General features: G+C 72.2%; 49 protein-coding genes and 2 riboswitches (2 of these 51 cut by a window edge). Of the genes, 25 read left to right on the top strand and 24 right to left on the bottom strand.

Features of this window, described 5'->3' with window-relative positions; genetic code table 11:
• The 7 genes from AB0D01_RS04110 to AB0D01_RS04080 all read right to left on the bottom strand — a co-directional run.
• Positions 1-347 carry the 5' end (the start) of an ABC transporter ATP-binding protein gene (locus AB0D01_RS04110; protein WP_363053444.1) on the bottom strand. Its footprint begins 673 nt before the window's first position, so only the first 347 of its 1020 coding nucleotides appear in the window; its start codon is at positions 345-347; its stop codon lies beyond the left edge, outside the window.
• A 74-nt stretch (positions 348-421) separates the two neighbouring features.
• Complete coding sequence (locus AB0D01_RS04105) at positions 422-1423, bottom strand: ABC transporter permease (protein WP_363053408.1); 1002 nt, start codon at positions 1421-1423, stop codon at positions 422-424.
• Between the two features lie 154 nt (positions 1424-1577).
• Positions 1578-3290 carry an ABC transporter substrate-binding protein gene (locus AB0D01_RS04100; protein WP_363053443.1) on the bottom strand — a complete coding sequence of 571 codons (1713 nt, stop codon included), beginning with the start codon at positions 3288-3290 and terminating at the stop codon, positions 1578-1580.
• 94 nt (positions 3291-3384) lie between these two features.
• The gene (locus AB0D01_RS04095) at positions 3385-4377 is read right to left on the bottom strand and encodes an ABC transporter permease (RefSeq protein WP_363053407.1); all 993 of its coding nucleotides are present in this window, start codon (positions 4375-4377) and stop codon (positions 3385-3387) included.
• A gap of 751 nt (positions 4378-5128) precedes the next feature.
• A complete protein-coding gene (locus tag AB0D01_RS04090) occupies positions 5129-5866 on the bottom strand; it encodes an enhanced serine sensitivity protein SseB C-terminal domain-containing protein (protein ID WP_363053406.1) in 738 nt (245 codons plus the stop codon).
• Between the two features lie 56 nt (positions 5867-5922).
• Complete coding sequence (locus AB0D01_RS04085) at positions 5923-6657, bottom strand: enhanced serine sensitivity protein SseB (protein WP_363053405.1); 735 nt, start codon at positions 6655-6657, stop codon at positions 5923-5925.
• 57 nt (positions 6658-6714) lie between these two features.
• Complete coding sequence (locus AB0D01_RS04080) at positions 6715-7332, bottom strand: AAA family ATPase (protein ID WP_363053442.1); 618 nt, start codon at positions 7330-7332, stop codon at positions 6715-6717.
• A gap of 209 nt (positions 7333-7541) precedes the next feature.
• Positions 7542-7645: riboswitch (glycine riboswitch) on the top strand.
• Positions 7646-7832: 187 nt separating this feature from the next.
• Between AB0D01_RS04080 and gcvT the strand changes: the two genes are divergently transcribed.
• The 13 genes from gcvT (at position 7833) to AB0D01_RS04015 (ending at position 19605) form a co-directional block, all read left to right on the top strand.
• Positions 7833-8948 (top strand): glycine cleavage system aminomethyltransferase GcvT, encoded by a 1116-nt coding sequence (gene gcvT / locus AB0D01_RS04075; protein ID WP_363053404.1) that lies wholly within the window; start codon positions 7833-7835, stop codon positions 8946-8948.
• A gap of 112 nt (positions 8949-9060) precedes the next feature.
• Positions 9061-9444, top strand: a complete 384-nt coding sequence (gene gcvH, locus AB0D01_RS04070) for a glycine cleavage system protein GcvH (protein WP_363053403.1) — start codon at positions 9061-9063, stop codon at positions 9442-9444.
• Between the two features lie 17 nt (positions 9445-9461).
• On the top strand, positions 9462-10718 hold the full coding sequence (gene glyA / locus AB0D01_RS04065; protein ID WP_363053402.1) for a serine hydroxymethyltransferase: 1257 nt from the start codon (positions 9462-9464) through the stop codon (positions 10716-10718).
• Positions 10719-10897: 179 nt separating this feature from the next.
• Complete coding sequence (locus AB0D01_RS04060) at positions 10898-12553, top strand: APC family permease (RefSeq protein WP_363053401.1); 1656 nt, start codon at positions 10898-10900, stop codon at positions 12551-12553.
• Between the two features lie 158 nt (positions 12554-12711).
• Positions 12712-14094 carry an L-serine ammonia-lyase gene (locus tag AB0D01_RS04055; protein ID WP_363053400.1) on the top strand — a complete coding sequence of 461 codons (1383 nt, stop codon included), beginning with the start codon at positions 12712-12714 and terminating at the stop codon, positions 14092-14094.
• A gap of 278 nt (positions 14095-14372) precedes the next feature.
• Positions 14373-14687, top strand: coding sequence for a hypothetical protein (locus AB0D01_RS04050; RefSeq protein WP_363053399.1), 315 nt, complete (start codon positions 14373-14375; stop codon positions 14685-14687).
• 207 nt (positions 14688-14894) lie between these two features.
• Positions 14895-15302, top strand: coding sequence for an SsgA family sporulation/cell division regulator (locus AB0D01_RS04045; protein ID WP_363053398.1), 408 nt, complete (start codon positions 14895-14897; stop codon positions 15300-15302).
• Positions 15303-15466: 164 nt separating this feature from the next.
• Positions 15467-15979: a hypothetical protein gene (locus tag AB0D01_RS04040; RefSeq protein WP_363053397.1), complete on the top strand. Its 513-nt coding sequence runs from the start codon at positions 15467-15469 to the stop codon at positions 15977-15979.
• A gap of 145 nt (positions 15980-16124) precedes the next feature.
• Positions 16125-16320: riboswitch (cobalamin riboswitch) on the top strand.
• Between the two features lie 28 nt (positions 16321-16348).
• Positions 16349-17056, top strand: coding sequence for an energy-coupling factor ABC transporter permease (locus AB0D01_RS04035; RefSeq protein ID WP_363053396.1), 708 nt, complete (start codon positions 16349-16351; stop codon positions 17054-17056).
• Positions 17053-17409: an energy-coupling factor ABC transporter substrate-binding protein gene (locus AB0D01_RS04030; protein WP_363053395.1), complete on the top strand. Its 357-nt coding sequence runs from the start codon at positions 17053-17055 to the stop codon at positions 17407-17409. Before AB0D01_RS04035 ends, AB0D01_RS04030 begins: the two co-directional genes overlap by 4 nt.
• A gap of 3 nt (positions 17410-17412) precedes the next feature.
• Positions 17413-18162, top strand: a complete 750-nt coding sequence (gene cbiQ / locus AB0D01_RS04025) for a cobalt ECF transporter T component CbiQ (protein ID WP_363053394.1) — start codon at positions 17413-17415, stop codon at positions 18160-18162.
• Entirely contained in the window at positions 18159-18980 is an 822-nt protein-coding gene (locus AB0D01_RS04020) for an ATP-binding cassette domain-containing protein (protein WP_363053393.1), read from the top strand. Before cbiQ ends, AB0D01_RS04020 begins: the two co-directional genes overlap by 4 nt.
• A gap of 40 nt (positions 18981-19020) precedes the next feature.
• Positions 19021-19605: a PadR family transcriptional regulator gene (locus tag AB0D01_RS04015; RefSeq protein ID WP_363053392.1), complete on the top strand. Its 585-nt coding sequence runs from the start codon at positions 19021-19023 to the stop codon at positions 19603-19605.
• A 45-nt stretch (positions 19606-19650) separates the two neighbouring features.
• Here the strand turns inward: AB0D01_RS04015 and AB0D01_RS04010 are convergent, their stop codons facing one another.
• On the bottom strand, positions 19651-19863 hold the full coding sequence (locus AB0D01_RS04010) for an EF-hand domain-containing protein (protein ID WP_363053391.1): 213 nt from the start codon (positions 19861-19863) through the stop codon (positions 19651-19653).
• Between the two features lie 254 nt (positions 19864-20117).
• On the opposite strand from AB0D01_RS04010, the gene AB0D01_RS04005 reads away from it, so the two are divergent.
• Positions 20118-20867 (top strand): tRNA-dependent cyclodipeptide synthase, encoded by a 750-nt coding sequence (locus tag AB0D01_RS04005; protein ID WP_363053390.1) that lies wholly within the window; start codon positions 20118-20120, stop codon positions 20865-20867.
• Entirely contained in the window at positions 20848-22089 is a 1242-nt protein-coding gene (locus tag AB0D01_RS04000) for a cytochrome P450 (RefSeq protein WP_363053389.1), read from the top strand. The genes AB0D01_RS04005 and AB0D01_RS04000 overlap by 20 nt, the downstream gene beginning before the upstream one ends.
• A gap of 91 nt (positions 22090-22180) precedes the next feature.
• Here AB0D01_RS04000 and AB0D01_RS03995 read toward each other — a convergent pair whose 3' ends face one another.
• From AB0D01_RS03995 to AB0D01_RS03960, 8 genes are all read right to left on the bottom strand, one after another.
• Positions 22181-23377 carry a hypothetical protein gene (locus AB0D01_RS03995; protein ID WP_363053388.1) on the bottom strand — a complete coding sequence of 399 codons (1197 nt, stop codon included), beginning with the start codon at positions 23375-23377 and terminating at the stop codon, positions 22181-22183.
• A complete protein-coding gene (locus AB0D01_RS03990; protein ID WP_363053387.1) occupies positions 23374-24216 on the bottom strand; it encodes a polysaccharide deacetylase family protein in 843 nt (280 codons plus the stop codon). Before AB0D01_RS03990 ends, AB0D01_RS03995 begins: the two co-directional genes overlap by 4 nt.
• A 383-nt stretch (positions 24217-24599) precedes the next feature.
• On the bottom strand, positions 24600-25109 hold the full coding sequence (locus AB0D01_RS03985; protein ID WP_363053386.1) for an ATP-binding protein: 510 nt from the start codon (positions 25107-25109) through the stop codon (positions 24600-24602).
• A gap of 245 nt (positions 25110-25354) precedes the next feature.
• The gene (locus AB0D01_RS03980; protein ID WP_363053385.1) at positions 25355-26122 is read right to left on the bottom strand and encodes an enoyl-CoA hydratase-related protein; all 768 of its coding nucleotides are present in this window, start codon (positions 26120-26122) and stop codon (positions 25355-25357) included.
• An 85-nt stretch (positions 26123-26207) separates the two neighbouring features.
• Entirely contained in the window at positions 26208-27431 is a 1224-nt protein-coding gene (locus AB0D01_RS03975; RefSeq protein ID WP_363053441.1) for an Ig-like domain-containing protein, read from the bottom strand.
• 190 nt (positions 27432-27621) lie between these two features.
• A complete protein-coding gene (locus AB0D01_RS03970) occupies positions 27622-28344 on the bottom strand; it encodes a L,D-transpeptidase (RefSeq protein WP_363053384.1) in 723 nt (240 codons plus the stop codon).
• A gap of 134 nt (positions 28345-28478) precedes the next feature.
• Positions 28479-31358: a SpaA isopeptide-forming pilin-related protein gene (locus tag AB0D01_RS03965; protein WP_363053383.1), complete on the bottom strand. Its 2880-nt coding sequence runs from the start codon at positions 31356-31358 to the stop codon at positions 28479-28481.
• Positions 31359-31490: 132 nt separating this feature from the next.
• The gene (locus AB0D01_RS03960) at positions 31491-32738 is read right to left on the bottom strand and encodes an Ig-like domain-containing protein (protein WP_363053440.1); all 1248 of its coding nucleotides are present in this window, start codon (positions 32736-32738) and stop codon (positions 31491-31493) included.
• 301 nt (positions 32739-33039) lie between these two features.
• Here AB0D01_RS03960 and glgX point away from each other — a divergent pair, with 301 nt between their 5' ends.
• Both glgX and AB0D01_RS03950 read left to right on the top strand, forming a co-directional pair.
• A complete protein-coding gene (gene glgX, locus AB0D01_RS03955; protein ID WP_363053439.1) occupies positions 33040-35253 on the top strand; it encodes a glycogen debranching protein GlgX in 2214 nt (737 codons plus the stop codon).
• A gap of 153 nt (positions 35254-35406) precedes the next feature.
• Positions 35407-36129, top strand: a complete 723-nt coding sequence (locus AB0D01_RS03950; protein ID WP_363053382.1) for a CDP-alcohol phosphatidyltransferase family protein — start codon at positions 35407-35409, stop codon at positions 36127-36129.
• Here AB0D01_RS03950 and AB0D01_RS03945 read toward each other — a convergent pair.
• Positions 36110-36592, bottom strand: coding sequence for an adenylyltransferase/cytidyltransferase family protein (locus tag AB0D01_RS03945; RefSeq protein WP_363053381.1), 483 nt, complete (start codon positions 36590-36592; stop codon positions 36110-36112). The genes AB0D01_RS03950 and AB0D01_RS03945 overlap by 20 nt on opposite strands.
• A 172-nt stretch (positions 36593-36764) precedes the next feature.
• Here AB0D01_RS03945 and AB0D01_RS03940 point away from each other — a divergent pair, with 172 nt between their 5' ends.
• The 3 genes from AB0D01_RS03940 to AB0D01_RS03930 are packed head-to-tail and all read left to right on the top strand — an operon-like array spanning position 36765 to position 40896.
• Positions 36765-37970, top strand: coding sequence for a glycosyltransferase family 4 protein (locus AB0D01_RS03940; protein ID WP_363053438.1), 1206 nt, complete (start codon positions 36765-36767; stop codon positions 37968-37970).
• Positions 37967-39679, top strand: a complete 1713-nt coding sequence (locus AB0D01_RS03935) for a lipopolysaccharide biosynthesis protein (protein WP_363053380.1) — start codon at positions 37967-37969, stop codon at positions 39677-39679. Before AB0D01_RS03940 ends, AB0D01_RS03935 begins: the two co-directional genes overlap by 4 nt.
• On the top strand, positions 39676-40896 hold the full coding sequence (locus AB0D01_RS03930; protein WP_363053379.1) for a hypothetical protein: 1221 nt from the start codon (positions 39676-39678) through the stop codon (positions 40894-40896). The genes AB0D01_RS03935 and AB0D01_RS03930 overlap by 4 nt, the downstream gene beginning before the upstream one ends.
• A gap of 84 nt (positions 40897-40980) precedes the next feature.
• Here AB0D01_RS03930 and AB0D01_RS03925 read toward each other — a convergent pair whose 3' ends face one another.
• Together AB0D01_RS03925 and AB0D01_RS03920 are read right to left on the bottom strand one after the other, a co-directional pair.
• Entirely contained in the window at positions 40981-42174 is a 1194-nt protein-coding gene (locus tag AB0D01_RS03925; RefSeq protein WP_363053378.1) for an amidohydrolase, read from the bottom strand.
• A complete protein-coding gene (locus AB0D01_RS03920; protein ID WP_363053377.1) occupies positions 42171-43634 on the bottom strand; it encodes an MFS transporter in 1464 nt (487 codons plus the stop codon). Before AB0D01_RS03920 ends, AB0D01_RS03925 begins: the two co-directional genes overlap by 4 nt.
• Before the next feature lie 429 nt (positions 43635-44063).
• On the opposite strand from AB0D01_RS03920, the gene AB0D01_RS03915 reads away from it, so the two are divergent.
• Positions 44064-45050: an Lrp/AsnC family transcriptional regulator gene (locus AB0D01_RS03915; RefSeq protein ID WP_363053376.1), complete on the top strand. Its 987-nt coding sequence runs from the start codon at positions 44064-44066 to the stop codon at positions 45048-45050.
• Positions 45051-45071: 21 nt separating this feature from the next.
• Here AB0D01_RS03915 and AB0D01_RS03910 read toward each other — a convergent pair whose 3' ends face one another.
• Complete coding sequence (locus tag AB0D01_RS03910; protein WP_363053375.1) at positions 45072-46583, bottom strand: hypothetical protein; 1512 nt, start codon at positions 46581-46583, stop codon at positions 45072-45074.
• A 94-nt stretch (positions 46584-46677) separates the two neighbouring features.
• Between AB0D01_RS03910 and AB0D01_RS03905 the strand changes: the two genes are divergently transcribed.
• Both AB0D01_RS03905 and AB0D01_RS03900 read left to right on the top strand, forming a co-directional pair.
• Positions 46678-47217 (top strand): WcaF family extracellular polysaccharide biosynthesis acetyltransferase, encoded by a 540-nt coding sequence (locus tag AB0D01_RS03905; protein WP_363053374.1) that lies wholly within the window; start codon positions 46678-46680, stop codon positions 47215-47217.
• The gene (locus tag AB0D01_RS03900; RefSeq protein WP_363053373.1) at positions 47214-48329 is read left to right on the top strand and encodes a glycosyltransferase; all 1116 of its coding nucleotides are present in this window, start codon (positions 47214-47216) and stop codon (positions 48327-48329) included. The genes AB0D01_RS03905 and AB0D01_RS03900 overlap by 4 nt, the downstream gene beginning before the upstream one ends.
• A gap of 84 nt (positions 48330-48413) precedes the next feature.
• Here the strand turns inward: AB0D01_RS03900 and AB0D01_RS03895 are convergent, their stop codons facing one another.
• The 3 genes from AB0D01_RS03895 to gmd all read right to left on the bottom strand — a co-directional run bounded on the left by AB0D01_RS03895 (position 48414) and on the right by gmd (position 53264).
• Positions 48414-49121 carry a hypothetical protein gene (locus AB0D01_RS03895; RefSeq protein ID WP_363053372.1) on the bottom strand — a complete coding sequence of 236 codons (708 nt, stop codon included), beginning with the start codon at positions 49119-49121 and terminating at the stop codon, positions 48414-48416.
• Between the two features lie 101 nt (positions 49122-49222).
• Positions 49223-52003 carry a LamG-like jellyroll fold domain-containing protein gene (locus AB0D01_RS03890; RefSeq protein ID WP_363053371.1) on the bottom strand — a complete coding sequence of 927 codons (2781 nt, stop codon included), beginning with the start codon at positions 52001-52003 and terminating at the stop codon, positions 49223-49225.
• 247 nt (positions 52004-52250) lie between these two features.
• Entirely contained in the window at positions 52251-53264 is a 1014-nt protein-coding gene (gene gmd / locus AB0D01_RS03885) for a GDP-mannose 4,6-dehydratase (RefSeq protein WP_363053370.1), read from the bottom strand.
• A gap of 225 nt (positions 53265-53489) precedes the next feature.
• Between gmd and AB0D01_RS03880 the strand changes: the two genes are divergently transcribed.
• Entirely contained in the window at positions 53490-54434 is a 945-nt protein-coding gene (locus AB0D01_RS03880) for a GDP-L-fucose synthase (RefSeq protein WP_363053369.1), read from the top strand.
• Positions 54435-54450: 16 nt separating this feature from the next.
• Here the strand turns inward: AB0D01_RS03880 and AB0D01_RS03875 are convergent, their stop codons facing one another.
• On the bottom strand, positions 54451-55938 hold the full coding sequence (locus tag AB0D01_RS03875; RefSeq protein ID WP_363053368.1) for a sugar transferase: 1488 nt from the start codon (positions 55936-55938) through the stop codon (positions 54451-54453).
• A 381-nt stretch (positions 55939-56319) separates the two neighbouring features.
• Between AB0D01_RS03875 and AB0D01_RS03870 the strand changes: the two genes are divergently transcribed.
• Positions 56320-57138 carry the start of a M4 family metallopeptidase gene (locus tag AB0D01_RS03870; RefSeq protein WP_363053367.1) on the top strand. It continues 1449 nt past the right edge of the window, so only the first 819 of its 2268 coding nucleotides appear in the window; the start codon lies at positions 56320-56322; its stop codon lies beyond the right edge, outside the window.

The following is a 57138-nucleotide window of genomic DNA, read 5'->3' as shown; positions in this document are numbered from 1 at the left end:
CGGTACGCCTCGATGATCTGCTTGCCGACGGAGTAGTACGGGTGCATCGCGGACAGCGGGTCCTGGAAGACCATCGCCATCTTCTGGCCGCGCAGCCTTCGTACGTGGTCGGCGTCGGCGGCGACGAGGTCCTCGCCGTCGAGCACCACCGAGCCGGAGATGTGCGGGCGGCTGCGGGCGTTGCCGGTGCGGTGCAGGCCCATGATGGCCAGCGAGGTGACGGACTTGCCGGAGCCGGACTCGCCGACGATGCCGAGGGTCTTGCCGCGTTCGAGGTCGAAGGAGAGCCCGTCGACGGACTTGACCAGGCCGTCGTCGGTCGGGAAGTGCACCTTCAGGTCGCGCACGGAGAGGAAGGGGGACCCGTCACGCGGGCCGCCCTGCTCGGGGACGAACGCGGGCTCGTCGGAAACGTTCTTGGTCACGTCAGCCTCACGCGCGGGTCGATGACGGCGTACAGCAGGTCCACGATCAGGTTGGCCATCACCACGAACAGCGCGGCGAGCAGGGTGACCCCCATGATCACGGGGAGGTCGCCGGCCCCGATGGCGGCGACGGCCGCCGTGCCGAGGCCCTGGAAGTTGAAGGTCGTCTCGGTGAGCACCGCGCCGCCGAGCAGGCCGCCGAGGTCGAGGCCGAACATCGTGACGACCGGGGTGAGGGTGGAGCGCAGGGCGTGCTTGCGGATGACCACGCCCTCCTTGAGCCCCTTGGCGCGGGCCGTGCGGATGTAGTCCTCGCCGAGGACCTCCAGCATGGTGGCGCGGGTGATGCGGGCGTAGGTCGCGGCGAAGAGGAAGGCGAGCGTGATCCAGGGCAGGATCAGGCTGTTCAGCCAGGCCAGCGGGTCCTCGGTGAGCGGTTGGTAGTTGGAGACCTCCAACCAGCCGAGGCCGTAGACGAAGAGCGCGGGGGCCACCATGCCGGTGAAGAAGATCGGCAGGGAGACGCCGGCGAGCGCGCCGACCATGACGGTCCGGTCGATGGCCGTGCGGCGCTTGAGGGCGGAGACGACGCCCGTGGCCACACCGGCGATCACCCAGATCACGGCCGCGCCGAGGGCGAGCGAGAGGGTGACCGGCATCCGGTCCAGCATGGTCTCCCAGACGGGGGCCTCGGTCTTGAAGGAGTAGCCGAAGCAGGGCGCCGCACAGTGGGTGACGTCGGAGCCGCCGTCGTAGTCGCGGCCGGCGAAGATGCCCTTGACGAAGAGCAGGTACTGCTCGGAGATGGGCTTGTCGAAGCCCATCTTCACGCGGATGCCCGCCAGGGCGGTCTCGTTGGTCTCGCGTCCGGCGTACATGAGCGCGGGGTCGCTGCCGGTGAGCTTCGGGACCGCGAAGAAGATGCCGAAGGTGACCACGGAGACCACCAGCAGCGTTGCGGCGACGTTGAACAGCCGCCGTATGAGGTAGACGAGCACTGCAGTCGGCCGCCCGGGGCGGGTGGCCGCCGCCCCTCGTGGGGACGGCGGCCACCGCCTGCGGCCTTCACCTGCCCTTCGGACTAGCGCATGTGCGGTGAAGGCACTTGCCTGTGTGTTACGTGGTACGTGACAACTCGGGCCGGAGCCGCTGTTACTGCTTGATGCCCACCGTGGCGAGGTCGATCTTGCCGTAGGACTCGTTGAAGAAGACGTTCGTCAGGCGCGGGTTGTGGTAGACGAGCGCCTTGTCGAAGTTGATCGGCAGGTAGAGCGCCTTCTCCATGACCTTCTTGTTGATCTCCGTGTAGAACGGGGCGGCGGCTTCCGGCGTGGCGGCGGCCGCGGCCTTGTCGAAGAGGCCGTTGACCTCGTCGTCGTTCAGCTCGGTGTAGTTGTTGTTGGCGTTCGGCGCGATGAACGAGCCGTCGACCAGCGGCTGGAGGAAGCCGGAGCCGGAGTTGTAGTCGGCGCCCCAGCCCATGACGATGATGCCGTAGCCCTTCTTCTTCACGTTCTCGGGCGAACCGATCGTGGAGGAGGAGAGCTTGCCGTCGTACTGGTCGATCGTCGCCTTGATGCCGACCTTGGCGAGGGCCGCCTGGAGCGACTCGGCCGTCTTCACCTCGGGGGCGCGGTTGTTGCGCACGGCGATGACGGTCTCGAAGCCCTCGGGCTTGCCACAGGCCTTGAGGGCCTCCTTGGCCTTGGCCTCCTGCGGCTTGCCCTTCGTCAGGCCGAAGGGGTCGTAGTCCTTGTCCGAGCCGGGGATGCCGGGCGGCAGCATGTTCGCGCCGAGGTCACCGCTGGTCGGGCCGCCGCGGGCGGTCTGCAGGGACTTCGGGTCGGCCGCGTAGATGACGGCCTTGCGGCACTCGATGTTGTCGAACGGCGCGACCGACTGCGGGAAGGCGAAGTAGCGGATGTAGCCCGTGAAGGGGTTGTCCGCGTTCTTCTTGAGGTTCGCGTCCTTGAGGATCTTGTTCTTCGCGGCCTGCTGGACACCGGTGCCGTCGACGGCCATGTCGATGTCGCCCGAGAGCAGGCGCTGGTCCATGTCGTCCGGGTTGGTGGTGACCGTGAAGGAGACCTTGTCCGGCAGACCCTTGCGGATCGGGTCCGTCTTCGGGTCCCAGTTGTCGTTGCGGACGAAGGTCGCGCCCTTGCCGGCGGTGAAGCTCTCGACCTTGTAAGGACCGGTGGAGATCGGCTTGTTGGTGTACGTGGCGCCCGTGTCCTTGCCCGCCGGGACCGGCGAGGAGGACGGCATGGCCAGCAGGTAGCTGAAGTCGGAGTTCGCGCTCGCCAGGTTGAAGACGATCGTCTTGTCGTCCGGCGTCTCGACGGACTTCAGACCCATCTTGTTCGGGTCGGTGTCCTTGTAGGGGCCGGGGTACTTCTGGCCCTGGTCGAGGAGGTCGATCAGGTAGGTCGGACCGCCGGACAGGACGTCCTGGGCGAAGACGCGCTCGACGCCGTACTTGATGTCCTTCGAGGTGATCGGCGAACCGTCCTCGAACTTCACCCCGTCCTTGATCTTGAGCGTGTAGGTCTTGCCGTCGTTGGTGATGACCGGCAGCGCCTCGGCGAGGTCCGGGACCACCTTGGTGCCGTCCTTGCCGGGCTTGCTGTCGTAGGCCAGCAGGCTGCGGACGTAGAGCCGCTGCATGTTCCAGACGAAGCCGTAGTAGGCGCGCGCCGGGTCGAGGTAGTCGACGTCCTGCGGGGACCAGAGCTTGAGCTCGCCGCCCTTGGCGTCGGAGGGGTTGATGACGGCGGTCGCGGCGCCGCTGTAGCCCTTGGCGCCGTCGGTCTCGCCCTTGGCCTCGTCCTTCTTGTCGCCGTTGCCGCCGCACGCGGCGGTCATCGACAGGGCGGCGATCACGGCGGTGATCGCGAGAGCCTGCTTTCTGCGGATCACGGTTGTCCAACCTCCATAGGTGGTGAATCGAAGAAGCGGTTCAGCTGCCCTTGGGGTCGAGTGCGTCACGCAGCCCGTCCCCGAAGAGGTTGAACGCCAGGACGGTGATGAAGATCGTCATACCGGGGACCACCATGTACATGGGGTCGTCCTGGTAGATGGGGACGGCGTCGGAGAGCATCTTTCCCCAGGAGGCGGTGGGTGGCTTGACGCCGGCGCCCAGGAAGCTGAGGGCCGCCTCGGTCAGGATGTTGGTCGGGATGATCAGCGTGGCGTAGACGAGGATCGGCGCGACCAGGTTCGGCAGCAGCTCCTTGATCAGGATGTAGCCGCGGCCGGCGCCGAGGCTGCGGGCGGCCTCGACGTACTCGCGTTCCCGCAGGGAGATCGTCTGGCCGCGGACGATGCGGCCGATGTACGGCCAGCCGAAGAAGCCGATGACCAGGATCAGCACGCCCATGCGGACGCCCGAACCCTCGAACCCCCACAGGGAGTTGGGGACGACGGAGACCAGGGCGATGGTGAACAGCAGCTGCGGGAAGGCCAGCAGCAGGTCCATCGTGCGGCTGATGACGCCGTCGACCCAGCCGCCGAGGAAGCCGGCGAGGGCGCCCAGGAAGCTGCCGAGGACGACCGACACGAAGGCCGCCAGGAAGGCGACGACCAGGGAGATGCGGGCGCCGTAGACGATCCGGCTGAACACGTCGCGGCCGTTGGTCGGTTCGACGCCCAGCAGGAAGTCGGAGCTGATGCCACCGAAGGAGCCGAGCGGCGTGCCCAGGTCCGGGTCGATCATGTCCTCGTGGAACTCGTTGGGCGGGTGGCCCAGCAGGTTCACGATCAGCGGCGCGAAGATGGCCACCAGGATCAGGAGGATCACGACCACGCCGCCGGTCAGCGCGACCTTGTCGCGCTTGAGCCGCATCCATGCAATGCGACCGGGCGAGCGGCCTTCGATGGCCTTGGCTGGGACGTCGGCTACGGACACGGGTGCGGGCGTTTCCGCGCTCGTGTCGTGCAGTGGTGCCGTCATCGTGGTGGGGACCCCTCTCGGCCGACGGGTGGCCGGCCCATGCCCGCCGCTGTGGCGGCGTTGGTGCGGAGTGGCGCTCGAAGTGCTCGGGACACGTGAACGCGTTGAGGTGCGGGTGTGCGCGGTGCGGGAGGTGCGGATGTGCTCGGTGCGGTGCTGCGCTGTACGGAGGTGCGTTGCGGTGCGTGCGGTGCTGTGCGTGTGGTGCGTGCGGTGCGTTGCGGTACGGAAGCGGTGCGGTGCGAAGGAGCGTGCGCCGTGCCGGGCGGCGGCGCCCGCGGTGGTGCCGGGCGGCGCAGCTGACGTGCGGGAAGTGCTGTGTGAAACGACAAGCGAAGTCCACGTGCCGAACCGGGTCCTGGAGGACTGACCGGCTCTTGGGTGGGGAGTCTTCATCGGTCGCTCGACCAGCCGCCAGACCCGCAGATGAATGGATGCGCAACCGTGATCTGACGATCTGATTCCCGTTATCCGGACTCCGCTCACGGCTCAGCGGAGCAAGACCGTCCGTTCGGTACGCAAACGGACATGCCGCCCAACTCGCAGGATCAGTGCGCCTATTGGGCAGACGGGTACGGCGAAATCCGGACAACGCGAAGGCCGCCGGGAACGATGGTTCCCGGCGGCCCGTTGTCCGCTCGACGCGTTCGTCTCATGCTCCGGGCACACCCGGGCAAAGCCTGTAGGGGGCTCGGTGAAACTCCTCCGGCGACCCTCCGGCGGGCTTCGAGCACGCCTGTGGGGAGCGCGGCTAGTAGGCCGCCTGGCCCTCCCGGTCGTAGAACGGCCGCGTCTGCGACCGCAGCCACATCGCCACGGGGTCGTGCTCGTCGGCCAGCGCGACCGTGCACACCGGGACCCCCTCGGGCACGGCGCCGACCGACTGGCGCATCATCTCCCGGACGGATTCCAGCGCCGGCGGGGAGGCGTCGTAGAGGTCGAGGCCCACCGCGAGGTACGCCGACCCGATCGCGGGTTGCACCCAGGCGCGGCGCAGCGACCTGACGGCCGGCGTGCGGTGCGCGTGCTGGGTCAGCAGTCCGTAGAACTGCGGGAGTTCCAGGGCGGGCTCGGACAGCCGCAGCGGCCCGGCCGGCATCCGGTCCAGGCCGGTGGCGACGCGGCGCAGGTCGGCCCAGGGCACGCCGAGGCCGCCGCCGCGGTCGTGCGGGTTGATCCACAGCCCCCACCGGTCCGGGTAGAGGGCGCGGGCGATGTCCCGGCCGGTGACCACCTCGTAGCCCCTGTTCCAGCCACCGGCGGCCAGCTCCTGCGGGGAGGTCACGCAGGGCGCGTACCCCAGGCCCTCGACCTCCATGCCGCCGTACTGGGCGTCCGGTGAGCCCGGTTGCCCCTGCCACAGCAGCATCCACAGCCGGCCCTCGGCGAGGGCGTGCAGGAATGACTCGTAGCTGTCATAGCGCCCGGGTGTCACCTGGCGCAGCATGTGCTCGACCTGCCCGGCCGCGGCCGTGCCTGACGCACTCACCCGGTACCCCTCTTCGTCCGCCCGTCGTCCACGCGTACCAACCAGCTTAAGCGGCGCTACGGGAGGTAGAAGGGGCGTACGCGCTCACGAATCCAGTCCGTGACCGGGTCCTCGGCGGCGTCGAGGAGGATCAACTGCACCGGCCAGGGCGCCGGTACGCGGGCCAGGGCCCGGCCGAGGGCCTCCAGCGGGGCGTTTCGGAACTCGGGATCCCATCCCACCAGTCGGACACCGATGTACAGCTCGGGCGCCCCGGCCTCGACGCTGGCCAGGCAGCGGTGCGCGGCGGCGACCACCCCGGTGGCGCGGAACTCCTCGGAGGCGGCGGCGAGGAAGTCGACCGGGTCGTCCTGCCAGTCGGGCTCGTAGAGCCGTACGCGCCCTCCGGTGGCCGGTCCGTCGAGGGGGGTCCGGCCGGTGCGACACAGGGCGGCGACGGCGGCGGGCGGCAGCGGCACGCCGACGGCGCCCTCGGGGTTGAGGGCGATGCCGAGCTGCGGGGGCAGCCCGCGGGCGAATTCGACGGCGGGGGCGACGGCGAAGTCCATGGCGGCGCCGGCGCCGACCCGGAACTGGGCCTCGGAGCTGTAGACGGGGACGTACGCCTCGCCGTCGATCAGCATCGTGGGCAGGGTGAGGCCGTCGCTGTCGGGCCCGCCGCCCTCGGGCAGCGGAACCCAGACGTGGCCGCGGCCCAGCGCCTCCAGGATCCGCTCGCCGGCGTCCGCCTGCCCGAGCGCCGCCCCGAGCACCCGCTCCACCTCGTTCGCCGGCCAGCCGCTGCCCTGCATGTGCCGTTGCCTCCGTAGGTTCGGCGATGTGTCGTGCCGAGGCTACCGGCCCCGCCCTCAGCCCTCGAACGAGATGCGGGTCACCGCGGCGGCCGAGCGGCGGTCGAGCAGGACGGCCGAGGCGCAGCCCGCCGGCGGCCGGCCGGCCTCGGCCTCGCGCAGCAGCCGGCGCACGGCGCCGCGGTGGCGGGCGAAGGCGTACGCGGAGACGCGCCGGCCGCGGGCCTCCTGCCCGGAGAGGGCCTCCTCGGCGGTGGTGTCCAGCAGCAGCAGGTGCAGGGCGCGGCCGCGGCGGCGGGCGACGGCGGCCAGGGTCGCGCGCACCCAGCTCTGGGTGCCGCAGTCGTGGACCACCACAGAGTCGCCGGAGCTCAGCCGGCGCCACAGTCCCCAGTAGTGGGCGACGCGGACGGCGGGCCGGTAGACGGCGTAGGGCAGGGCGCCCGGCATGCGGCGCTCCCAGCGCTCGCGGACGTCCTGGGAGTCGATGCCCCCGCCCTCGGCGGCGCGCTTGATCAGGGTGCTCTTGCCGCCCCCCGGCAGGCCCGAGACCACGACGATGTCACCGGCGGCGAAGCCGAGCCGGTGGGGGCCGCGGGCCGGTGCGCCCCGCAGGTCCCGTACGCGGCCCGCCACGCGGGCCGGTACGCCCCGCTGGGTGGGGACCGCGTCCACGGTCCCCGACGGTGTCACCACTTCGAATCTCCGCACAGTGCTCTCCCCCCGAAATCGGGCCGTGAAGGCCCCATGCCCACTGAGTGTAAAGAGACGGTAATCCGGCGGGCCCGGTTCCGCTCGTACGTTCTTGCGGGCCCCACCGCCCACTCCCGCGCGACCCGTGCAATGATGTGCGCCATCTGGACACCAACTGCATACCGGCCGCTTGAATCCGCGCGGGAGAGTCCCGGCAGGCCGCGAGGCCGTGCCCGGGCGCCGAAGGAGCAAGTACCTCCCTTGAATCTCTCAGGCCCCGTACCGCGTGGATGAGGCAGATCTGAAAAGCGAGCCGCGACACGCCCGTCCCCCGACGGGCGACGGCGCGCGCTCCACCCAAGGTGCAAGTCGAGGGCGCGCCGCGTACCCGCGGTAACTCTCGGCGAACCTCTCAGGTTCCGATGACAGATGGGGAGGATCGTCCTCGTCATGTCATGCCCTGGGACCCGGGAGCCACACCCATGAGCACTGCCCCCCGCCTGACCGCGCTCGACGCGCTGCACCGTTCGCTCGGTGCGACCATGACCGACTTCGCGGGCTGGGACATGCCGCTGCGCTACGCCAGTGAGCGCGAGGAGCACACCGCGGTACGCACCAAGGCCGGCCTCTTCGACCTCTCCCACATGGGCGAGATCACCCTGACCGGCCCGGAGGCCGTCAAGGCCCTGGACCACGCGCTGGTCGGCAACATCTCGACCGTCGGCGTCGGCCGCGCCCGCTACACGCACATCTGCGTGGAGGACGGCGGCATCCTGGACGACCTGATCGTCTACCGCCTGGGCGAGACGGAGTACATGGTCGTCGCCAACGCCTCGAACGCCCAGGTCGTGCTGGACGCGCTGACCGAGCGCGCGGCGGGCTTCGACGTCGAGGTCCGCGACGACCGCGACGCGTACGCGCTGATCGCCGTCCAGGGCCCCGAGTCCCCCGGCATCCTGGCGTCCCTGACCGACGCCGACCTGGACGGTCTCAAGTACTACGCCGGTCTGCCGGGCACCGTCGCGGGCGTGCCCGCGCTGATCGCCCGCACCGGCTACACGGGCGAGGACGGCTTCGAGCTGTTCGTGGCCCCCGAGCACGCGGTCGAGCTGTGGCAGGCCCTGACGAAGGCCGGCGAGGGCGTGGGCCTGGTCCCGTGCGGGCTGTCCTGCCGCGACACGCTGCGCCTGGAGGCGGGCATGCCGCTGTACGGGCACGAGCTGACCACCTCGCTGACCCCGTTCGACGCGGGTCTGGGCCGGGTCGTGAAGTTCGAGAAGGAGGGCGACTTCGTCGGTCGCGCCGCCCTGGAGGCCGCCGCCGAGCGCGCCGCCACGAACCCGCCGCGCAAGCTGGTCGGCCTGATCGCCGAAGGCCGTCGCGTCCCGCGCGCCGGCTTCCCGGTCGTCGCCGACGGCAAGGTCATCGGCGAGGTCACCTCCGGCGCCCCGTCCCCGACGCTGGGCAAGCCGATCGCCATGGCGTACGTCGACGCGGCGCACGCCGCGCCCGGCACCTCCGGCGTCGGCGTCGACATTCGCGGTACGCATGAGCCGTACGAGGTCGTGGCCCTGCCGTTCTACAAGCGGCAGAAGTAGCCCGCGGGGTCCGTGTCGTACGGCGCAGGCCGTGCGGCGGGGCTCCCGTACGCGTCTCACCACCCGAGACCACTGTTCGTATCCACTCCCCCGCATCCAGGAGAATCAGGTCATGAGCAACCCCCAGCAGCTGCGTTACACCAAGGAGCACGAGTGGCTGTCGGACGCCGTGGACGGCGTCGCGACGGTCGGCATCACGGAGTTCGCGGCCAACGCGCTCGGTGACGTCGTCTACGCCCAGCTCCCCGAGGTCGGCGAGAGCGTCACCGAGGGCGAGACCTGTGGCGAGCTGGAGTCGACCAAGTCGGTCAGCGACCTGTACTCCCCCGTCTCCGGCGAGGTCGTCGAGGCCAACCAGGACGTCGTGGACGACCCGGCGCTGGTCAACACGGCTCCGTTCGAGGGTGGCTGGCTGTTCAAGGTGCGTCTGTCGGAGGAGCCGAAGGACGTCCTGACGGCCGACGAGTACGCCGCGCTCACCCACTCCGACAACTGAGACCCCAGGGGAACTTGATGTCCGTCCTGAACACCCCCCTCCACGAGCTCGACCCGGACGTCGCCGCCGCCGTCGACGCCGAGCTCGTGCGCCAGCAGTCGACCCTGGAAATGATCGCGTCGGAGAACTTCGCTCCCGTCGCCGTCATGGAGGCCCAGGGCTCGGTCCTGACCAACAAGTACGCCGAGGGCTACCCGGGCCGCCGCTACTACGGCGGTTGCGAGCACGTCGACGTGGTCGAGCAGATCGCGATCGACCGCATCAAGGCGCTGTTCGGCGCCGAGGCCGCGAACGTCCAGCCGCACTCCGGTGCGCAGGCCAACGCCGCCGCGATGTTCGCGCTGCTCAAGCCGGGCGACACGATCATGGGCCTGAACCTGGCCCACGGCGGTCACCTGACCCACGGCATGAAGATCAACTTCTCCGGCAAGCTCTACAACGTGGTCCCGTACCACGTGGACGAGACCGGCCAGGTCGACATGGCCGAGGTCGAGCGCCTCGCCAAGGAGTCCAAGCCGCAGCTGATCGTCGCGGGCTGGTCCGCCTACCCGCGTCAGCTGGACTTCGCCGCCTTCCGCCGCATCGCGGACGAGGTCGGCGCGTACCTGATGGTCGACATGGCGCACTTCGCGGGCCTGGTCGCCGCCGGTCTGCACCCGAACCCGGTGCCGCACGCCCACGTCGTCACCACCACCACTCACAAGACCCTCGGCGGTCCGCGCGGCGGCGTCATCCTGTCGACGCAGGAGCTGGCCAAGAAGATCAACTCCGCGGTCTTCCCGGGTCAGCAGGGCGGCCCGCTGGAGCACGTCATCGCGGCCAAGGCGGTCTCCTTCAAGGTGGCGGCCTCGCCCGAGTTCAAGGAGCGCCAGGAGCGCACCCTGGAGGGCGCGAAGATCATCGCCGAGCGTCTGGTGCAGCCGGACGTCACCGAGGTCGGCGTCTCCGTCCTGTCCGGCGGCACCGACGTGCACCTGGTCCTCGTCGACCTGCGCAACTCGGAGCTGGACGGCCAGCAGGCCGAGGACCGCCTCCACGAGGTCGGCATCACGGTCAACCGCAACGCCATCCCGAACGACCCGCGGCCGCCGATGGTCACCTCGGGTCTGCGGATCGGCACGCCGGCCCTGGCCACGCGCGGTTTCGGCGCCGAGGACTTCACCGAGGTCGCCGAGATCATCGCCCAGGCCCTGAAGCCCTCGTACGACAGCGAGGACCTCAAGGCCCGCGTCTCCGCGCTCGCCGCGAAGCACCCGCTGTACCCGTCGCTCTAGTCGCGGGCTCGGGAAGGGCCCGACCCCGCCGTGCGCCGGCGCCTGTCGCCGTGCACGGGGTCGGGCCCTTTTCATGACCAAAGCCCCAGGCGGATGCGGCCCATTGCCACTGATTCGTCCAAAAAAAGGCAAATAGGCTTCGAATAAAAGGCATCCTCTGGCAGGACGGACACGGACCCATGGACATGAGCGCGGCGAACAGGAAGGGACTCAGTCTCTTCGCGCTGATCATGATCGGCATCGGCTCGATCTTCGGATCCGGCTGGCTCTTCGGGGCCGGTACGGCCGCCCAGGTCGCGGGTCCGGCCGCACTGGTCGCCTGGGTCATCGGCGCGGTGTTCATCGGCATGATCGCCATGTCCTACGCCGAGGTGGGCGCGGCCTACCCGATCCCCGGCGGCATGGCCCGCTACGGCGCCATCTCGCACGGTCCCGTGCTCGGCTTCGTCACGGGCTGGGCGGTGTGGATCGCGGTCGCCTCGCTCATCCCGATCGAGTCGATCGCGGCCACCCAGTACATGTCCTCCTGGAGCTTCGGCTGGGCGAAGGACCTGGTGGACGCGGGGTCGCACCAGCTGACCCCCTTCGGCATGGGCGTGGCGCTCGTGCTGACCGTGCTGCTGTGGCTGTCCTGCTACTGGTCCGTCCAGCTCCTCGCGAAGATCAACGCGGGCCTGACCCTGGTGAAGTTCGCCATTCCGGTCCTGGCCGTGGTCGCGCTGGTCGCCTCCGGCTTCCACACGGAGAACTTCCAGGCCCACGGGGGCTTCGCCCCGAACGGCTGGACCGCCGTGCTGACCGCCGTCACCACCTCCGGCGTGGTCTTCGCCTTCAACGGCTTCCAGGCCGTGGTCAACCTCGGCGGCGCGGCCAAGAACCCGGGCCGGGCCATCCCGATCGCCCTGGTGGGCGCCCTGTCCCTGGGGCTGGTCATCTACCTCGCCCTCCAGGCGGCCTTCCTGGGCTCCGTACCGCCCGAGCACCTGGCGCAGGCCGGCGGCTGGTCGGGCGTGAACTTCAACTCCCCGTTCGCCGAGCTCGCCAAGCTCCTGATGATCCACTGGGTGGTGGTGATGCTCCAGTTCGGCGCCTTCATCTCCCCCGCCGGCTCCAACATCGCCAACGTGGCCTCCGCCGCCTACATGGTGCAGAACCTCTCCGAGACCGGCTTCTTCCCCAAGCGGCTCAAGGAGACGCACCCCGTCTACGGCACCGCCCGCCCGGCGATGTGGATGAACCTCGGCTTCTCGGTCCTGCTCCTGGTGACCGTGGGCCACAGCTGGAAGACCCTGGCCCCGATCATCTCGGCCGCGATGGTGATCTCGTACCTGATCGGACCGATCGCGGTGGGCGTCTTCCGCCGCACCAAGCCCGACCTGCCCCGCCCGTTCCGACTTCCCGCCGCACGCCTCCTGTGCCCGCTGACCTTCGTCTTCGCCGCCTGCGCCCTGTACTGGTCGAAGTGGCCGAACACCGGCATCGTCACCGCCCTGACCCTGCTGGCCGCCCCGATCGCCGCGCTGGTGCTCTCCCGCAAGGGCGAGCGGAACCTGGCCCGCCAGTTCGCCCCCGCGTGGTGGATCGTCTTCTTCCTGGGCGCCCTGTCGCTGCTGTCCTACCTCGGCTCCACCGACTTCGGCGGCCGGGGCACCATCCCCGGCGGCCTCGACATCCTCCTCGTCGCGGGCATGGCGCTCGTCACGTACTTCTGGGCCGTCGAGGCCGGCGTCCGGGCCCACCGGGCCGGCCTGCCCGGCCCCGACCCGGTCCTGGACGGGGTCGAGGGCCCGGCGCGGCCCGCCGGAGCACCGGAGCGCGAGCTGACCCACGCCTGACCGCCACGTCCGGCAGCCGAACCGTTCACTTCCACGCGATACGCTCGTCTGCCGGACAAAATCCGCAGATCCACCGCCTTCACCACCAGCACCACCCGCACCGCCCGCACCACCACCCCTGCCCCTCACCACCCACGAGCAGACAAGGGAGTCCGCCAGTGGCCATCTCCGTCTTCGACCTCTTCTCCATCGGCATCGGCCCCTCCTCCTCCCACACGGTCGGCCCGATGCGCGCCGCACGCATGTTCGTGACGCGGCTGAAGAAGGACGGCGTCCTCGCCCAGACCGCGTCCGTGCGCGCGGAGCTCTTCGGCTCCCTCGGCGCGACCGGCCACGGCCACGGCACCCCCAAGGCGGTCCTGCTCGGCCTGGAGGGCCACTCCCCGCGCACGGTCGACGTGGAGACGGCCGACGACGAGGTGGAGCGGATCCGCAAGAGCGGGCGCCTGCGCCTGCTGGGCACCGAGATAGGCGATGTCCACGAGATCGCCTTCGACGAACCGAGCCAGCTGATCCTGCACCGCCGCCGCTCGCTGCCGTACCACGCGAACGGCATGACCCTCTTCGCCTACGACGCCTCCGGCGCCCCGCTGCTGGAGAAGACCTACTACTCGGTCGGCGGCGGCTTCGTCGTCGACGAGGACGCGGTCGGCGAGGACCGGATCAAGCTCGACGACACGGTACTGAAGTACCCCTTCCGCTCGGGCGACGAGATGCTGCGCCTCGCCAACGAGACCGGCCTGTCGATCTCCTCCCTGATGCTGGAGAACGAGAAGGCCTGGCGCACGGAGGAGGAGATCCGCGAGGGCCTCCTGGAGATCTGGCGGGTCATGCAGTCCTGCGTCTCGCGCGGCATGTCCCGCGAGGGCATCCTCCCGGGCGGCCTGCGCGTCAAGCGCCGCGCCGCGTCCACGGCCCGCCAGCTGCGCACCGAGGGCGACCCGATGATGCACCGCAGCGAGTGGACCACCATCTACGCGATGGCCGTCAACGAGGAGAACGCCGCGGGCGGGCGCGTGGTGACCGCCCCGACCAACGGCGCGGCGGGCGTCCTGCCGGCCGTCCTGCACTACTACATGAACTTCGTGCCGGGCGCCGACGAGGACGGCGTGGTCCGCTTCCTCCTCGCCGCGGGCGCGATCGGCATGCTGTTCAAGGAGAACGCCTCCATCTCCGGCGCCGAGGTCGGCTGCCAGGGCGAGGTGGGCTCCGCCTGCTCCATGGCGGCGGGCGCCCTCGCCGAGGTCCTGGGCGGCACCCCGGAGCAGGTCGAGAACGCGGCCGAGATCGGCATGGAGCACAACCTCGGCCTGACCTGCGACCCCGTCGGCGGCCTGGTGCAGATCCCCTGCATCGAGCGCAACGGCATGGCGGCGGTCAAGGCCGTCACCGCCGCGAAGATGGCGATGCGCGGCGACGGCAGCCACAAGGTCTCCCTCGACAAGGTCATCAAGACCATGAAGGAGACCGGCGCCGACATGAAGATCAAGTACAAGGAGACCGCCCGCGGCGGTCTCGCGGTCAACGTCATCGAGTGCTGACGGCGGGCCGGGCGGCCGGGAGGTCGCCCGGCCCGGCGCGGCCCCGACCGGGCTCCTCGCGAAGGGGCGAGCCGAAGAGGGACGTCCCGAAGAAAGATGAATCGACCATCGATTCCAGGTTTGGATCGGGTTGATCACGCTTGCGAGGGAAGAACCCGGTCTGGGCTGGTTTCTCGATGATCACGTACGCAAGGCTGGTCCCACGACGTCGGGCTCATCCGGGGCGGCCGGCCAACCGCCCTGACCCCCTTGGTTTTTGCGTACTGGAGGACTTCACCATGGCAAGCATCCGCACCATCCGTGTGATGGCGGCTGTCGCATCGCTCCCCCTCGCCGCCGTGCTCCTGTCGGGCGTGGCGCAGGCGGACAACGGGGCCGGCGCCGCGGGCACCGCCTCGAACGCGGCCCTCGCCGGCATCCTCGGCAGCGGAGTCGGGGGCAGCAACCTCGGCAACTCCTCCACCGCCCAGCAGGTCGCGTCCGGCTTCGGGGCGTCGAACCAGAACAACGGCGCCCAGGCCAACGGCTCCGGCTTCACCGCGATCGGCCAGTCCAACGACCACGACTCGCTGGTCTACAACCCGCTTCCGTAGCGGGCGCGCGGCCGCCCGCCGCGCCCTTCGGGCCCGTCCTCCGCGCGGAGGACGGGCCCTCGCGCGTACGGGGCCCCGCGCGGGGCAAGTGGGGTCCAGCGGCCCGCCCGGCTCGGGACCTTCGGCCCCGCCCCCGGGTCGTGGGGGTGGGCTAGCGTGCCGAAGGGGGGTCCGTGCACCACCCCGCGCGAAGGAAGGCAGCCGCCCATGGCCACCACCGAACACCGTGTCCTGCCCCTCCGGCTGGAGGTCGCCCCGCCGACCGTCCCGCTCCAGGGCGCCTTCGTCTACCGCACGGACCGGCCCTACGAGCTGGCCCTCGACTTCCGGGGCGGCGGTACGCACCTCGCCCGCTGGGTCTTCTCCCGCGACCTGCTGATCGACGGGGAGACCGTCGCCACCGGCGAGGGCGACATACAGGTCTGGCCCGTCCGCGCGGGGACCGAGCCACGGGTGTTCCTGGCCTTCGGCAACGGCGGCCGCAGCTGTGTGGTGTCGGCCCGGGCCAAGGACGTACGGGCCCTGTGCCGGCGGATGACGGAACTGGTGCCGCGCGGCCAGGAGCGGCGGCACTACGACCTGGACGCGCAGCTGAGCGCGCTGCTGGCGCACTGACCGCGGGCGAGGCCGTACGCCGCCCACCCGGTCCGCCGCCCACCCGATCCGCCCTGCGCCCGGCCCGTCTTCCGCCCGGCCCGCCGGAGCCGCAACCGCGCGGGGCGCCGCCGCGTCTACCCGGGTGACAGCCATCCCCGTCTCAAGAGGAATCGGGGGACGCCATGCGTCACCTGCCCCGCTCGCGCCGTCGCAAGATCGTGGCCCTGGCCACGGGCGCACTGCTCACCGTCGGCATCGGTCTGGCCGCACCGGCATCCGCGGCCGCCGCCTCCACCCAGACCCCGCTCGTCGTCAACGCCCGCTGGGGCGGTCACTGCACGTTCGACCGGATCGTGGTCGACCTCCAGGGCTACGTCCCCGAGGTCACCGTCAGCCCCGTCTCGCAGCTCGTGTACGACGGGTCCGGCAAGCCCGTCCCGCTGGCGGGGAAGTACTTCCTGGAGATCCGCCTGCACCCGGCCGCCGCGCACAACGACGCCGGACAGAACGTCTACCAGGGTCCCCGGCTCCAGAAGATCTACCTCAGCAAGCTCAAGGGCCTCGCCCTGACCGGCGACTTCGAGGGGTACGTCACCCTCGGGGCCGCCTTCGACACCAAGCCGGCCTACGGCACCACCGTGCTGCACTCGCCGGAGCGGGTCGTGGTGGACATCGCGCACCCGAACACCTGCTGACACCGCGGGCGCACCGTAGGACGACACGGCGACCGGCGTCCCCCCGGGGGGTGCCGGTCGCCGTGCGTCGGGATCCCGCCCGCGCACCGCGGGAGCGCGGCCGGGGCTACCGTCCGGTCCGGGTTGTTCCGGTACGCGCGGCCGACTAGGGTCGTCGGGCCTTGGTGTTCGGGAAGCCGGTGGGAAACCGGAGCGGCCCTCGCCACTGTGATCGGGAAGTCCGGCTCCACTCCTGCGGGAAGCCACTGGGTCCACGCGGGGAACCGCGCGGCCCCGGGAAGGCGGAGCCAGGGCATCAGTACCCGTCAGCCAGGAGACCGGCCGAGGCGCGTCGTCCATCCACGAGGTGCTGGAGAGGTCTCTCTACCCATGCATATAGCCGAGGGGTTCCTGCCCCCCTTGCACGCGGTCGCCTGGGGCGCCGCGTCCGCCCCGTTCGTCGTCCACGGCGTGCGCGCCCTCACCCGCGAGGTGAAGGCCAACCCGGAGAGCACGCTGTTGCTCGGGGCCTCCGGAGCGTTCACGTTCGTCCTGTCCGCCCTGAAGATCCCCTCGGTGACGGGCAGCTGCTCCCACCCGACGGGAACGGGGCTCGGGGCCATCCTCTTCCGACCGCCGATCATGGCGGTGCTCGGTACGATCACCCTGCTCTTCCAGGCGCTGCTGCTGGCCCACGGCGGCCTCACCACCCTGGGCGCCAACGTCTTCTCCATGGCCGTCGCCGGCCCCTGGGCGGGCTACGCCGTCTACCGGCTCCTGCGCAAGTACGGGGCCCCGCTCATGGTCGGCGTCTTCTTCGGCGCCTTCTTCGCGGACCTGGTCACCTACTGCGTGACCTCCGTCCAGCTCGCGCTGGCCTTCCCGGACCCGGCGAGCGGCTTCGTGGGCTCGCTGGAGAAGTTCGCCGGCATCTTCGCGCTCACCCAGATCCCGCTGGCCGTCAGCGAGGGGCTGCTGACCGTGCTCGTGATGCGGCTGCTGATGCAGTCCAGCAAGTCGGACCTGGTCCGGCTCGGCGTCGCCAAGCTCACCGGCCGGACCGCCGGGCAGACCGACCTGGAGGCGACGGCCCGATGACCCGCAACGCGAAGATCAACACGCTGCTGCTCCTCCTGGTCGCGGCGCTGGCCGTGATCCCGCTCGCCTTCGGCATGGGCGACCACAAGGAGGAGCCGTTCGCCGGCGCCGACGCGCAGGCCGAGGCCGCCATCACCGAGCTGAAGCCGGACTACGAGCCGTGGTTCTCGCCGCTCTACGAACCCCCGTCGGGGGAGGTCGAGTCGGCGCTGTTCGCCCTCCAGGCGGCGCTCGGCGCGGGCGTCCTCGCCTACTACTTCGGGGTCCGCAAGGGGCGTCGCCAGGGAGCGGAGCAGGCACGGGCCGAGGCCGGGACGGCCTCCGGGGCCGGTGCGGCCGCCCGGGAGTCGTAGCCGGTGCTGCCGATCGACGTGGCGGCCCACAGCAGTCGCTGGCGGGGCCGCCACCCGTTGGAGAAGGCCCTGTTGGGGCTCGGGCTGACGGTCACCGCCGTCGCCCTGCCCCCCTGGCCGGGCGGGCCGCTCGTGGGCGCCGCCACCCTGGCCGTGCTGCTCGGCCCGGCCGGGGTGGGCCGGCGGCAGCTGTGGCGGGCCTTCCGGGTCCCGTTGGGCTTCTGCGTGACCGGGGCGCTGCCGCTGTTGGTGTCGGTGGGCGGCCCGGACGGGTTCCTCGCCCTGGCGCCCGACGGGCCCCGGCACGCGGGCGAGCTGCTGCTGCGCACGTCGGCGGCCTCGCTGGGGGTGTTGCTGTTCGCCTTCACCACCCCGGTGTCGGACGTGCTGCCGCGGCTGGTGCGGGCGGGGGTGCCCGCGCCGGTGGCGGACGTGGCCCTGGTCATGTACCGGATCGGTTTCCTGCTGCTCGACTCGATGGACCGGGTGCGCCGGGCCCAGGCCGCGCGGCTGGGGCACACCGGCCGGGCCGCGGTGTGGCGTTCGCTGGCCGGGCTCGCCGCCACCTCGTTCGTACGGGCCTTCGACCGCGCCGCCCGGCTCCAGGAGGGGCTGGCCGGGCGCGGCTACGACGGCGCGCTGCGGGTGCTCGTCCCCGAGGCGCGGCTGTCCCGGCGGTTCCTCGCGGCCACCGCCGCCCTGCTGACCGCCCTGGTCGCGGGGACCCTCGTACTGAAGGAGCTGTACCTGTGAACCCGTTGGTGGAACTGGCCGGCGCGGGCTACGCGTACGACGACGGCCCCGCCGTCCTGTCCGACGTGGACTTCGCCATCGCCGAGGGTCGCGCCCTCGTCCTGCTCGGCCGCAACGGCAGCGGCAAGACCACGCTGATGCGGCTCCTCAGCGGCGGGCTGCGCCCGGGCTCGGGCGCGCTGCGGCTGGACGGGGCCGCGGTGACGTACGACCGGGCCGGACTGACCCGGCTGCGCGGCGCGGTGCAGTTGGTGGTCCAGGACCCGGACGACCAGCTGTTCGCCGCCTCCGTCGAACAGGACGTCTCGTTCGGTCCGATGAACCTCGGCCTGTCCGTCCCGGAGGTCCGCGCTCGGGTGGACGCGGCGCTCGCCGCCCTGGACATCACGGCGCTGCGCGACCGTCCGACGCACCTGCTGTCGTACGGGCAGCGCAAGCGGGCGGCCATCGCGGGCGCGGTGGCGATGGCCCCGCGGGTGCTGATCCTCGACGAGCCGACGGCGGGCCTGGACCCGGACGGGCAGGAGCGCCTCCTGGACGTCCTCGCGGGGCTGCGCGGGGCCGGCACCACCGTCGTCATGGCCACGCACGACGTGGACCTCGCGGTCCGGTGGGCGGACGACGCCGCCGTGCTCACCCCGGACGGCATCCGCTTCGGCCCGGCGCCGGGGCTCCTGTCGGACCCGGAGCTGCTCGCCACGGCGGGCCTGCGCCAGGCCTGGGCGCCGGCGGTGACGGCGCTGCTGCGCGCGCGGGGCCTGCTGGCCGCCGACGCCCCGGGCCCGCGCGTGCCGGAGGCCCTGGCCGCCTGGCGGTGACCGTGGGGGCCCGGCCGGGGGCGGAACCTAGGATGGCGGCATGTCGCTCCCGCACGCCATCCTCACCGCCCTGCTCGAAAAGCCCTCGTCGGGGTTGGAGCTGACCCGGCGGTTCGACCGGTCGATCGGGTACTTCTGGTCGGCGACGCACCAGCAGATCTACCGGGAGCTGGGACGGCTGGAGGTGGCGGGGCTGATCCGGGCCCTGCCCAGCGAGGTGCCCGTGCGCGGGCAGAAGAAGCAGTACGAGGTGCTGCCCGACGGCAGCGCGGAGCTGGCCCGCTGGGTGGACGAGAGCCAGGACCCCAAGCCCCAGCGGGACGCGCTGCTGTTGCGGATCCGCGCGGCGGCCGTGGTGGGGCCGCGGGGGCTGGGCGGCGAGCTGCGCCGCCACCTGGGGTTGCACCGGGAGCAGTTGCGGACGTACGAGGCGATCGAGGCCAAGGACTTCCCGCCGGGTCGCGACGGGGACCAGGACCGGCTGCGCCGGCTCGTGCTGCGCGGCGGCATCGCCCTGGAGACCTTCTGGCTGAGCTGGCTGGAGGAGGCGCTCGCCGAGGTGGAGGACATGGAGGGCCCGGAGGCCGGCGCGCGGGGGGACGCGGGCCCCTCGGTCGGGGCCTGACGCGGCCCCGCCCCCGGCGGGCGGGGGCGGAGGCGGGCGCGACGACTACTTGTTCAGGTCGGCCCAGAACTCGTCGAAGCTCAGCAGGCCGTCGTGGTTGACGTCCTTGGCGGCGACGATGGAGTCCGCGACCGCGGGCGTGACGAACGCGTCGCCCATCGCCTTCATGGCCTGGCTGTACTCGTCGGCCGTGATGAAGCCGTCGCCGTTGACGTCGAACCTGTCGAACGTCGCCCGTGCGCTCTCGATGTCCGCCACTGGGTCCACCCCTTCTCGGTGCTTGTTGACCGGCTCAGGGTAGCGGCACCCCGGGCGTCCCTCCCCCGCGGGTCCCGTTCGATCGGCAGAAAGAAATTGAATTACCGGTCCGTAACCCGGAGGCGATAATTCTGGCCAACAAATCGGCCTGCCACTTGTCACGCTCCGACATCGCGGCATAACGTAACGGCATTGCCGCCACACCAGGAGCGCAGGGCTCCCAGGGACAAGCGGCAACAAGGGCGATCACACAGGTGACGATCACAGCTGACGCATCATTCGAAGTTCTGCCCTTCACCCGCACCTGCCGCCATATCTGGGAAGACGGCGACCATGTGCTCATCGGAGTCAGTCCCGGCAACAGCTACTTCAGCTCCGAGCGCATCTCCAGTCTTGCCCGATGGGCCACGACCCGCTTCGCGCAGGTCGACTTCGTCTATGCTGACCTCCACGTCGACCGGATGTTCGCCGCCTTCGGCTACACCCGGGAACACGCGGAGAAGCGCGCGACGAAAGAGATCAAGGCGGTCCGGAGAAGGATCCTCAAAGGCGTCGAAGAATCAGGACCTTCGCATGCCGAGATACGCGTGAGGGCGCTTTCCGAGTTTCAGTCGAACCCCGTCTACCAACTCCTGCACCGCCGCGTGCTGCATTTTCTGGAGACCGACGACGTATTCCGCAAGGGCTGCGAGGAAATGGCCCTCCACTTTGTCGGATCGAAGTTGCCCGAGGGTGAATCCATCACGACGGACCAGTTGCAGGTCTGTTTCGATTACATGGCGGCGGAGCTGCCCTTCTTCGTGGACACCCCGAGCATTCTCGACGTGCCCTCCTCGGTGGCGGCCTACCACGTCAAGATGCCGATGACCGACGTCCTGTTCGCGCGGGGCGGCGGCCTGCGCGCGACCCGCAACCAGGCGTACGCCGTCGTGCGCCCCGAGGTGACCGCCTCCCTCGTCCCCGCACCCACCGAAAGGACCGTCGATGAGCGTCGAGCAGCTTGAGGGCCGGGAGGGCCGGGAGCCGGAGCCGCTCCTCGACTTCCCTCTCTCGCGGCGCGGTGACGTGCTGCCCGAGGAGTGCGCCTGGCTGCGCGAGAAGGCCCCGGTCGCCCGGGTCCGCACCCTCACCGGGGACCCGGCCTGGTTGGTGAGCAGCTACGCGTTGGCCAAGCAGGTGCTGGAGGACGAGCGGTTCAGCCTCAAGGACACCGCCAACGCGGGCGTGCCGCGGCAGTACGCGCTGACGATCCCGCCCGAGGTCGTCAACAACATGGGCAACATCAACAGCGCGGGCCTGCGCAGCGCGGTCATGAAGGCGCTCAACCCCCGTCAGCAGGGGCTCCAGGACCACCTGCGGGCCGCGGCGAACGAGCTCGTCGACGCCCTCGTCGCCGAGGGCGGCCCGGCCGACCTGCGCGCCGGCTTCGCGGACCCGTTCTCGGCGGCGCTGCACTGCCGGGTGCTGGGGGTGCCGTTCGAGGACTGGCGCCGGTTGATGTCGGGGCTGGACGTCGCGTTCATGACCGCCCGTGAGCCCTTCGCCGACTCGGCGCTCAACTGGTACAAGGACGTCGGCTGGTTCGCCGACCGGCTGAAGGACCAGCTGGCCCTGGCTCCCGAGGAGCGTACGGGGCTCCTCGGCCGCTTCGCCGATCTGCGGGAGGCCGACCCGGAGTCGGCCCATCTGACGGACGAGATGTTCGCGACGGTCGCCGTGTCCCTCTTCGGGGCGGGCGCGGTCTCCACCTCCGCCTTCCTGGTCCTCGCGGTGCTGGCCCTGCTGCAACGGCCGGAGCTGATCGGCTACCTGCGCGCCCACCCCGAGCGGCTCGGCAAGGCGGTGGACGAGTTGCTGCGCTGGAACCTGTCCGTCGGCGACGGCCTGCCGCGCATCGCCATGGCGGACGTGCGGGTGGGGGACGTGCTGGTCAAGGAGGGCGAGCTGGTGCTCGTCCTGCTGGAGGGCGCGAACTTCGACCCGGAGGCCTTCGAGAGGCCGGACGAGCTGGACCTGGAGCGCGAGAGCGCCAACAGCCACCTCGCCTTCGGCGCCGGCCGGCACTTCTGCCCGGCCTCCGCGCTGGGCCGGGCGCACGCCGAGATCGCGCTGGGGGTGCTGGTGGAGCGACTGCCCGAGCTGCGCCTGGCGGTGCCGGCGGAGAACCTCGTCTGGCGGACGGGATTCATCAAGCGGCTGCCCGAGCGGCTGCCCGTCGCCTGGTAGCGACGACCGCGGACCGGTGTCCCGGGAGCTGTGCGAGCTCCCGGGGCGCTGTCGCGTCCGGGATCGGAACCGGGGGGGCGACCCCGGACGGCTAGCGGAAGATGCCGGTGTGGCCGAGCGAGTAGCGGCCGGGCTGCGGGTAGACGGCGAGGCCGTGGGGGCCGCCGCCCACGGGGATCTTCGCGAGCTGCTCGCCGGTGGTGGTGTCGATCGCGTAGACCTCGGAGTTGTACCGGCCCGAGAGCCACAGCACCTTGCCGTCGGCCGAGACCCCGCCCATGTCGGGGCTGCCGCCGTCGGGCAGTTCCCACTTCTTCGTCAGCCGGTTCTGCTTGAAGTCGAAGACGGAGACGCTGCCCTCGCCCCGGTTGGAGACGTACATCTCCTTCGAGTCACGGCTCACGTACAGCCCGTGACACCCCTTGCCGGTGGGCAGGAGTTTGGGGGTGTCGAACTTGTCCCCGCTGAGCACCCACATGCCGTGCGCCATCATGTCCGCGACGTAGAAGGTCTTTCCGTCCGGGGAGATCTTCACGTCCTGCGGCATGGCCCCCTCGAAGGGGAGTTTCTGCTGGCCGACCACCTCCATCTTCTCGGTGTCGACCTTCAGCAGTTCACCGGAGAACTCGCAGCTCACGATGAAGTAGCGGCCGTCCGCGGAGAAGTCCGCGTGATTGACGCCGAAACAGGTCACCGGGACGGTTTTCACGCGGTTCATCGTGTGCGGATCGCGGAAGACGAGTTCCCGGTCCATGGAGGCCATCACGACCGCGTACTTCCCGTTCGGGGTGAAGTACAGGTTGTACGGGTCGTGCACCTCGACCGGCTCGCCCGCCTCGCCCGTGGCGGGGTTGATGGGGGTGAGCGTGTGGCCGCGGTTGTTGTTGACCCACAGGGTCTTCATGTCCCAGGACGGCACCACGTGCTGGGGCTGCACGCCGACCGGAATGGTGTCGATGACCTTGTACGTGGCCGGGTCGATGACGGACACCGTGTTGGAGTTGGTGTTCGGCACGTAGACGCGGGAGGGGAAGTCCTTCACCACGGGCGAGAGCAGGTTGGGCCGGTCGGCGGCGTACACGTCGTTCGGGTCGAGCAGCGGCGGCATGCCCGCCAGCCCGGGCGGGGCGGCCGGGACGGCCGGCGCGACCTTGGCCGGGCGGGCGGGGCCCTTGGAGCCCTGCGCCTCGGGCGCGTCCTTCCCACCGGATCCGCAGCCCGCCAGGGCGGCGAGGACCAGTCCGGCGGCGAGCACGGTGGCCCGGTGGGGCAGGCGGTTGTTGGTCATGGGGTCAGCAGCTCCGTGGTGGTCACCGCGCGCAGCTTGCGGCGCGCGAGTTCTTCGAGGAGGGGCGGCATCGCGTCGACCGTGTCCGCGTAGCCGAAGTGCAGGCTCACCACCGATCCGCCCTGGATCGTCCCGGTGACGGTGCGGATGACGGCCGCGGCGCCGGGTGAGGTGAAGTCGAGGGAGTCCACGTCGTAGGAGAGGACGTGGGGGTAGCCCGCCTGCTGGGCGAGGGTGCGCACGAGCGGGGAGGCGTTCTGCGTCTGGGACGGTCGGAACCAGGTGCCGATGGAGCCGGTGAGCCGCTTGAGGCGCCCGGCGCAGGCGGTGATCTCGGCCCGGGCCTCCTCCTCGGACAGGGAGTTGATCGCGACGTGGTTCTGGGTGTGGTTGCCGAGTTCGTGCCCGCCGTCGAGGACGCGGCGGGCCATGTCGGGGTGGTCGTCGAGCCAGGCGCCGATGGCCAGTACGGTGACCCGCGCGCCCGCCCGTTCGGCTTCGGCGAGGACGGAGCGGGCGATGGCGGGGTCGCCGTTGCCGTGGAAGGTGAGGGAGACGGCGGGGCGGTCGCGGGGGCCGTGGCCGATCTCGACGGGTTGTCCCGCGAACCGGCGGGGCGCGGGGGCGGGGCCCGCCGGGGCGGCCGGGGGCCGGCCGGCCCGGGGCGAGGAGGCGGGGGTCGTGGTCGCGGGGGTCGCGGTGGCGGCGGGCGGTCCGGCGACGGTGCGTCCGGTGGCGCAGGCGCCGCTGAGGCCGATCAGGGCCGCGGCGCCCGCGCGCAGGGCCGCGCGGCGGCCGGATGGGGAGAGCACCTGCCCATTTAAGGGGCGGATGGACAAGAAGGTAATGATTGACCCAATTTGGGACCTTTGACGCCTCGGGGCCGATCGGGGGTTCGTTCACCCTGTGATCAACGATTTACACAGAGCGTTCGATACTTATTCATCGAAAACGAGGTGAGTGGCCCACCTCACCTAGGATTTAGGTAGAAACTCTTAGGATATGCACACTTATGTCCGAGTCGGGACTTTTGGCGTTTGGGCCCTCGTCTGCCATAGTCGGAAGCACGGCTTCCCTTTGACCCGAGCGAAGTCACCGATGCCGAGGATCACACCCCCTTCGATCCTCGGCACACCCATGAAGCCCCCACGACGCCCCACCACGGCGAGCCGGGGGCTTCGGGCGTTTCCGGGGGCGCGGCGCCGGCCGGCCGAGCCGGGGATCAGCGGTCCGCCACCCGCATCTCGAACCAGGTGATCTTGCCGCGCGGCAACAGGTCCGCCCCCCACCGGTCGGAGAGCTTGTCGACGAGGAAGAGCCCCCGCCCCGTGGTGTCCATCTCGTGCACCGGCATCAGGCAGGGCAGTCCGCGCGAGGGGTCGCGCACCTCGACCCTGATCCAGCCGCGCCTGCGCACCATCCGTAAGCCGAACGACCGGGCCCCGGTGTGGCGCACCGCGTTGCCGACGAGCTCCGAGACCAACAGGACCGCGTGCTCGGAGATCTGCGGGGACAGCCCCCAGAAGCGGATCACCACGCTCTGCGTCAACCGGCGGGCCGTGCTCGCGGATTCCGGCATGGAGGGCAACGTCACCTCCGCCTCGGCCGGGTTCCCGTACAAGTCCAGCGCCTTGAGGCCCTGTTCTTCCTCGAACGCCGCCGTGAGCCGTACGGCAGAAGCAGAAGCACTGCTGCGCTGCCGCGGCTGTTCCACACCCTCCAGGCCCGCCATGCACCCATCATGGACGGCCGATGCCTCCGCCCGGGCCGTTCCGCGGGAAAACGCCCCTCGGGAGCATCGATCCCGAGGGGCGGTCCCGGCATATGCGGAAGGCAACCGGACGCCTACGGGACCACCTTGACCTGCGGTGACCCTCCGATCGGCGGCGATCACCCAGAGTGGATCACCGGTTCCCCTTAAGGCTCCCTTAAGGCCTGGCTAATCCACCCTCAGGAAGGAGGCGCCCCGAACCGGTCTCAGACGAACTTCGCCTTGCCCGGGCCCTCTTCGACGAAGCTGCGCATCCCGCGCTCGCGGTCCTCCGTGGCGAACAGGCCCGCGAACCAGTTGCGTTCGATGGTCAGGCCGGTGTCGATGTCCGCCTCCAGCCCCGCGTCCACGCACTCCTTGGCGGCGCGCAGCGCCATCGCGGGGCCCTGCGCGAGCTTGGCCGCCCACGCGTGCGCCTGCGCGTAGACCTCGTCGGCGGGCACGACCCGGTCCACCAGGCCGAGGGAGAGGGCCTCGTCGGCCTTGACCATGCGGCCGGTGAAGATGAGGTCCTTGGCCCGGGAGGGGCCGATCAGCCGGGACAGCCGCTGGGTGCCGCCGGCCCCCGGGATCAGGCCGAGGAGGATCTCGGGCTGGCCGAGCTTCGCGTTGTCGGCGGCGATGCGGTAGTCGGCGCACAGGGCCAGTTCGCACCCGCCGCCGAGGGCGTATCCGGTGATGGCGGCGACGACCGGCTTGGGAATCCGGGCGACCGCGGTGAAGGCGTCCTGGAGGGCGCGGGACCGGGCGACCATGGCCGCGTGGTCCATGTTCTGCATCTCCTTGATGTCCGCGCCGGCCGCGAACACCTTCTCGCCGCCCCAGAGGATCACGGCGCGCACGTCGTCGCGGTCCGTGGCCTCCACCGCCAGCTCGCGCAGCCGGTCCTGGGTGGAGATGTCCAGGGCGTTCATGGGGGGCCGGTCCAGCCGCAGGGTGCCGACGCCTTCGGAGACTTCGAGAGAGAGGGTCATGCGGCCAGGTTAGCGGCGGTTAACGCGAAGTGGCCCGGTGCTGTGGGTCACAGCACCGGGCCACCGGGTCACGCGCGGGGCGGGACTACTTGATCCACTCCGCCCAGTCCATGTTCCAGCCGTTGAGCCCGTTGTCCGGGGCGATGTTCTTGTCCTTGGAGTTCTTCACGACGATCACGTCGCCGATCAGGGACTCGTTGAAGAACCAGGCCGCCGGGGTGTTGGGGTCGCCGGCGCCCCGCTTGTCCTGGAGGCCGACGCAGCCGTGGCTGACGTTCTCCGAACCGAAGGTGCTCGACGAGGCCCAGTAGTTGCCGTGGACGAAGGTGCCGGAGGTCGACAGTCGCATCGCGTGCGGGACGTCGGAGATGTCGTACTCGCCGCCGAAGCCGACGGTGGCGCCGTTCATCCGGGTCACCTTGTACTTCTCGCTGATGACCATCTGCCCGTTGTAGGTGGTCGTGGAGGGCGCCCCGGCGGTGATCGGGACGTCCTTGAGGACCTGGCCGTCACGGACGACCTGCATGGTGTGGGCGCTCGCGTCGACGGTGGTGACCTGCGAGCGGCCGACGGTGAAGGTGACCGTACGGGTCTGCTTGCCGTAGACGCCCGGCCGTCCCTCGACCCCGTCGAGGGCGAGCTTCACGGTGACCTTGGTGCCGGCGGCCCAGTACTTCTCGGGGCGGAAGTCGAGGCGGTCGTTGCCGAACCAGTGGCCCTCGACCTGCACGGCCGGCTCGGCCGTCACGGTGATGGCCTTCTCGACGGCCTCGGGGTTGGTGATGCCGCGGCTGAAGTTGACGGAGACCGGCATGCCCACGCCGACGGTCGCGCCGTCCTCGGGCGTGTAGTGGCCCACGAAGGTGTTCTGGGGGGTCAGGGTGGTGAAGGTGGAGTCCTTGGCGGACTCCCGGCCTGCCTCGTCCTTGGCGACGGCGTGCACCTTGTACTCGGTGGCGGCGGCCAGGTGGCGGGCGGGCTCCCAACTCAGCCCGTCGGCGGCGAGCTTGCCCTCGACGGCGTTGCCCTTGGTGTCGGCGACCGTCACCGTGGTCAGCTTCCCGCCGGTGCTGGTTATCTTCAGGACGCCGCTCGTGGCGACCTCCTTCGACCCGTCGTCGGGCTTGACGCTCACGACGGCCTTGGAGGCCTCGTTGCCCGTCTTGCCGGCGGCGGCGGCCCCCTTGTCGCTCCCGCCCTTGCCGCCCGCGGTCTCGCCACCGCCGCTGCACGCGCTGGTGAACAGCAGGGCCGCCCCCAGCAGGAGGGCCGGCAGGCCGGTGCGGACGCGGCCGCGAATCGGCTGCAGGTTCACTCGTGTTCTCCCCATGTCCCCCGCGCGCGGACAGTCGCGCGCATGTCGACAGGAAATCACACGGGCAGATTACGAATAGGCACAGTCTTGTCACCGTTCCGTCCCAAGCACCGGCGCACCCCGGCCGGGCCCCCGCCGGGTCCCGGGCCGCGGCCGAGGGCGCGGGGCGGGGGCGGGGCGGGCCTCAGTCCTCCGTGCCCGGCTTGACCCCCCAGACGTAGACGGCGTCGCCCTCCCCCAGCAGGTTCCACAGCCGTTCGGCGTCCGGCACGGAGAGGTTGACGCAGCCGGCCGATCCGCCGTCCTCGAAGAGCGAACCGGGACGGCCGTGCAGGGCCTGGCCCCGGTCGAAGAACTGGGAGTACGGCATCGGGGCGTCGTCGTAGAGGGTGGAGACGTGGTCCTTGCTCCGCCAGTAGATCTCGTGCCAGCCCGGCCGGGTCTCCTGCTCGTCGCGGCCCGTACGGATCGGCACCGGCGCGAGGACGACGCGGCGGCCCCGCTGCACCCACAGCAACTGCCGGTCCAGGTCGACGCAGGTCACCCGGTGGTCGCGGACGGGGCAGTCGCCGGCGGCGTTGGGATCGGTGCGGGCCGCGACGGCGGTCATGGTGCGGAAGGTGGCGAGGGCCGGGCGGCCGTCGGCGGGGGTGACGCCGTGCGCCCGCTGGAAGCTCCGGATGGCCGCGCAGTCGGCGGCGGACTGCCGCCCGTCGACCGGGAGACCGAGGTGGGCCTCCAGTTCCCGCTGGTACGGGCCGGTCCCGGCGGTGCAGGCCGTCTCCGGCTCCGGGGCCGCCGCGTGGGACCGGGGCGCCGGGCCCGCCAGGGCGAGCAGGCCGGCGAGGGCGAGCGCCGCGGTCGCCGCCCGTCCCCGGGTCCGGTGTGCGGTGCGACGTACGGCCATGGCGCGCCTCCTCGGGCCCGCCGGCCGGGCCCTCCCGGCCCAGCCAACCCGGGCCCGCCGGCGGCGGCTCCCGCAGGTGCGCCGGTGGGGTGAGGGCGTCACTCCACCGGCGCACCGGGACGGGGCGGGGTCGGTCAGGCGCCGCCGCGGCCGTCCTTGCCGTGCTCCTTGCCCGGCTTACCGGGCTTGCCGTGCTCCTTACCGGGCTTACCGGGCTTACCGGGCTTGCCCGGCTTGCCGTGTCCGTCGCGCTCGTTGTCGAGGGTCACGATCAGCACCCTGCCCGGGGTGGAGGCGTCCAGCCTCAGCGGCCCGGTGACCCGGTCGGCCGGCAGCACGTAACCCTCGGGGACGTCCGTCTCCAGGAGGTAGTACGAACCGTCGGAGAGCCCGTCGAAGTCACAGACGCCGATCCGGTCGGTGGCGCAGCCCTCGCCGATCTTCGTGTCGGCGTTGATGCCCCGGGTCTGGAGCCCGGCCGTGCGGTTGGTCTCCTTCCAGAGCTCGAAGACGGCGCCGCGCAGCGGGCGGTGGGTCTTGGCGTCCTTCTTCAGCAGGTGGATGGAGCCGTGCGGGTCCTCGTCCCGCTTGCGGTTGGAGACGTTGAGGACGATGCCGGTCGCGACGTCCTCCTCGTCCAGGGTGAAGGGGACCACCGGGTCGGCGGGGAGGTCGTAGCCGGCGGGCGCGGTGGTCTCGCGCCAGTAGTACGACTCCCCCGTGGGCAGTTCCACGGTGCAGGTGCCGCGGGCGTCGGTGACGCAGCCTCCGGGAAGCCGCTCGTCGGCGCCGGGCCCGGCGATCTGGAGGCCCGGGATGTCGTTGGACTCGCGCCACAGCTCGAACACGGCCCCCGCGAGGGCGGCTCCCGTGTCCCGGTCGCTCTTGCGCAGCACGACGCGGGCGCCGGGGGTCGGGGTGGCGGTGTTGACGGCCCGGACCTGGACGCCGGCGGAGGCGTTCTCGGGGGTCAGCGTCAGCGGGAAGACCGGGTTCGCGGGCAGGTCGTACCCGGGCGGGGCGGCCGTCTCGCGCCAGTAGTAGGTGTCCGGTTCGGTCCCGGTGCGCTCGCACCGGCCGTTCGCCGGGGTGGTGCAGTCGGAGACCTTGGTGTCGGCCCCGGGGCCGGCGATCTGGAGGCCCGGGAGGTCGTTGGTCTCGCGCCACAGCTCGAAGACGGCGCCGGCCAGCGCGTTGCCCTCGCCGTCCACCTTCAGGACGGAGACGGTGCCCGTCACCGGGGTCCGCGTGTTGACCGCGCGGACCGTGGGGGTGCGGCCCTCGGTGGCGTCCTGCGTGGTCAGCGTGACCGGGAAGACCGGGTTGGCCGGCAGGTCGTGGCCGCTCGGGGCGGCCGTCTCGCGCCAGTAGTAGGCCGCCGGGACGAGGTCCGCCCGCTCGCACCGGCCGTTCGCCGGGGTGGTGCAGTCGGAGACCTTGGTGTCGGGGGTGGTCCCCGTGGTCTGGAGGCCCTCCTGACCGTTGGTCTCCCGCCACAGCTCGAAGACCGCGCCGGCCAGCGTGTTGCCCTCGCCGTCCACCTTGGTCACCGCGACGGCGCCGGTGGGGGTCGGGGTGGCGGTGTTGACCGCGCGGACGCGGACGGTGCGGTCGGCCGCGATGTCCTCGGCCGTCAGCGTGAGCGGGAAGACCGGGTTCGCGGGGAGGTCGTACCCGGGCGGGGCCGCCGTCTCGCGCCAGTAGTAGGCGCCCGGCGCGACGTCCTCGCGCACGCACTCGCCGGCGGCGGGGGTGGTGCAGTCGGAGACCTTGGTGTCGGGCGTGGTCCCCGTGGTCTGGAGGCCCTCCTGACCGTTGGTCTCCCGCCACAGCTCGAAGACCGCGCCGGCCAGCGTGTTGCCCTCGCCGTCCACCTTCGTCACGGCGACGGTGCCCGTGGCGGGCGGGGTGGTGCCGCAGTCGGGGAGGTCGCCGTTGAAGGGGTAGGCGTGGAACTCCTGGCCGCCGCCCCCGATGGTCTCGCTGCCGTGGGTGACGGAGCCGGTGGTGAAGAAGCGGCCGTTGACGCCCGGGAGGGTGACCAGGGTCTCGGAGGCGTTGTCGCCGATCAGGAAGCTGCCCTGGAACTGGCCGCTGCCGAGCAGGTTGACCGTCGTGGCGTCCGGGAAGTTCCACAGCAGCCGCTCGCGGTAGGCGTTGAGCGGGTCGCTGCCCACCCCGGGCGGGTCGACGAGGGTGCCGCTGTAGGTGTTGAGCGTGCGGGTGCCGGCGCCCTGCACGTTGACCAGGATGGTCGCCCCGGCCGGGATCCCCGCGAAGCGGATGCCCTGCGCGCCGCCGTTGGCGCTGGTCAGGTTCATGTCCGCGGGCACGTTGAAGACCTGGATCGGGGAGCTGCCGTCGCCGGTGAAGAGGGTCTCGAAGCCGCTGTTGACGACGGTCCCGGTCGGCGGGCGGGCGGCGCCGTCGACCTTGGCGTAGCACTGGCTGGCGGCGGTGAGCCGCTCGCGCAGGCCCGCGTAGGGGGCGACCGCGTTCGCGTCCTGTTCGAGCGTGCCGGTCACGGTGCCGGTGACGGTCCCCGCGTGGCGGACGACGCCGGTGTCGGCGATCAGGGTCTCGCCCTCGGCGACGCGCACGTTGCCGCCGGTGGTGAGGAAGTCGGACCCGGCGGGCGGGGGGACCAGGGAGCCGGCGCCGACGACGCCGACGTTGTAGCGGGCGTCGGCGCCGGCCACCTTGTCCTGGTCGAAGCCGCCGAGGACGACCGAACGGCCCTCCGCCTCGGAGGCACGGCCCCGGACGCGGAACTCGGAGCCGACGAAGATGTTGATCGCGTTGTCCCGGCCCTTGACGCTGCCGTCGCTGCCGATCGGCGGGAAGGGGCTCGGGCACTGGCCCGGGACGCACGGACCGAGCCCGCCGGGCAGGGGGGCCCGCAGGGCCCGGACCGTCGGGGGCCCCGCCCCGGGAACCGCGGCCAGGGCCGCCGGGGCGGCCGTGGCCAGGGCGGCCACGATCGCGACCACCGGGGTCCATTTCCTTGCTGACATGACGCTCCGTCCGTTTCCGCGCTGATGGCCCTGCCAGGCTGCGGGGCGGCTACGGCGTGGCGGACGGACGACACTCTTCCGCTACGGCATTCCGGTACGACGATCACTCGGATGCGCGACCGGACGGGTGAATCAGGTGATCGAGGAGCCCGCCACCCAGTCGGCCCAGGACATGTTCCAGCCGCCCAGTCCGTTGTTGGCGGCGACCACCTTGTCCTGCGAGTTCACGACCTCCACCACGTCGCCGATCAGCGTGCGGTCGAAGAACCAGCCGGCGGGGGTGTCGGAGCCGCCGCCCTTGTCGTCGCGCAGGCCCACGCAGCCGTGGCTGGTGTTGGTGGTGCCGAAGGTGTCGGGGTTGGCCCAGTAGTTCCCGTGCAGGAAGGTCCCGGAGGCGGTCAGGCGCATCGCGTGCGGGACGTCCGGGATGTCGTACTCGCCCTTGCCGTCCTCGCCGGTGAAGCCGACGGTGGCCCCGTTCATCCGGGTCACGTCGAACATCTCCATCACCACCATCTTCCCGTTGTAGGTGGTGTTCTCGGGCGCGCCGGCGGTGATCGGGATCGTGGACAGCAGGCGGCCCTCGCGCCGGACCTCCATGGTGTGCGCCTCCGCGTCCACCGTGGAGACCTGGGAGCGGCCGACGGTGAAGCGGATGGTCTTGTCCTGGACGCCGTAGGAGCCGGGCGCCCCCTCGATGTCGCGCAGGTTCATCCTCACGGTGACCTCGGTGCCGGCCTTCCAGTACTCCTTGGGCCGGAAGTCGAGGCGCTCGTCGCCGAACCAGTGGCCGACGATCTCCACCGGCGGGTCGGAGGTGACGGTGATGGCCCGTTCCACGTCGGCGCGCTGCTTGATCCCCCGGCTGAACTTGAAGGACACGATCATGCCGGTGCCGACCGTGGAGCGGTTCTCGGGCTTGAAGTAGCCGATGAACCGCTCCTCGGGGACGTAGGTGGTGAAGGTGGTGTGCCGGGCCTGGCGCCGGTTGTGCCCGTCGACGGCGACCGCGTCGACGGTGTACTTGGCGGCGAGCGCGAGCCGGCCGGCGGAGGGGTCGGGGCTCCAGCTGAGCCCGTCGGCGGCGATCGAGCCCGGGACCCGCTCCTCCTGGGCGTCCTCCACCTTCGTCACGACGACCCGCTCCAGACGGCCCTCGGGCACGTACACCCTCAGCGGGCCCTCCGCCGGGACCCCCTTGGCGTTGTCCTCGGGGGTGACCCGGATGGCCTCGTCCGGCGAGCGGGGTTTGCCGGGCAGCGCGATCTCCACCGGGGAACCGCCGTCCTTGGTGCAGCCGGTCAGGCCCGCCCACAGGCCCGCCCACAGGCCCGCCCACACCGCCACGGCGGCCAAGCCCGCCCCTGCCCGCCTCGTCAGAAGAGTCACGCACCGTCCAACGACCGGGCCCCTCCGGGGGAAACGTGACGGCCGGCCACGTTCCGGGCAGAACAGTCCGGGCAGAACAGTGGGAAGGACCAGACGGGGGCGGGCCGGGCAGGGACGCCGGGCCGCGCGCCCCGCCGGTACCCAGGAGCCGTGGAGGCGGGCAGTGTCGAGCGCAGCCGAGCAAGAGGCGGTGGATGCCGCCACCGTGACCGCCGGGAACGGCAGGGCCACGCACAGCGGGACGGACGGAGCGGACCCGGCGGGCGGGACGGACCTCGCGGACGCGGTGCGCGTGCGGGCCCCCGGCCCGGTCCCCGACCCGGCCCCCGAGCGGGTCCCGCGCGCCGTCGCCCCACCGGCGCCGGCCGTGTGGCCCGGGTCCTCGCACCCCCTGGGCGCGCGGTACCACGTCGGCCCCGGCGGTGTCGCGGGGACGAACTTCGCGCTGTGGGCCCAGGGTGCGGAGGCGGTGGAACTGTGCCTCTTCGACGAGGACGGCACCGAGACCCGGGCTCCGCTGACCGAGCTGACGCACGAGATCTGGCACGGCTTCGTGCCCGGCGTGGGCCCCGGCCGGCGCTACGGGTACCGGGTGCACGGGCGCTGGGACCCCTGGACGGGCGCCCGGTACAACCCGGCGAAGCTGCTCCTGGACCCGTACGCGCGCGCCGTCGACGGCGACTTCACGCTGCCGCCGGAGGTGTACGGGCACGTGCGGGACTGGCCGCAGCAGTACATCGCGGACACCGTGCGCGACGACCGGGACTCGGCCCCGTTCGTCCCGAAGGGGGTCGTCGTCCACGATGACGACGACTGGGCGGACGACGTGCGGCCGAAGACGCCGTGGGCCGATTCGGTGATCTACGAGCTGCACGTGCGCGGGTTCACGATGCTCCACCCCGGGATTCCCGAGGAGCTGCGCGGCACCTACGCGGGGCTGGCCCATCCGGCGGCGATCGAGCACCTCACCTCCCTCGGCGTGACGGCGGTGGAGCTGCTCCCGGTCCACCAGTTCGCGCACGAGGACCACCTGCTGCGCCGCGGGCTGCGCAACCACTGGGGCTACAACTCGATCGGCTACTTCGCCCCGCACGCCGGCTATTCCTCCAGCGGGACGGCGGGCGAGCAGGTCGGCGAGTTCAAGCGGATGGTGCGGGCCCTGCACGCGGCGGGGATCGAGGTCATCCTCGACGTGGTCTACAACCACACGGCGGAGTCCGGCGAGCTGGGTCCGACCCTGTCGCTGCGCGGGATCGACAACCGCGGCTACTACCGGCTCCAGTCCGACCAGCGCCGCTACGCCGACTACACGGGCTGCGGGAACACCCTGCACGCGGGCCGGCCGCACGTGCTGCGCCTGATCACCGACTCGCTGCGGTACTGGGTGACGGAGATGGGGGTGGACGGCTTCCGCTTCGACCTGGCGGCGGCGCTGGCCCGCTCGATGCACGACGTGGACATGCTGTCGCCGTTCCTCGCGGTGATCGCGCAGGATCCGGTGCTGCGGCGGGTGAAGCTGATCGCGGAGCCGTGGGACGTGGGCTCGGGCGGCTACCAGGTGGGGGCCTTCCCCCCGCTGTGGACCGAGTGGAACGACCGCTACCGCGACGCCGTACGGGACTTCTGGCGGGGCGCGCTGCCCGACGTGCGGGACCTCGGCTACCGGCTGTCGGGGTCGAGCGACCTGTACGCGTGGGGCGGGCGCAGGCCGTACGCCTCGGTGAACTTCGTGACGGCGCACGACGGCTTCACCCTGCGCGACCTGGTGACGTACGAGCGCAAGCACAACGACGCCAACGGGGAGGCGGGCCGGGACGGGACCAACGACAACCGCTCGTGGAACTGCGGGGTGGAGGGCGAGAGCGAGGACCCGCGGATCGGTGCGCTGCGGCGGCGGCAGCTGCGCAACCTGTTGACGACGCTGCTGCTGTCGACGGGGGTGCCGATGCTGGTGGCGGGCGACGAGTTCGGCCGGACGCAGGGCGGCAACAACAACGCGTACTGCCAGGACAACGAGACGGGGTGGGTGGACTGGTCGCTGCTGGGGGATCCGGCGTGGAGCGAGCTGTTCGCACTGGCCCGGCGGCTGGTGGCGCTGCGCCGGGACCATCCGGTGCTGCGCCGGCGGGCCTTCTTCTCGGGGCGCTCGCAGGGTGCGGACGGGCTGCGGGACCTGGCCTGGTTCACCCCGGCGGGGGCGGAGATGACCGAGCGGGACTGGTACGCGCCGGCCGCCGCGCTGGGGCTGTACCTGTCGGGGCGGGACATCCCCGGGCGGGACGAGCGGGGCCGGCAGGTGAGCGACGACAGTTTCCTCGCGCTGCTGCACGCCGGGGACCGGCCCGTGGAGTGGGTGCTGCCGGGGGCGCCGTGGGCGGAGGCGTACGAGCTGGTGCTGGACACCTCGCGGGAGTCCCAGGCGACGGCTCCGGGGGTGGTGCACCGGGGTGGGCGGGCGGTGACGGTTCCGGCGCGGTCGGTGCTGCTGTTGCGGGTGGTGTCGTAGGGGCGGTGTCCTCGCGGGCGGTGTCGTAGGGGCGCGGGCGAGGGTGCCCGGGGAGGTCGGGGCGCATCCGGAGCGGAGCGCTTCGTTCGCCCTGCGATGATGTGGGCTTCCCGGGGGACCATCGAACGCACGGACACACGAACAGGGGTACGCATGGGCAGAGTCGGGACCGCGCTGGGGGAGCTGCGCAGGGCGCAGAAGTCGGCGAAGGGGGTGTCCCTCTACTCGCGGTTCGTCAACCGGCCCGCCGGGCGGTACCTGGCCGCCGGGTCGTACGCGCTGGGGCTCACCCCGAACGGGGTCACGCTGGTCAGCGCCGCGTTCAGCTTCGCCGCCGTGGCGGCGGTGGCGCTGGCGGCGCCGTCCTGGTGGCTGGGCGCGGCCGTGTGGGCCGCGCTCGCGGTCGGGTTCGCGTTCGACTCCGCCGACGGGCAGTTGGCCCGGCTGCGCGGGGGCGGCAGCGCGGCGGGCGAGTGGCTCGACCACGTCGTGGACGCGGCGAAGCTCACCGCCCTGCACTCCTGCGTCCTGATCGCCTTCTACCGCTTCCCCGACGCCTACGGGACGCACGGTCCGGGCTGGCTGCTGGTGCCGCTCGGCTTCCAGTTCGCCGCCGTGGTCACCTTCTTCGGCGGGCTGCTGACGGAGAAGCTCAAGCCGAAGCCCGCGCCGGGCAGTCCCGCCGCCGCGCCCTCGACGCTGCGGGCGGTGGCGCTGCTGCCGGTGGACTACGGGGTGTTCTGCCTGGTGTTCCTTCTCCTGGGCGGCGGGCCGGTGTTCGCCTGGGCGTACGCGGCGCTGGGCGCGGTGGCCGCCCTGTTCCTGGCGGCCTTCCTCGCGAAGTGGTTCCGGGAGCTCAGCGCCGTTCGGCGGTGAGCTGCTCGGGCAGCGGGGCGGCGAGCGCGTCCAGGGCGCGGCGCAGCTGGGTGCTGGAGGTGTGCACCGTGTAGGGGAAGTAGACGACGTCGACCCCGTGGGCGGCGAAGTCCTTCTCCAGCCGGTCGCCCTTGGGCGTGCCGCGCCAGTCGTCGCCCTTGAAGATCACGTCGAAGCGGACCTGCTTCCAGGTCTCGACCTTGTCCGGGACGGTCTCCACGAAGGCGGCGTCGACGTACTTGACGCTGCGGACGATCTCCAGTCGTTCGACCAGGGGGATCATCGGACGGCGCCCCTTGGCGAGTTCGGCCATCTCGTCGGAGACCACGCCGGCCACCAGGTAGTCGCACCGGCTGCGGGCGTGCCGAAGGATGTTCAGGTGTCCGATGTGGAAGAGGTCGTAGGCGCCCGGCGCGTACCCGACCCGGTACGGCCTGCGCGCGACCGGCGCGGGCTCGGACATGTCGTGCTCCATTGTCAGTTACCCCCCAGCGACCACACCCCCCGGTGTGGCGGATGAGCAGACAATAGCGTGGACGTTCCGCACCCGGCCGGTGAACGCATAGGGTGACGTGCGCATCATCCAGGGGAGAAGGGGACGTTCAGTGTCCACATCCGGTCACCGGCGGCTGCTGCTGGTTTCCACCAACTACGCCCCCGAGCACGCGGGCATCGGCCCGTACGCCACCCAGATCGCGGAGTACTGGGCGAGTACCGGCCACGACACGCACGTACTCGCCGGCATGCCGCACTATCCGGCCTGGTCGCTCGAAGCGGAGTACAAGGGGGCGCTGCGGCGCACGGAACGGCGTGCGGGGGTGACCGTGCACCGGCGCGCGCACACGGTGCCGCCGCGTCAGACCGCCGTGAAGCGGGCCCTGTTCGAAGGATCGATTCTGCTGCACGGCGCGGTGGCCCCGCCCCGGATGCCGAAGCCGCACGCGATCCTCGCGCAGATGCCGAGCCTGGCCGGCGGCGTGCTGGCGGCGCGGTTCGCGGCGAAGTGGAAGGTGCCCTTCGTCCCCGTCGTCCAGGACCTGATGGGCGCGGCCGCCGCGCAGAGCGGCATCAGCGGCGGCGACAAGGCGGCGGCGCTGGCCGGGCGGGCGGAGGCGTACGCGCTGCGGCGCGCCACGCTGGTCGGCGTCATCCACGAGACCTTCGTGGAGCGGGTCGTCGGCATGGGCGTGGACCCCGGCCGGATCCGGATCGTGCCGAACTGGTCGCACGTGCCGCAGCCCAGCAGGCCGCGCGGCGAGACCCGGCACCACCTGGGCTGGGCCCCCGGCCAGACGGTCGTGCTGCACTCCGGGAACATGGGGCTCAAGCAGGGCCTCGAAGTCCTGGTCGGGGCGGCCCGGTTGGACCCGGAGGTCAGGTTCGTGCTGATGGGCGACGGCAGTCAGCGCCAGGCCCTCGCCGACCTGGCGGCGGACGTGCCGAACCTGGACATCATCCCCCCTGCCGCGGACGGAGAGTTCCCCGATATCCTCGCCGCGGCGGACGTGCTCGCGGTCACGCAGCACGCGGCCGTGATGGACATGAGCGTGCCGTCCAAGCTGACCTCCTACTTCCAGGCGGGCCGTCCCGTCGTCGCCTCCGTGGCGGCGCGGGGCGGGACCGCCCAGGAGGTGGAACGTTCCGGCGCCGGCGTCCTCGTACCGCCGGAGGACCCCGCGGCCCTGCTGAAGGCCGTACGGGCCCTGGCCGAGGACCCCGAGGGGGCGGACGCGCTGGGCTCGGCCGGGCCCGCCCACGTGGCGGCCCACCTGAGCCGTGAGGCGGGCCTGGCCCGCATCGACGCACTGATGGAAGAAGCACTGGGGGGCCACAGGCCGTGAGCGAGACGAACCGACCGGCAGCGGTCCCCACCGAGGACGAACCCGACCTCCTGAGGGACCAGTTCAGGCAGCTCCTGCGCTACCGCCGGCTCCTCGGCGCGGGCCTGGGCATCGGTCTGCTGGGCGGCGTCTACCTCGGCATATCCACCGCGGACACCTACGTGGCCTCCGCCGACGTCGTGCTGCGCGCGCCCACCGACGACCCGTTCAACCCGAGCCTGGCCCCCGACAAGGCCATCAACATCGGCTCGGAGCGCCAGGTCGCGCTCTCCAGCTCCATCGCGGAGGCCGCCAGGCAGAAGCTCGGCGTCGCCGAGAAGGACTTCAAGGCCCTGCGCGCCGGGCTCCAGGTGACCAACCCGCCCCAGACCATGGTGCTGCGGTTCACCTACACCGCCGCCTCCCCCACGCAGGCCGCCAAGCGCGCCAACGCCATGTCGGAGGCGTACCTGCTGAAGCGGCAGGAGGCCCTCGACGCCACCCGCGACCGCATGGTCAAGGGGTACAAGGACCAGCGCGACCCGGTGGCCAAGGAGCTCGACGAGCTGGCCAAGGAGATCGCCCGGATGCCGGCCGGGGCCGCGCGCGACGCCGCCACCTCCTCCAAGACCGACCTCCAGAGCGAGGTCGGCGGCTACAACGGCAAGATCACCAAGCTTGAGGCCCTGGACATGACCCCCGGCCGGGTCACCAGCTCCGCCACCCCGCCCTCGGGCGCCGACGGGCCGGGCCTGCCGATGTCGCTCGCGCTCGGCACCGCCGTGGGGCTGGCGCTCGGCCTGCTGGCCGCCTGGGTCCGGCTCGTCTTCGACCCGGCCCCGCGCTCCGAGGGCGACGTGTCGCGGGCCCTGCGCGCGCCCGTGCTCGGCTCCCTGCCCCGGGACCGCACCGGCGGCGGACCGCTCCTCGCGGCCGGCGAGGCCGATCCCCGGCTCGCCGAGGAATACCGCTCGGTGGCCTTCCGGCTGGCCTACGACTCCCGCTTCGCCGACCGGCGCCGGCTCCTGGTCGTCGCCCCGCGCGGCAGCAGCGAGGCCGCCGCCGCCGTGGCCGTGAACCTGGCCGCCTCCTTCGCCGAGACCGGCAAGGACGTCCTGCTCATCGAGGCCGACCTGCGCACCCCCGTCCTCGCCGGCCAGCTGCCGACCGAGGCGGGCGCACGTCCGCGCTGGAGCCAAGGCGCGGGCGACGGGCAGTCCGCCGACTCCGACTGGCCCGAGGGCCGCCGGCTCGTGGTGGACGCCGGGGAATCGGGCTCCTTCGACCTGATCCCGGGCGAGCGGGTGCGCAACGTCGCCCGCTCCCTGACCTCCCCGCGCGCCACCCGGCTGATCTCCGAGGCCGACTCCCCCAACTCCACCGTCGTGGTGCTCGCGCCGCCCGTCCTGTCCTACGCCGACGCGCTCGCGCTCGTCGACCGCGTCGACGGGGTACTGGTGGTCTGCGACCCGCGCGCCGTGTACCGCAGCGACCTGGCCCGGATCCGCGAACTGATCAGCGGCGCCGGCGGCACCGTCCTCGGCGCGGTGCTCCACGCCCCGCAGCCCGGCGACAAGCGCGGCGCGACCCGCGGCTCCGCCGCCTCGGCCGCCCCGGCGGGCGGCGCTCCCGACGGGCCGGCGCCGCGCGGCGACGGCTCCGACGGGCCCCCGTCGGGGGACGCCGGCGACACCGTCGCGCTGCGCACGGTCCGCACGGGCCAGAGGTGAGCCGGCGGGGTCTCGCCGCGGTCTCCTCGATCCTGGACCAGGCGGCCTCCAGCGCCACGAACATCCTGGTCCTGGTGCTGGCCGCCCGGCTGTCGTCCGCGTCCGACTTCGCCGACTTCTCGATGGTGTACGTGGCCTTCAGCGTGCTCCTCGGGCTGAACATGGCCTACGTCGGCCAGACCGTGGTGCTGGAGAAGGGCGAACGCCTCGGCGTCGTGTGCCGCTCCTCGGTGCTGTTCTCCGCCGCCGCCTCGACGGTCGCCGCCCTGGTGCTCGCCGGCGTCGGTCTGGCCCTGCCCCGGGGCGCGGGAGGGGCGTTCCTCGCGCTGGGCGCGGTCCTGCCGTTCGTCCTCGTCCAGGACGGGCTGCGCTACTGCTTCTCCGCGCTGCGGGCGCCCGAACGGGCGTTGGCGGCGGACGCGCTGCGGCTGGTGTGCGTGGTCGTGGCGCTGGCCGCGCAGCCGGCCGGGGCCTCCGCGGGCCGGCTGGTGCTGGTGTGGGGGCTGTCCGCGCTGCCCGCGCTGGCGCTCGGCCTGTGGCTGCTGCGCCCGTACGTCCGGGGCGCCCGCGCCGAACTGCGGCCGTACCTCGGCCGGGGCCACCTGGGCCGGCGGTTCGTCGTCGAGTTCGCGGTGGGCAACGGATCGAGCCAGCTCGCCGTCCTGGGGCTCGGCGTCTTCGCCACCCCGCTCGCCGTCGGCGCGCTGCGCGGCGCGACCACCCTCTTCGGGCCGCTGAACGTGCTGTTCAACTCGGCGAACGCCTTCGGGCCGCCGGTGGTCGGGCGGGCGTCCGGCAAGCGGGGCGTGATCCGGCTGACCGCGCTGATGGGCGCGGCCCTCGCGGTGCTGGGCGCCGGTTGGGCGGCGGTGCTGTACGCCCTGCCGGAGCGGCTGGGCCGGCACCTGCTGGGCGACACCTGGACGGCCGCGTCCGCGCTGCTGCCGGCGACGGGCGCGCAGTACGCGGTGATGGGGCTGGGCACCTGCGCGCTGCTGACGCTGCGCGTGCTGAACCCGAGGGCGACGCTCTCCCTCCAGGTGGTGTTCTCGCTGCTGTCGGTGGCGTTGCTGCTGGGCGGGTACGCGCTGTGGGGCGTGGCCGGCGCCGCCTGGGGCCTGGCCCTGGGCTCCGCCGCGAAGGCCGCCGCCGGTTGGCTGCGCGCGGCCCGGCTGAAGGTGCCGGCCGAACCGGCCGGGGCGCCCGTCGCCGTGTGAGCGCGTACGCCGTCTGAGTGCGTACGCCGGGTGCGGGGCGGGCGCGCGGCGGCCGTGGGGGGCCGCCGCGCGCCCCGGTCCCGCTCAGGCGCCCGCCGCCCCGGAGGCACGGGAGGCGAGGCGGGTGAGCAGGCCTTGGCGGTGCAGCGGGTCGCGGGCCAGGTCGATCGCGGTCCAGGCCATGGCCAGGCCGCCGTCCAGGACCGCGCGGTCGGCTCCGGCGGAGACTCCGTGGCGGGTGAACTCCGGGTTGTGCATGATCGCGTCCCCGCAGTCGTAGCCGATCATCGGGTGGATGGTGGGCACGACGTGGGAGACGTTGCCCATGTCGGTGGAGCCTCCGCGCAGGGTCGGGTCGCAGTCCTGGACCCGGCGTCCGAGGTCGCGGGCGGCCGCGAGGTAGCGGCGGCCGATGTCGAAGTCCTGGCGCAGGTCCGCGTAGTCGTTCCCGACGGTCTCCAGGAGGAGTTCGGCCCCGGTGGCCAGCGCCCCGGCCTCGAAGCAGGCGCGGACGCGGGCCTGGAGCTCGGCGAGTTCCGCGCTGGTGACGGCCCGGCAGTCGTACTCGGCGGCCGTGCGGGCGGGGATGACGTTCGCGGCCTCGCCGCCGCCGGTCACCACGCCCGAGACGACCGCGCCGGGCCGCATCTGCTGGCGGTGGGCGGCGATGGCCACCTGGGCGATCATCATGGCGTCGGCGGCGTTGATCCCGCGCTCCGGCATCGCGGCGGCGTGCGCGGCGCGGCCGGTGTAGGCGACCTTCCAACTGCTGATGGCGAGCGAGCTCATGCCGACCGAGTCCGAGGGCGCGGCGTGCACCATCATCGCGGCGGCCACGTCGTCGAAGGCGCCGGCCCGGAGCATGTCCACCTTGCCGCCGCCGGACTCCTCCGCCGGTGTGCCGAGCAGCCGCACGGTGATGCCCAGTTCGTCGGCGAGCGGGGCCAGCGCGAGGGCGGCGGCCACCGAGGCCGCGCCGTTGACGTTGTGGCCGCAGGCGTGGCCGATGCCGGGCAGGGCGTCGTACTCCGCGCAGATCCCGATGACCAGGTCCCCGCCGCCGACGCGCGCGTCGAGCGCGGTGGGCAGCCCGTACGCGCCCCGGGTGACGTCGAACCCGGCGCGTTCCAGGAGGTCGGCGATCCGGCGGGCGGCGCGGTGCTCCTCGTAGGCGAGTTCGGGGTCGGCGTGCAGGGCGTGGCTCAGGTCGAGGACCTCGTCCTGGCGGGCGGTGAGGACGGCACGGGCGCGTTCGCGCGTCGCCTCGACGGTGTTCATCGACGGGCCTCCCCGGCGCGCGGGTCGCGGTAGAGCAGGCCCAGGCCCGCGCCCGCGAGGGCGACGACGGTGCACAGGGTCCACGAGGTGGTGTAGGCGCCCAGCGCGGGCAGGGCGTGCCCGGCGGGGGTGCGGGCGGCGAAGACGGTGAGGACCGCGGCGGCGCCGACGGAACCCCCGACGTTGATCAGCAGTTCGTTGATGCCCGAACCGACCGAGGTCCGGTCGTGCGGTACGGATTCCACCGCGAGGGTGCGCGTGGAGTGCTGGAGGAAGCCGGTGCCCAGTCCCGCGACGGCGGTGCCCGCCAGGAACAGCGCCTGGTCGGAGTGGCAGGTGAGGGACAGCAGGTAGCCGGCGGCCATCAGCAGCGAGCCCGCGACGAGGGTGAGCCGGTCGGAGACGGCCGCGGCGAGGGCGGGGGCCAGCAGGGCGCCGAGGGCGAGGGCGAGCATGTTGGGCAGCATCGCGAGGCCGATGGCGAAGGGGTCCAGGCCCAGGCCGTAGCCGTTCTCGGCGGGGTCGGTCCCCATGAACACGGGGTTGGCGACCTGGAGGCCGATCATGCCGAAGGTGAAGGTCAGGGTGACCAGGGAGACCACGACGACGTTGCGGCGGCGGAACATCCGTACGTCGATCATCGGCTCGGGGGTGCGCAGTTCCACCGCGACCCACAGCGCGGTGACCAGGGCCCCGCCCACCAGGACGGCGAGGGTGCGCGCCGAGGTCCACTCCCAGCCGGGGGTGCCGCCGAGGCCGAGGCCGAGCATCAGCGCGACCAGGCCCAGGCAGAGCAGCAGGCCGCCCGCCCAGTCGACCCGCCCGCCCGGACGGTGCTCGGACTCGGGCAGCAGCGGCCACGTGACGGCGAGGGCCACGGCGGTGGCGACGGCGGGCACCCACAGGGCGGCGGTCGGGCTGTCCACGGCCTTGGCCACGAAGCCGCTGGCGACCAGGCCGAAGGCGATGCCGCCGACGAGGGCGGCGACCATGAGGCTGATGCCGCGGCGGCTCTCGCCGTCCGCGTCGGCCCCGGCCTTGCCGGCGCGGTTGCGCAGGATGCCCACGAGCAGGGGGAAGAAGCCGGCGAAGGCGCCCTGGAGGATCTGGCCGACGAGCAGGGTGCCGAAGGAACGGCTGAGGCCGACCAGGACCGAGCCGAGCAGCACGATCGCCAGGTTCCAGCGCAGCACCCGGCGGTGGCCGTACAGGTCGCCCATGCGGGAGAGCACGGGGGTGAAGGCGACGCTGGCCAGCAGGTTGGCGATGCTGATCCAGTTCAGGTCCGCGGCCGACACCCGCAGGGTCTCCGTCAGCCCGCGCAGCAGCGGGGACAGGAAGCCCTGGGTGATGCCGCTGGAGAGCTCCACCAGCACGACGGAGGCGATCACGGCGGTGGCGGGGGTCGCGCGCACGGTGGGTCTGGAGGGGCGGGCGACCTGGGCGTCCGTGGACGTCATACGTACCACCTGTTCGGGGAGTGGCCGAGCGGCCGAGGCAGGGAGCGGAGGGGTTCGCCGCGCCCCCGTCGTCGGCCGGGGACGCGGCGCCATCCGCATCACAATGTCCGGCGCCCGCCGCGCCCCCGGCAATACCGGGCCCCATAATCGGGTGAACGAGGCATACGGGTGCCCCCGCGCGGTGGATTCCGGCGGCCGGCGCCCCGCACGGGCCCTCCTCGGGCACGCCGACCGACGCCGTCCGACCGTGCCGTACGGTCACCCCGGCTGTGCGGTCACCCCCGGCCGACGGTCGCCCCGGCCGTACGCTCACCCCGGCCACCGCCGCCCGGCCGCCCCGTCGGGCGGGCCGCCCGGCCGCCCCGTACCCGGCCGCCCCGTACGGACGGCGGGGCTCCCCCCGTCCGCCCCCCATCCCCGGAGACAGCCGTGAGCGCCGCATCCCTTCCGGTCCTGGACGAGGTCGACCACCGGGTGTTGCGCGCCCTGCACCGCGACCCGCGCGCCGGGTTCGCCCCGCTCGCCGCCGCCATCGGGGTCCACGAACGGACCGTCGCCCGCCGCCTGGAGCGCATGACGGCCACCGGGCACGTCCGCTTCACCGCCGCGCTGGTCCCCGAGTACCAGGGCGAGGGCATCACCGCCGAGCTGGCCGTGCGCTGCGCCCCGGGCCGGGTCCACGAGACCGCCCTGGCGTTGGCCCGGCGGCCGGAGACCCGGTCCGTGGAGGTCGCCACCGGGGCGCTGGAGGTGTACGCCGAGCTGAACGCGCCCGATCACGAGGCGCTGCTGGCCCTGGTGGACACGGTGGTCGGGCGTTTGGACGGGGTGGTGGACATCCACTCCGGCGTGGTGCTGCGGCTGCTGCTCACGGCGGCGGACTGGGCCCCGTACGACGACGAGCCCACCGAGGTGCGCCGGCTGGTCATGGCGGGCGCGCCGCTGCCCGAACCCCTGGTCGTGGACGAGCTGGACCGGGCCCTGGTCGCGCTGCTGGGCCGGGACGCCCGGATGTCGACCACCCGGCTGGCCCGGGAGCTGCGGGTGGGCGAGAGCACGGCGCGGCGGCGCCTGACCCGGCTGATGTCCTCGCACGTGCTGCACCTGCGGCTGCACGCGGATCCGGCGGTACTGGGCTACCCGGTGGAGGCCCGGTTCCGGCTCGGGGTCACGCACAGCCGGCTGGACGCGGCGATCCGGCGGCTGGCGCGGGAGCCGGCCGTACGGCACCTGGTGGTGACCACGGGCGGCGCGGCGCTCCTCGGCTACTCCAGCCACCGCGACATCCGGGACCTGTACGCCTTCACGACCCGGGTCTTCGCCGGGCTCGAAGGGGTCAACTCGACGGAGACCGCGCTGCTGATGCGGACCTACAAGCGGGCCGGCATCGCGGAACCCCTCCCCCGCCCCTCCTGAGGGCCCCCGCCGGGCCCGGGTCTAGCGCAGGGTGGTCTTGGCGTCGGTGCGGTACGTGGCCACGAGCGCGAGGCACAGGGCGGCGATGGCGACCCGGCCCGAGGCCTGGAGCAGCGGGCCGCGCAGGAGGATGAAGGAGTAGCCGGCCACCAGCGGGACCACCACCGAGATGAGGCTGCCCGGTGGCGAGCGGCGGGTGGCGCGCCGGGCGTAGCGGCGGTCGACGCGGGCGGCGGCGTACCCGATGCCCATCAGGCCGGCGCCCATGCCGAGGGGGCCGAAGTCGAGCCACAGCTCGGCCCAGATCGGGGAGGACAGGTTGGTGTTGACGGTGCCCATCCACTGGCCGACCATCACGCCGGTGTCGCGGGGCTTTCCGGGCCACACCGAGCGGGGCACCGCGAAGAAGATCGAGCCGGCGAGCTGGCGGCCGTAGAAGTGGCCGGGGCCGGAGTTGGAGAAGGTGATGGTGTTCGCGAACATGCCGATCTGGTCGTAGTCCTTGAGCGCCATCGGCTCCAGGAACGAGGTCGTCTCGACGGGCTTGTAGTTCTTCTCGTCGTAGCGGAAGCGGTCCGCGAAGGGGAAGACGAGCAGGGCGACCACGACGGCCATCGACAGCGCCACCCGGTACATCGCGGCGCTCACCGGGAAGACGGTGAACAGCAGCGCGAACATGACGGTGAGGAACCAGTAGCGGGGGTTGGAGATCGGGTTGTTGACCACCACGTTCAGGGCGGCGAGGCCGGCCCACACGAGGATGACGGAGACCTTGCGGCGGGCGAAGCGGGACGTGATCAGCCAGCGCGTGTAGAGCAGCAGCGCGAGCAGCGCCGGCACGGTGCCGAAGCCGCGCAGCAGGGCCTGGCCCGCCTGGCCGTCGCCGTTGGAGACGCCGGCCTCCTCGATGCCGGCGATGATCTCCTGGCGGCTGGAGAAGAAGACGGCCGGGCCGCCGAGCTTCGCGATGAACGCCGCGCTGCCCAGGAAGGCGAGGACGGTCAGGAGTTGGAGGCGGCGGCGGTGGGCCATGACCGGGCGGGGCTCCTTCTGGGAGCCGCCCGCGCGGCCGGCGGGCCGGTGGCGGGCGAGGAGCACGCCGACGTCGAAGGCGAGGCAGCCCAGCAGGACCAGTCCGATGGCGAGGGTGAGGTCGTAGCGGGGGCCGACGACGGGGGTCGGGACCTGCCCGAGGACGGCCTGGGCCAGGGGGGCCACGCCCATGGCCATGTAGACGAACAGCCAGAAGGAGCCCTGGAGGAGCTTGCGGCGGCTGGTGAGGACCATCGCGGAGAGTCGGGCGCCCGCGTACGTCGTCAGCAGGAGTTGGAGGTGGAAGGCCGCGTCGCGGGCGCCGGCCCCGCTCTGGACGGCGACGAGGAACGGCAGGAAGATCGTGAACCCGAGGGCGAGGGGCACGGACAGGGCCCGCGAGAGCAGCGTGCGCGGCGTGGTGACGCGACCCCACTGCGCTTCGTCCTCGGGCGGCGCCGGCGCGGGCGCAACGGCCGGTCCACGTACGTCCGTAGCCATGTTGCCCCCACCCCTGTGCGCGATCCGGGCGCAGTCTAGTCTGAGCGTTCCGCGCCCTGGGAGGCGCGTCGGGGTGGACGACGAGGGGCGACTGTTGCGTGATCTTCCTGCCTTCACGCTGGCCGGATACGACAAGGGGCGGGGGCTGTTGACGCAGGCCCTGTGGTTCGCCGTGATGAACACCGTCTTCATGGCGTGGTGTTGTCCGGCGCGGCTGCGCGTGGCACTGCTGCGGGCCTTCGGCGCGAAGATCGGCGAGGGCGTCCTGATCCGGCACCGGGTGCGGGTCCTGTGGCCGTGGAAGCTGACCGTCGGGGACCACGCCTGGATCGGCGAGGGCGTCTGGATCCTGAACCTGGAGCCGGTGAGCGTCGGGGCGAACGTCTGCCTGTCGCAGGAGGCGATGCTGTGCACCGGCTCGCACGACCACCGGGCCGCCGACTTCCGCTACCGCAACGCCCCGATCACCGTCGAGGACGGCGCGTGGGTGGCCGTGCGGGCGACCGTGCTGGCGGGCGTGACGGTCGGCCGGTGCGCGGTGGCGGGCGCCGGGGCCGTGGTCCACAAGGACCTGCCCGAACTGACCCTGCAGACCCAGGACGGGCGCCGCCGCCCGGTCGAGGAGCCCAAGTGAGAGTCCTGCACGCCGTCACCCTGCACTCCCCCTCGCACGCCTTCGGCGGGCCGGTGCGGGTCGCGCTGAACCTGGCCAAGGGGCTGCGGGAGCGCGGCCACGAGGCGCGACTGCTCGCGCTGGGCGAGGGCTTCGACCCGTGGCCGACCTCCGTGGAGGGGGTGCCCGCGAAACTGTTCCCGGCCCGGCGGATCCTGCCGCTCGGCTTCAGCGGCATGACCTCGCCGGCGCTGCTGGCCTCGGCGGGTCGGCTGGTGCGGGAGGCCGATCTCGTCCACGTCCACCTCGCGCGGGACCTGGTGACGCTCCCGGTGGCGCTGGCCGCGCTGCGGGCGGGCAAGCCGCTCGTGCTCCAGACCCACGGGATGGTGGACCCGAGCGGGAAGGCGCTGGCCAAGGTGCTGGACGCGGTGGCGGTACGCCGACTGCTGCGCGGGGCCGACGCGCTGCTGTACCTGACCCCGCACGAGCGGGCGGGGCTGGAGGCGGTGGTGGGCGGCCCACTGGAGCGGGCGGTACGGCTGGTCAACGGCACTCCGGCGCAGGAGGCGCGGCCGACGCCGAGCGGGCCGCCGCGGATCCTGTACGCGGCCCGGCTCCAGTCGCGCAAGCGGCCGGTGGACTTCGTCGACGCCGCTCCGGCGGTGCTGGCGGCGCACCCGGAGGCGCGCTTCGTGGTGGCGGGCCCCGACGAGGGCGAGTCGGCCGCGGTGCGGGCGCGGATCGACGCGCTGGGGCTGGGGGCGCGGTTCACGGTGCCCGGGGCCCTGTCGGGCGACGGGGTGCTGTCGGAGCTGCGCCGGGCCCACGTGTACGTACTGCCCTCGGTGGACGAACCGTTCCCGATGTCGGTCCTGGAGGCCCTGGCCGTGGGCGTGCCCGCGGTGGTGACGCACTCCAACGGGCTGGCCCGCGACATCGCCGCCGCCGGGGCCGGCCACGCCGTCGACCCGGGTCCCGACGGGGTCGCACAGGCCGTCCTGAAGCTCCTGGAGCCCGCCGCGGGGGCCGCCGCGTCCCTGGCCGCCCGCGAACTGGCCGCGCGGTCCTACTCCATGGACGCCGTGGTGGACACCCTGCTGGAGGTCTACGGGAATGCCGCGCGCCGCTGACGGCGCAGCCCTCGCGACCGGCGAAAGACCGAACGCCGCCGTACCCCCGTGGGGTGCGGCGGCGTTCGCGCGTCGGGGCGGGCCCTACGCGGGGAGCCAGGCGTAGCAGGACGTCGAGCGGAACTCGGTGGTGCCGGCGGGGACGGTGGCGGTGATCCGGTCGCCGGGCTTGGCCGGGGTCTCGGGGCCCGAGGCGAGGACGTTGCCGTCCTTGCCCTTGGCCTCCCAGGCGCAGGCCGGGTTCTGGGTCACGGCGCGGTAGGTGCCGGGGGCCGGGGCGGCGGCCGGGGAGTCCCCGAAGCCCTTCTGCGCCATCGCGAGGACGGGCTTCTGCTCCGGGCACAGGTTCTCGATGGCGTCCTTCGCCCCGGTGATCTCCCCGGAGGCGATCGAGGCGGCCGCGGCGTCCTTGTCGCGCTTGGCGGTGCGCTCCACCCGCTGGCAGGTCTCCTGGCCGGTCTGGAGGACGGCGGCGGGGTCCATCTTCTCGGGGACGCGACCGCTGAGGTACTTCTTCTCGTTCTCCTTGAAGCTGCCCGTCTTCGGGGTGAGCTTCGCGTCCGGCAGGACGGGGCCCGAGGGCTTGGCGTCCGGCGCGACGGCCGCGCCGGAGGGCGCGGGGGCGTCGGCGGGGTCGGGGACCGGGGAGGCGGCGGGGGGCTTCGGCGAGGCCGCGCTCGCCTTGTCCGAGGAGGCGGGGGCGGCGGCCTTGTCGTCACCCCCGGAGCCGCAGGCGGTCAGGGTCAGGGCGGCGGCCAGCAGGACAGCAGCCGCTGCGGTGCGTCGGTACATCGGGGCTCCTGTGCTCACCGGACGTGCCGGGTGGTCGATCGGTCGTCGTGCGCGTACGGGGCCCGGCGCGTGCGTCCGGGCCCCGTACGGTCGTCGGCTCGTTACTGCTTCGCGCCGAAGGTGAGGATCAGCTGCGGAGCGGCGTCCGCGGCGGTCGCCTCGGAGGACCACAGCCACAGCGGGTCGGTGCCCGTGCTGGTCAGACCGAGGCTGTAGGCGCCGCCCAGCACCGGGGTGAGCGCGGCGGTGTCCAGTTCGATGCTCTGGATCGCCGAGCCGTCCGGCACGCCCGTGATGCTGCCGAGCGTGGTGGTGCCGAGGGTGGGCTTGGTGTTGAACGTGCTGTCCGTTCCGTTCCAGGTGCCGGTGACCGGGACCACGGAGACGGTGTCGGCGCTGCCGGCGCCCGCCTGCGTGGAGGTCTTGACCTGGAGCGAGGCGGCCTTCAGGACCTGCCCGGCCGGCGCGGCCGGGAGGGTGAAGCGCAGGTAGCTCTCGTAGGCGGAGGTGCCGCGCACGGCGAGCTGGGTGGAGGTGCCGTAGGCGGCGTTCGGGGCGCCCTGGTTGACGTAGGTGTCCTCGGTCACGGCGACCTTGGAGACCGTGTCGGTCGGGGCCTTCGCCAGGTCGAAGTGGGACTTGACCTGGGCCTGGGTGAGCACGGACGGGTAGACGGCGGTCTCGTCGATCTGCCCGGCGAAGAAGTTGCTGGTCGGACGGCTCGGCCAGCTGCTCAGGTTGTCACCGCCGACGTGCCAGTAGCCCGCGTACGGCGTGTGGTTGGTGATGCTGTTGGAGTCCTTCTTCTGACCGTCGACGTACAGCGCCATGCCGCCGGGGCCCTGCGTGGCGACGACGTGGTGCCACTTGTTGTCGTTGTAGGTGTCGAAGAGGCCGGTGGAGACGGTGCGGGCGGAGCCGTTGTAGACGCCGAAGAACAGACGACCGGTGTTGGTCATGTAGATCTGCTTGTCATACGAACCGCTGCTGCTGGTCGTGTTGTTGCCGAAGCCGATCAGCTTGCCGCCGCGCGTGGTGTTCGTCTTGAACCACGTCTCGATGGTGTACGAGGTGCCCACGTCCTGGCGGTGGTCGCTGTGGACCTGCTGGCTCGACCCGTTGAAGCCCATCGCCGTGCTGGTGCCGCTGACGGCGCCGGGGCTCTGGCGCAGGGCCGGGGCGTTGACCTGGATGCCGCTGGTGTTGCCGGCGACGGAGGAGTCCGCGACGAACGGGCTCACGGTGTCGTCGTAGCGCCAGTACAGGTTCGCGCCGTCGGCCCGGACCCTGTCCGGGTAGGACTGGACCGAGGTCGGGACGGTCACGGAGACGCTCGTGGACAGCGCGCTGGTGTTGCCGGCGGCGTCGGTGGCGGTCACGCGGTAGGTGTACGCCTGCCCGGCCTTGACGGTGGTGTCGGTCCAGGAGGCCTGCGGCCGCTCGAACTCCAGGGAGTCGGCGGTCATGGTGTGGATCGGGGTGCCCGAGCCGTTGCGGTAGATCCGGTACGTCAGCTTGCTGTCGTCCTGGTCGTAGCTGGTGCGCCAGCGGACCTGGGCCTCGCCGGGCTTGACGCTCGCCGCGCTCGCGACCGGGGTGGTCGGGGCGCCGACGTCACCGGTGGAGGCGAAGCGGGTCAGGCCCTGCTGAGCCTTGCCGTTGATGAGGGTGAACTCACCACCGACCCACATGTACTTGACGTCGCCCTTCTGCGCCACGGACATGACGCGCGGGCCGATGCCCTCGCCGATGCCGTCGTTGGCGGTGGGGTGCCAGCCGAGCTTGCGCGGGCCGCGCACGAAGCCGTCCACGGGCGCGGGGGCGGCGCCGTTGTGGTCGGTCGGCTGCGCCAGCAGGAAGTGCCGCTTGCCGTCCGGGAACTCCCGCTCGGTGGAGCAGTCGTGCGCGTGCGAGGAGCTGTAGAGCACCCCGTCGTACGGGAGCACGTACTGGGTGGCGCCCAGGCAGCGGTCGCGCCACTTCTCGTTGAAGTCGAGGCCGAGGCCGAGGCGCCCGTCGAAGACGCCGCCGCCGGAGCCCTCGTTGGCCGTGTAGTAGCCCGTCGCGTCGGCGGAGATGTGCTTGACCACCGAGTTGGAGGGGATGGTGGCGTAGGTCTTGGCGACGGCGCCGGTGGTGGCGTCGACGACGGCCAGCGCGTGCGAGTTGGTGCCGTTGACGGAGAAGAAGTCGCCGCCGATCAGCAGGTTCTTGCCGTCGTTGCTGAGCTGGAGGGCCCGGCCGGGCTCGTCGGCGTTCGCGACGAAGGGCTTGAGCGCGCCGGTGCCGGCGTCGACCGCGGCGAACCGCTCGCGGGTCTGGCCCTCGACGGAGCCGAAGTCGCCGGCCGCGTACAGGGTGTCGTCGGAGACGGCCAGCGCGCGCACGGTGGCGGGGAAGCTCGGGTGGAAGGCGGCCTTGGGGGTGCAGGTCTCGATGTCGATCGCCGCGAGGCTGGAGACCGGGGTGCCGTTGACGGCGCCGAAGTAACCGCCCGCGTAGAGCGTCTTCTCGTCCTTGGAGACGGCCAGCGCCCGGACGGTCGCGGTGCCCTCGCCGACCGTGAAGGCGAGCGCGCAGGAGGTCGGGTTGCCCGTGGCCGCGTCGAGGGCCACGAAGTTCACGGCGTCCTGCTCGGTGGTGCTGCCGCTGTCGTCGGGCGGGCGGACGGTGGAGAAGGTGCCTCCGGCGAAGACGGTGCCGTTCGCCTCGGCCATCGCGAACACGACGCCGTTCGGCTGCCAGGTGGGCAGCTCGTCGGCGGTGAAGGCCACCGGCGCCGTGATGGCGGACGCCTCGGGTATCAACACCAGGCCCAGGCCGGTGCCGGCGCCGGTCAGGGACAGGACGAGGGCAGCAGTCAGCCCTCTGGATCTACGCATGAACCCCCCAGGGCAATTGCCCGGTTTGATGGCTGGAACTATCCGAACAGCCATATGTACTGGCGCAGACTAGGGCTCACGCGAAGGCCCGGTCACCTCACTTGACCCAATGAATGCCAACTTGGAATCAACCGGGCTCAACACGGAGGACGCACTTCGGACATACGGCAGCTTTGCCCCGGCCAGGGGCGCGGAAAGCCGCGCCGCCCGGCCGGAACACGGCAAAGCACAGGCGAAATATACGTCCTCAGCGGTCGATCCGGACGCTCACGCCCGCGAGTTGGTCCTCCACCTGCCGGATGTCCGCGTCGACCATGATGCGCGCCAATTCGGGGACCAGGACCGACGGCTTCCAGCCAAGCAGCTCCTGCGCCTTCGAGGCGTCGCCGATGAGGGCGTCGACCTCGCTCGGGCGCTCGTACTTCGGGTCGTAGCGGACGTGGTCGTTCCAGTCGAGGCCGGCGTGGGAGAAGGAGGACTCCACGAACTCCCGTACCGTGGCCGCGACTCCGGTGGCGACCACGTAGTCGGTCGGCTCGTCCTGCTGGAGCATCCGCCACATCGCGTCCACGTACTCCGGGGCGTAGCCCCAGTCGCGCACGGCGTCGAGGTTGCCGAGGTAGAGGTGGTCCTGGAGGCCGGCCTTGATGCGGGCGACCGCGCGGGTGATCTTCCGGGTCACGAAGGTCTCGCCGCGGCGCGGGGACTCGTGGTTGAAGAGGATCCCGTTGACGGCGAACATGTCGTACGCCTCGCGGTAGTTGACCGTCGTCCAGTACGCGAACACCTTGGCGGCGCCGTAGGGGCTGCGCGGGTGGAACGGCGTGGACTCGTTCTGCGGCGGCGGGGTGGCGCCGTACATCTCGGAGGACGAGGCCTGGTAGATGCGGGTCTGCACGCCGCTGGCCCGGATGGCCTCCAGCAGCCGCAGCGCGCCGAGTCCGGTCACGTCGCCGGTGTACAGGGGCGCGTCGAAGGAGACGCGGACGTGGGACTGGGCGCCGAGGTTGTAGACCTCGTCGGGACGTATGTCGCGCAGCAGGTTCACCAGGGCCACGCCGTCGGAGAGATCGGCGTGATGCAGGACGAAGGAACGATTCGCCGTCTGCGGGTCCTGGTAAATGTGGTCGATCCGCTCCGTGTTGAAGCTGGAGGACCGCCGCACGAGCCCGTGCACCGTGTAGCCCTTGGAGAGCAGGAGCTCGGCGAGGTACGAGCCGTCCTGTCCGGTGACGCCGGTGATCAGTGCGGTCTTGCCCATGTGGGGTCCCCCCGTGGTCGATTGTCGTCGGTCGAGGCCGTGCCTCGGTGTGTGCGCGCCGGCGCGCGGCGCCGGCGGTGTCCTGCGGGCGGTCGGTCGTGCCTACGGACCCGGCCCCCGGGGTCGGATGGGTACCGTACACGCGCCCCGGCCGGGGCTCGCGGCGGGCCCCGGGATCCCGGGCTCCCCGGTGGTGGGCGCCAACGGCCTGGCATCATCGGCGGTATGACAAGTACGCCGCCGCTCCTGCCCCCGCACGCCCGTGTCTTCGTCGCCGGACACCGCGGCCTCGTGGGGTCCGCGGTCGCCCGCCGCCTGACCGCCGACGGCCACGAGGTGTTCACCCGGGGCCGTGCCGATCTCGACCTGCGCGACGCCGCCGCGACCGAGGCGTACCTGCGCGACGTCCGGCCGGACGCGGTCGTGCTGGCCGCCGCCAAGGTGGGCGGCATCATGGCCAACAGCACGTACCCGGTGCAGTTCCTGGAGGACAACCTCAGGATCCAGCTCAGCGTGATCGCCGGCGCGCACGCGGCCGGTGTCGCCCGTCTGCTGTTCCTCGGTTCGTCCTGCATCTACCCGAAGCTGGCCCCGCAGCCGATCAGCGAGGACGCCCTGCTGACCGGCCCGCTGGAGCCGACCAACGAGGCCTACGCCCTGGCCAAGATCGCCGGCATCGTGCAGGTCCAGTCGTACCGCCGGCAGTACGGGGCCTCGTACGTCTCGGCGATGCCCACGAACCTCTACGGTCCGGGCGACAACTTCGACCTGGAGTCCTCGCACGTCCTGCCCGCCCTCATCCGCCGCTTCCACGAGGCCGCGGTCGAGGGGCGCGAGGAGGTCACCCTGTGGGGGTCGGGCACCCCACGCCGGGAGTTCCTGCACGTGGACGACCTGGCGGCGGCCTGCGCGGTGCTGCTGGAGCGCTACGACGGGGACGAGCCGGTCAACATCGGCTGCGGCGAGGACCTGACGATCAAGGCGCTCGCGGAGACGGTCGCCGAGGTGACCGGCTTCGAGGGCCGGCTCGCCTGGGACACCTCGAAGCCCGACGGGACGCCGCGCAAGCTGCTGGACGTGTCGCGTCTGACCTCGCTGGGCTGGAAGCCGGGCATCCCGCTGAAGGACGGCATCGCGTCCACCTACCGCTGGTGGCTGGAGCGGAACTGACCTGTCCACGGGTCGCTCAGTACGCTCCGCGACCGTCGACGACGGCGCGGAGCGTGCGGCCCATCACGTCGACGTCGCTGGTGAAGGACCAGTTGTCGACGTACTGGAGATCAAGCTGAATCGTTTCGTCCCAGGACAGGTCGGACCGTCCGCTGATCTGCCACAGACCGGTCATGCCAGGGCGCACCGAGAGCCGACGCAGCTCGACCTCGTCGTACTCCGCCACCTCCTCCGGGAGCGGGGGGCGGGGGCCGACCAGGGACATGCTGCCCGTCAGCACGTTGAAGAGCTGCGGCAGTTCGTCCATGGAGGTGCGGCGCAGCAGTCGGCCCACCCGGGTGACGCGGGGGTCGCGGCGCATCTTGAACATCAGGCCGTCGTTCTCGTTGGCCCCGGCCAGTTCGGCCTTGAGCCGGTCGGCGTCCACCACCATCGTGCGGAACTTCCACATGACGAAGGGGACTCCGTCGCGGCCGATGCGCCGCTGGCTGTAGAAGGCGGGGCCGCGCGAGCCCACGCGGATCGCCAGCACGACGGCGAGGAGGAACGGCGAGAGCGCGAGGATCCCGAGGGCGGCGCCGACGCGGTCGAGCACCGACTTGAGCAGGGGTTGTACGCCTGCGCGCACGGGCGGCGCGACGCGCAGGACGGCGATCCCGCCGGCGGAGAGGGTCTCCAGCCGCTTGACGGATATCTCCACCAGGCCGGGGAAGACGGCCAGTTCGAGGCCCTCGTCGTGCAGGGCCCAGGCGACGCGGCGCAGGCGCTCGCCGGCGATCCGGGCGCCGGGGGCCACGAGCACCAGGTCGGCGTGGTGGCTGCGGACGGCGCCGAGGACGGGGTTCGCGTCGCCGGTCACCGTCTCGGGCATGGTCGCGGCGAGGCGGGCGGCGACGGGAACGCCGCTGGTGAGGGAGCCCGCGCCGACGGGCACCACGCCGACGACGACGTAGGGGTGGTCGGTCCGCGCGGCCAGGTGGGCGATGAGGTGTTCGGCGGCGTCCGGCTCGCCGATCACCAGGACCCGGCTGACGGCCTGCGCCTCGCGGCGGGCGGCGGCGAGGTGGCGGTAGGTCAACTTGTGGTGGGCGACGGTGACGAGGAGGGCCGGCAGGAGGGCGCCGACGGCGGCGAGGCGGGGGGTGCTCTCGTCCGTCAGGACCCGGGCGACGGCCAGGAGACCGATGAGAATCAGCCAGTCGTGTACGACGGGGAGGACTCCGCGCGATTCTCCGAGGGCCCGGGAGGCATAACGGCGGCGCAGCGCCTGCACGCCGGTCCACGCGAGGGCAGCGGCCAGGGCGCAGTAGGCCGGACGGGCCTGGCCCGCGGCCTCGAAGACCAGGCCGACGGGGAGGGCGGCACCGGCGAGGTCGGCGGCGACGGCGGCGGGCAGGTACCAGCGGGCCTTGTCGCCGATGCGCCGCGCCGGGGCGGTCGCCGCACCGTCCGTCCCGTCCGCGCCCGAGGCCACTCTTTGCGCAGGAAAATGGACATGCCTCATGAGCCCCCCTGGCACGTGGTCTATGTCGGTGGCGCACGCCCGTGGCTTCCCCTGACCACGAGCGACTGTCGCACCGGGAAACAGTACGACAAACACCCGTACGGTAAATGCCGTTTGGGTTAACGAAGCCACTCGTTGCTCAAGCGTTAGGAACCGGTATCAACCATTCCGACGCCGCGTCAGGTTCCACGCACGCGAAGGTGAATGGTTCGGATACCGGATACGTATCTTCGGACAACGAACCGTTTCCAGCCAACCTTTTGACGCGGCCCTGACATCACGGCCCACAGCCGGCACTCTTCGACCGTTCATCGCACCAGCCCTGATCTGCCCGGAGGCCCACCCAGCCGTCCGGAACCCCCCTTGCAGAAGGAGTCTGCGTTGAGTCCCACCCCCCAGAGGCGAGCCACCGCCGCCGGAGCACTCATCGCCGCGGCGGCCCTGCTCGCCGTAGGCATACAGGCCGGCACCGCAACCGCCGACGCCACCGCGTCGCAGGCCGCCACGGCCGCCCAGCCCAACCCGGGCGCGGCCAACCTCAAACTCAGCGCTTCGGAGCGTGCGACGCTCCTGGCCGAGGCCAACTCGACCACCGTGCAGGCCGCGAAGGCCCTCGGCCTCGGCGGTGGCGAGAAGCTCGTCGTCCGCGACGTCGTCAAGGACGCGGACGGCACCACGCACACGTCCTACGAGCGGACCTACGACGGTCTGCCGGTGCTCGGCGGTGACCTCACCGTCCACGCCAAGGGCGGTGTCACCAAGAGCGTGACCAAGGCGACCAACCACGACATCAAGGTCGCGGACACCAACGCCACGGTCACCCCGTCCGCGGCCGAGGGCCAGGCGGTCGCCGCCGCCAACGCCGAGGGCTCGAAGGAGGCCAAGGCCTCCAAGAACGCCCGCAAGGTGATCTGGGCCGCCGAAGGCGCCCCGGTCCTCGCGTTCGAGACCGTCGTCGGCGGCCTCCAGCACGACGGCACGCCGAACGAGCTGCACGTGGTGACCAACGCCAAGACCGGCGCCAAGATCACCGAGTGGCAGGCCATCGAGACCGGCACCGGCAACACCATGTACAGCGGCCAGGTCACCCTCGGCACCTCGCAGTCGGGCAGCAACTGGACGCTGACCGACGCCTCGCGCGGCAACCACAAGACGTACAACCTGAACCGCGGTTCGTCGGGCACCGGCACCCTGTTCTCG

Source organism: Streptomyces sp. NPDC048606 (genome assembly GCF_040650855.1).
Classification (GTDB): Bacteria; Actinomycetota; Actinomycetes; order Streptomycetales; family Streptomycetaceae; genus Streptomyces.
Note: the sequence above shows the minus strand (reverse complement) of the source record. Positions and strands in the feature narration are given on the sequence as shown.

Excerpts from the sequence above, each read along its gene's own strand:
- AB0D01_RS04100 (WP_363053443.1), bottom strand. The coding sequence starts at position 3,290 with ATGACCGCCGCGTGCGGCGGCAACGGCGACAAGAAGGACGAGGCCAAG.
- AB0D01_RS04095 (WP_363053407.1), bottom strand. The coding sequence starts at position 4,377 with ATGACGGCACCACTGCACGACACGAGCGCGGAAACGCCCGCACCCGTG.
- AB0D01_RS04085 (WP_363053405.1), bottom strand. The coding sequence starts at position 6,657 with ATGCAGGGCAGCGGCTGGCCGGCGAACGAGGTGGAGCGGGTGCTCGGG.
- gcvT (WP_363053404.1), top strand. The coding sequence starts at position 7,833 with ATGAGCACTGCCCCCCGCCTGACCGCGCTCGACGCGCTGCACCGTTCG.
- gcvH (WP_363053403.1), top strand. The coding sequence starts at position 9,061 with ATGAGCAACCCCCAGCAGCTGCGTTACACCAAGGAGCACGAGTGGCTG.
- glyA (WP_363053402.1), top strand. The coding sequence starts at position 9,462 with ATGTCCGTCCTGAACACCCCCCTCCACGAGCTCGACCCGGACGTCGCC.
- AB0D01_RS04060 (WP_363053401.1), top strand. The coding sequence starts at position 10,898 with ATGGACATGAGCGCGGCGAACAGGAAGGGACTCAGTCTCTTCGCGCTG.
- AB0D01_RS04050 (WP_363053399.1), top strand. The coding sequence starts at position 14,373 with ATGGCAAGCATCCGCACCATCCGTGTGATGGCGGCTGTCGCATCGCTC.
- AB0D01_RS04045 (WP_363053398.1), top strand. The coding sequence starts at position 14,895 with ATGGCCACCACCGAACACCGTGTCCTGCCCCTCCGGCTGGAGGTCGCC.
- AB0D01_RS04040 (WP_363053397.1), top strand. The coding sequence starts at position 15,467 with ATGCGTCACCTGCCCCGCTCGCGCCGTCGCAAGATCGTGGCCCTGGCC.
- AB0D01_RS04035 (WP_363053396.1), top strand. The coding sequence starts at position 16,349 with ATGCATATAGCCGAGGGGTTCCTGCCCCCCTTGCACGCGGTCGCCTGG.
- AB0D01_RS04030 (WP_363053395.1), top strand. The coding sequence starts at position 17,053 with ATGACCCGCAACGCGAAGATCAACACGCTGCTGCTCCTCCTGGTCGCG.
- AB0D01_RS04015 (WP_363053392.1), top strand. The coding sequence starts at position 19,021 with ATGTCGCTCCCGCACGCCATCCTCACCGCCCTGCTCGAAAAGCCCTCG.
- AB0D01_RS04000 (WP_363053389.1), top strand. The coding sequence starts at position 20,848 with ATGAGCGTCGAGCAGCTTGAGGGCCGGGAGGGCCGGGAGCCGGAGCCG.
- AB0D01_RS03995 (WP_363053388.1), bottom strand. The coding sequence starts at position 23,377 with ATGACCAACAACCGCCTGCCCCACCGGGCCACCGTGCTCGCCGCCGGA.
- AB0D01_RS03985 (WP_363053386.1), bottom strand. The coding sequence starts at position 25,109 with ATGGCGGGCCTGGAGGGTGTGGAACAGCCGCGGCAGCGCAGCAGTGCT.
- AB0D01_RS03980 (WP_363053385.1), bottom strand. The coding sequence starts at position 26,122 with ATGACCCTCTCTCTCGAAGTCTCCGAAGGCGTCGGCACCCTGCGGCTG.
- AB0D01_RS03970 (WP_363053384.1), bottom strand. The coding sequence starts at position 28,344 with ATGGCCGTACGTCGCACCGCACACCGGACCCGGGGACGGGCGGCGACC.
- AB0D01_RS03965 (WP_363053383.1), bottom strand. The coding sequence starts at position 31,358 with ATGTCAGCAAGGAAATGGACCCCGGTGGTCGCGATCGTGGCCGCCCTG.
- AB0D01_RS03950 (WP_363053382.1), top strand. The coding sequence starts at position 35,407 with ATGGGCAGAGTCGGGACCGCGCTGGGGGAGCTGCGCAGGGCGCAGAAG.
- AB0D01_RS03945 (WP_363053381.1), bottom strand. The coding sequence starts at position 36,592 with ATGTCCGAGCCCGCGCCGGTCGCGCGCAGGCCGTACCGGGTCGGGTAC.
- AB0D01_RS03925 (WP_363053378.1), bottom strand. The coding sequence starts at position 42,174 with ATGAACACCGTCGAGGCGACGCGCGAACGCGCCCGTGCCGTCCTCACC.
- AB0D01_RS03920 (WP_363053377.1), bottom strand. The coding sequence starts at position 43,634 with ATGACGTCCACGGACGCCCAGGTCGCCCGCCCCTCCAGACCCACCGTG.
- AB0D01_RS03910 (WP_363053375.1), bottom strand. The coding sequence starts at position 46,583 with ATGGCTACGGACGTACGTGGACCGGCCGTTGCGCCCGCGCCGGCGCCG.
- AB0D01_RS03895 (WP_363053372.1), bottom strand. The coding sequence starts at position 49,121 with ATGTACCGACGCACCGCAGCGGCTGCTGTCCTGCTGGCCGCCGCCCTG.
- AB0D01_RS03890 (WP_363053371.1), bottom strand. The coding sequence starts at position 52,003 with ATGCGTAGATCCAGAGGGCTGACTGCTGCCCTCGTCCTGTCCCTGACC.
- gmd (WP_363053370.1), bottom strand. The coding sequence starts at position 53,264 with ATGGGCAAGACCGCACTGATCACCGGCGTCACCGGACAGGACGGCTCG.
- AB0D01_RS03880 (WP_363053369.1), top strand. The coding sequence starts at position 53,490 with ATGACAAGTACGCCGCCGCTCCTGCCCCCGCACGCCCGTGTCTTCGTC.
- AB0D01_RS03875 (WP_363053368.1), bottom strand. The coding sequence starts at position 55,938 with ATGAGGCATGTCCATTTTCCTGCGCAAAGAGTGGCCTCGGGCGCGGAC.